This is a genomic window from Methylobacterium sp. Leaf94, assembly GCF_001426045.1.
Classification (GTDB): Bacteria; Pseudomonadota; Alphaproteobacteria; order Rhizobiales; family Beijerinckiaceae; genus Methylobacterium.
This window is the reverse complement of record NZ_LMRM01000012.1, coordinates 225492-281370: the sequence shown is the minus strand read 5'-3', so window position 1 is coordinate 281370 and position 55879 is coordinate 225492. Positions and strand designations below refer to the sequence as shown.

Annotated in this window: 52 protein-coding genes (2 of these 52 only partly in view); 22 read left to right on the top strand and 30 right to left on the bottom strand. The window is 71.4% G+C overall.

Going from position 1 to position 55879, the window contains the following annotated elements; all coding sequences use genetic code 11:
• Together ASG63_RS09700 and ASG63_RS09695 are read right to left on the bottom strand one after the other, a co-directional pair.
• Positions 1-213, bottom strand: partial view of a CobW family GTP-binding protein gene (locus ASG63_RS09700; protein WP_056215072.1) — the beginning only. 915 nt of this gene lie to the left of the window's left edge; the window shows 213 of its 1128 coding nt (coding positions 1-213); it begins with the start codon at positions 211-213; the stop codon falls past the left edge of the window.
• A gap of 313 nt (positions 214-526) precedes the next feature.
• Positions 527-2047 carry a D-alanyl-D-alanine carboxypeptidase family protein gene (locus ASG63_RS09695; protein WP_056215067.1) on the bottom strand — a complete coding sequence of 507 codons (1521 nt, stop codon included), beginning with the start codon at positions 2045-2047 and terminating at the stop codon, positions 527-529.
• Between the two features lie 369 nt (positions 2048-2416).
• Here ASG63_RS09695 and queE point away from each other — a divergent pair, with 369 nt between their 5' ends.
• Genes queE through queC form a run of 3 tightly spaced genes read left to right on the top strand, consistent with a single transcriptional unit; the run spans position 2417 to position 4153 of the window.
• Positions 2417-3049, top strand: a complete 633-nt coding sequence (gene queE, locus ASG63_RS09690; protein WP_056215062.1) for a 7-carboxy-7-deazaguanine synthase — start codon at positions 2417-2419, stop codon at positions 3047-3049.
• Between the two features lie 34 nt (positions 3050-3083).
• Positions 3084-3449 carry a 6-carboxytetrahydropterin synthase QueD gene (gene queD, locus ASG63_RS09685; protein ID WP_056215059.1) on the top strand — a complete coding sequence of 122 codons (366 nt, stop codon included), beginning with the start codon at positions 3084-3086 and terminating at the stop codon, positions 3447-3449.
• Positions 3446-4153, top strand: a complete 708-nt coding sequence (gene queC / locus ASG63_RS09680; protein WP_056215055.1) for a 7-cyano-7-deazaguanine synthase QueC — start codon at positions 3446-3448, stop codon at positions 4151-4153. Before queD ends, queC begins: the two co-directional genes overlap by 4 nt.
• Here queC and ASG63_RS09675 read toward each other — a convergent pair.
• Together ASG63_RS09675 and ASG63_RS09670 are read right to left on the bottom strand one after the other, a co-directional pair.
• Positions 4120-5034 carry a Brp/Blh family beta-carotene 15,15'-dioxygenase gene (locus ASG63_RS09675; protein WP_056215052.1) on the bottom strand — a complete coding sequence of 305 codons (915 nt, stop codon included), beginning with the start codon at positions 5032-5034 and terminating at the stop codon, positions 4120-4122. The genes queC and ASG63_RS09675 overlap by 34 nt on opposite strands.
• Positions 5035-5039: 5 nt before the next feature.
• Entirely contained in the window at positions 5040-5792 is a 753-nt protein-coding gene (locus tag ASG63_RS09670) for a bacteriorhodopsin (RefSeq protein WP_056215049.1), read from the bottom strand.
• Between the two features lie 561 nt (positions 5793-6353).
• On the opposite strand from ASG63_RS09670, the gene ASG63_RS09660 reads away from it, so the two are divergent.
• Both ASG63_RS09660 and ASG63_RS09655 read left to right on the top strand, forming a co-directional pair.
• The gene (locus tag ASG63_RS09660) at positions 6354-7196 is read left to right on the top strand and encodes an outer membrane protein (RefSeq protein WP_056215041.1); all 843 of its coding nucleotides are present in this window, start codon (positions 6354-6356) and stop codon (positions 7194-7196) included.
• A gap of 93 nt (positions 7197-7289) precedes the next feature.
• Positions 7290-8279, top strand: coding sequence for a catalase family peroxidase (locus ASG63_RS09655; RefSeq protein ID WP_056215038.1), 990 nt, complete (start codon positions 7290-7292; stop codon positions 8277-8279).
• A gap of 151 nt (positions 8280-8430) precedes the next feature.
• On the opposite strand, the gene ASG63_RS09650 is transcribed toward ASG63_RS09655, so the two are convergent.
• The 3 genes from ASG63_RS09650 to ASG63_RS09640 form a co-directional block, all read right to left on the bottom strand.
• The gene (locus tag ASG63_RS09650) at positions 8431-9030 is read right to left on the bottom strand and encodes a hypothetical protein (protein ID WP_056215035.1); all 600 of its coding nucleotides are present in this window, start codon (positions 9028-9030) and stop codon (positions 8431-8433) included.
• A gap of 33 nt (positions 9031-9063) precedes the next feature.
• Entirely contained in the window at positions 9064-10236 is a 1173-nt protein-coding gene (locus ASG63_RS09645) for a zinc-dependent alcohol dehydrogenase (RefSeq protein WP_056215031.1), read from the bottom strand.
• Between the two features lie 85 nt (positions 10237-10321).
• Positions 10322-11233 carry a LysR family transcriptional regulator gene (locus ASG63_RS09640; protein WP_056215026.1) on the bottom strand — a complete coding sequence of 304 codons (912 nt, stop codon included), beginning with the start codon at positions 11231-11233 and terminating at the stop codon, positions 10322-10324.
• A 95-nt stretch (positions 11234-11328) separates the two neighbouring features.
• Between ASG63_RS09640 and ASG63_RS09635 the strand changes: the two genes are divergently transcribed.
• Positions 11329-11775 carry a DMT family transporter gene (locus ASG63_RS09635; protein ID WP_056215022.1) on the top strand — a complete coding sequence of 149 codons (447 nt, stop codon included), beginning with the start codon at positions 11329-11331 and terminating at the stop codon, positions 11773-11775.
• 12 nt (positions 11776-11787) lie between these two features.
• On the opposite strand, the gene ASG63_RS09630 is transcribed toward ASG63_RS09635, so the two are convergent.
• The 3 genes from ASG63_RS09630 to ASG63_RS09620 are packed head-to-tail and all read right to left on the bottom strand — an operon-like array spanning position 11788 to position 15022.
• The gene (locus ASG63_RS09630; protein WP_056215018.1) at positions 11788-12258 is read right to left on the bottom strand and encodes a secondary thiamine-phosphate synthase enzyme YjbQ; all 471 of its coding nucleotides are present in this window, start codon (positions 12256-12258) and stop codon (positions 11788-11790) included.
• A complete protein-coding gene (locus ASG63_RS09625) occupies positions 12255-13979 on the bottom strand; it encodes a cisplatin damage response ATP-dependent DNA ligase (RefSeq protein ID WP_056215014.1) in 1725 nt (574 codons plus the stop codon). Before ASG63_RS09625 ends, ASG63_RS09630 begins: the two co-directional genes overlap by 4 nt.
• Entirely contained in the window at positions 13976-15022 is a 1047-nt protein-coding gene (locus tag ASG63_RS09620) for a ligase-associated DNA damage response exonuclease (protein ID WP_056215010.1), read from the bottom strand. The genes ASG63_RS09625 and ASG63_RS09620 overlap by 4 nt, the downstream gene beginning before the upstream one ends.
• A 41-nt stretch (positions 15023-15063) precedes the next feature.
• Between ASG63_RS09620 and ASG63_RS09615 the strand changes: the two genes are divergently transcribed.
• A complete protein-coding gene (locus ASG63_RS09615) occupies positions 15064-15999 on the top strand; it encodes a class I SAM-dependent DNA methyltransferase (RefSeq protein ID WP_056215400.1) in 936 nt (311 codons plus the stop codon).
• Positions 16000-16192: 193 nt separating this feature from the next.
• On the top strand, positions 16193-16930 hold the full coding sequence (locus tag ASG63_RS09610) for a YoaK family protein (RefSeq protein WP_056215006.1): 738 nt from the start codon (positions 16193-16195) through the stop codon (positions 16928-16930).
• Positions 16931-16964: 34 nt separating this feature from the next.
• Here the strand turns inward: ASG63_RS09610 and arfB are convergent, their stop codons facing one another.
• On the bottom strand, positions 16965-17384 hold the full coding sequence (gene arfB, locus ASG63_RS09605) for an alternative ribosome rescue aminoacyl-tRNA hydrolase ArfB (protein ID WP_056215003.1): 420 nt from the start codon (positions 17382-17384) through the stop codon (positions 16965-16967).
• 40 nt (positions 17385-17424) lie between these two features.
• On the bottom strand, positions 17425-17709 hold the full coding sequence (locus ASG63_RS09600) for a BolA family protein (RefSeq protein ID WP_056215000.1): 285 nt from the start codon (positions 17707-17709) through the stop codon (positions 17425-17427).
• Positions 17710-17844: 135 nt separating this feature from the next.
• Here ASG63_RS09600 and ASG63_RS09595 point away from each other — a divergent pair, with 135 nt between their 5' ends.
• From ASG63_RS09595 to cobT, 3 genes are all read left to right on the top strand, one after another.
• Positions 17845-18471 carry a J domain-containing protein gene (locus tag ASG63_RS09595; RefSeq protein WP_056214996.1) on the top strand — a complete coding sequence of 209 codons (627 nt, stop codon included), beginning with the start codon at positions 17845-17847 and terminating at the stop codon, positions 18469-18471.
• 255 nt (positions 18472-18726) lie between these two features.
• A complete protein-coding gene (cobS, locus tag ASG63_RS09590; protein WP_056214992.1) occupies positions 18727-19710 on the top strand; it encodes a cobaltochelatase subunit CobS in 984 nt (327 codons plus the stop codon).
• A gap of 37 nt (positions 19711-19747) precedes the next feature.
• Positions 19748-21649, top strand: coding sequence for a cobaltochelatase subunit CobT (cobT, locus tag ASG63_RS09585; protein WP_056214989.1), 1902 nt, complete (start codon positions 19748-19750; stop codon positions 21647-21649).
• A gap of 104 nt (positions 21650-21753) precedes the next feature.
• Here cobT and addA read toward each other — a convergent pair whose 3' ends face one another.
• The 6 genes from addA to ahcY form a co-directional block, all read right to left on the bottom strand.
• Positions 21754-25233 carry a double-strand break repair helicase AddA gene (gene addA, locus ASG63_RS09580; protein ID WP_056214985.1) on the bottom strand — a complete coding sequence of 1160 codons (3480 nt, stop codon included), beginning with the start codon at positions 25231-25233 and terminating at the stop codon, positions 21754-21756.
• Entirely contained in the window at positions 25233-28373 is a 3141-nt protein-coding gene (gene addB, locus ASG63_RS09575; protein WP_056214980.1) for a double-strand break repair protein AddB, read from the bottom strand. Before addB ends, addA begins: the two co-directional genes overlap by 1 nt.
• A gap of 67 nt (positions 28374-28440) precedes the next feature.
• Entirely contained in the window at positions 28441-29178 is a 738-nt protein-coding gene (locus ASG63_RS09570) for a nucleotidyltransferase family protein (RefSeq protein ID WP_056214976.1), read from the bottom strand.
• Positions 29179-29254: 76 nt separating this feature from the next.
• Entirely contained in the window at positions 29255-30781 is a 1527-nt protein-coding gene (gene tsaE / locus ASG63_RS09565; RefSeq protein WP_082514018.1) for a tRNA (adenosine(37)-N6)-threonylcarbamoyltransferase complex ATPase subunit type 1 TsaE, read from the bottom strand.
• A gap of 192 nt (positions 30782-30973) precedes the next feature.
• Positions 30974-33472, bottom strand: a complete 2499-nt coding sequence (locus tag ASG63_RS09560; protein WP_056215398.1) for a sensor histidine kinase — start codon at positions 33470-33472, stop codon at positions 30974-30976.
• A 313-nt stretch (positions 33473-33785) separates the two neighbouring features.
• A complete protein-coding gene (gene ahcY / locus ASG63_RS09555; protein WP_156389726.1) occupies positions 33786-35192 on the bottom strand; it encodes an adenosylhomocysteinase in 1407 nt (468 codons plus the stop codon).
• A 327-nt stretch (positions 35193-35519) separates the two neighbouring features.
• Here ahcY and ASG63_RS09550 point away from each other — a divergent pair, with 327 nt between their 5' ends.
• Positions 35520-35852, top strand: a complete 333-nt coding sequence (locus ASG63_RS09550; protein WP_156394131.1) for a hypothetical protein — start codon at positions 35520-35522, stop codon at positions 35850-35852.
• 3 nt (positions 35853-35855) lie between these two features.
• Here ASG63_RS09550 and ASG63_RS09545 read toward each other — a convergent pair whose 3' ends face one another.
• A complete protein-coding gene (locus ASG63_RS09545) occupies positions 35856-37472 on the bottom strand; it encodes an AMP-binding protein (RefSeq protein WP_056214965.1) in 1617 nt (538 codons plus the stop codon).
• 10 nt (positions 37473-37482) lie between these two features.
• Complete coding sequence (locus ASG63_RS09540) at positions 37483-38082, bottom strand: nitroreductase family protein (protein ID WP_056214962.1); 600 nt, start codon at positions 38080-38082, stop codon at positions 37483-37485.
• 417 nt (positions 38083-38499) lie between these two features.
• Here ASG63_RS09540 and ASG63_RS09535 point away from each other — a divergent pair, with 417 nt between their 5' ends.
• Positions 38500-39837, top strand: coding sequence for a GGDEF domain-containing protein (locus tag ASG63_RS09535; protein WP_056214958.1), 1338 nt, complete (start codon positions 38500-38502; stop codon positions 39835-39837).
• 24 nt (positions 39838-39861) lie between these two features.
• Here ASG63_RS09535 and ASG63_RS09530 read toward each other — a convergent pair whose 3' ends face one another.
• Both ASG63_RS09530 and ASG63_RS09525 read right to left on the bottom strand, forming a co-directional pair.
• Positions 39862-40101 (bottom strand): hypothetical protein, encoded by a 240-nt coding sequence (locus ASG63_RS09530; RefSeq protein WP_056214955.1) that lies wholly within the window; start codon positions 40099-40101, stop codon positions 39862-39864.
• Positions 40102-40188: 87 nt separating this feature from the next.
• The gene (locus tag ASG63_RS09525; protein ID WP_244472713.1) at positions 40189-40419 is read right to left on the bottom strand and encodes a hypothetical protein; all 231 of its coding nucleotides are present in this window, start codon (positions 40417-40419) and stop codon (positions 40189-40191) included.
• 120 nt (positions 40420-40539) lie between these two features.
• Here ASG63_RS09525 and ASG63_RS09520 point away from each other — a divergent pair, with 120 nt between their 5' ends.
• Positions 40540-40764 (top strand): hypothetical protein, encoded by a 225-nt coding sequence (locus ASG63_RS09520; RefSeq protein WP_056214952.1) that lies wholly within the window; start codon positions 40540-40542, stop codon positions 40762-40764.
• A gap of 4 nt (positions 40765-40768) precedes the next feature.
• Here the strand turns inward: ASG63_RS09520 and ASG63_RS09515 are convergent, their stop codons facing one another.
• Positions 40769-41377, bottom strand: coding sequence for a glutathione peroxidase (locus tag ASG63_RS09515; RefSeq protein ID WP_056214949.1), 609 nt, complete (start codon positions 41375-41377; stop codon positions 40769-40771).
• Positions 41378-41569: 192 nt separating this feature from the next.
• Between ASG63_RS09515 and ASG63_RS09510 the strand changes: the two genes are divergently transcribed.
• Complete coding sequence (locus ASG63_RS09510) at positions 41570-42088, top strand: PRC-barrel domain-containing protein (RefSeq protein ID WP_056214946.1); 519 nt, start codon at positions 41570-41572, stop codon at positions 42086-42088.
• Between the two features lie 212 nt (positions 42089-42300).
• Here ASG63_RS09510 and ASG63_RS09505 read toward each other — a convergent pair whose 3' ends face one another.
• Entirely contained in the window at positions 42301-42735 is a 435-nt protein-coding gene (locus ASG63_RS09505; RefSeq protein ID WP_056214943.1) for a hypothetical protein, read from the bottom strand.
• A gap of 380 nt (positions 42736-43115) precedes the next feature.
• Here ASG63_RS09505 and argJ point away from each other — a divergent pair, with 380 nt between their 5' ends.
• The 4 genes from argJ (at position 43116) to ASG63_RS09485 (ending at position 47187) form a co-directional block, all read left to right on the top strand.
• Positions 43116-44366: a bifunctional glutamate N-acetyltransferase/amino-acid acetyltransferase ArgJ gene (argJ, locus tag ASG63_RS09500; RefSeq protein WP_056214940.1), complete on the top strand. Its 1251-nt coding sequence runs from the start codon at positions 43116-43118 to the stop codon at positions 44364-44366.
• On the top strand, positions 44363-45106 hold the full coding sequence (locus tag ASG63_RS09495) for an SIMPL domain-containing protein (protein WP_056214937.1): 744 nt from the start codon (positions 44363-44365) through the stop codon (positions 45104-45106). The genes argJ and ASG63_RS09495 overlap by 4 nt, the downstream gene beginning before the upstream one ends.
• Positions 45103-45531, top strand: a complete 429-nt coding sequence (mutT, locus tag ASG63_RS09490) for an 8-oxo-dGTP diphosphatase MutT (protein ID WP_056214936.1) — start codon at positions 45103-45105, stop codon at positions 45529-45531. Before ASG63_RS09495 ends, mutT begins: the two co-directional genes overlap by 4 nt.
• An 84-nt stretch (positions 45532-45615) precedes the next feature.
• Positions 45616-47187 carry a DUF6880 family protein gene (locus tag ASG63_RS09485; protein ID WP_244479859.1) on the top strand — a complete coding sequence of 524 codons (1572 nt, stop codon included), beginning with the start codon at positions 45616-45618 and terminating at the stop codon, positions 47185-47187.
• A gap of 13 nt (positions 47188-47200) precedes the next feature.
• On the opposite strand, the gene ASG63_RS09480 is transcribed toward ASG63_RS09485, so the two are convergent.
• Both ASG63_RS09480 and ASG63_RS09475 read right to left on the bottom strand, forming a co-directional pair.
• Positions 47201-47560: a DUF427 domain-containing protein gene (locus ASG63_RS09480; protein ID WP_056214933.1), complete on the bottom strand. Its 360-nt coding sequence runs from the start codon at positions 47558-47560 to the stop codon at positions 47201-47203.
• Positions 47557-48435, bottom strand: coding sequence for a methyltransferase domain-containing protein (locus ASG63_RS09475; RefSeq protein WP_200941245.1), 879 nt, complete (start codon positions 48433-48435; stop codon positions 47557-47559). The genes ASG63_RS09480 and ASG63_RS09475 overlap by 4 nt, the downstream gene beginning before the upstream one ends.
• Positions 48436-48553: 118 nt before the next feature.
• Here ASG63_RS09475 and ASG63_RS09470 point away from each other — a divergent pair, with 118 nt between their 5' ends.
• The gene (locus tag ASG63_RS09470; protein WP_056214928.1) at positions 48554-48784 is read left to right on the top strand and encodes a hypothetical protein; all 231 of its coding nucleotides are present in this window, start codon (positions 48554-48556) and stop codon (positions 48782-48784) included.
• Positions 48785-48833: 49 nt separating this feature from the next.
• Entirely contained in the window at positions 48834-49598 is a 765-nt protein-coding gene (locus tag ASG63_RS09465) for a ComF family protein (protein ID WP_082559241.1), read from the top strand.
• Positions 49599-49608: 10 nt separating this feature from the next.
• Here the strand turns inward: ASG63_RS09465 and ASG63_RS09460 are convergent, their stop codons facing one another.
• The 3 genes from ASG63_RS09460 to ASG63_RS09450 form a co-directional block, all read right to left on the bottom strand.
• Positions 49609-50865 (bottom strand): MFS transporter, encoded by a 1257-nt coding sequence (locus tag ASG63_RS09460; RefSeq protein ID WP_056215392.1) that lies wholly within the window; start codon positions 50863-50865, stop codon positions 49609-49611.
• A gap of 381 nt (positions 50866-51246) precedes the next feature.
• The gene (locus ASG63_RS09455; protein WP_056214922.1) at positions 51247-53997 is read right to left on the bottom strand and encodes a PAS domain S-box protein; all 2751 of its coding nucleotides are present in this window, start codon (positions 53995-53997) and stop codon (positions 51247-51249) included.
• A 212-nt stretch (positions 53998-54209) separates the two neighbouring features.
• Positions 54210-54458: a hypothetical protein gene (locus tag ASG63_RS09450; protein ID WP_056214919.1), complete on the bottom strand. Its 249-nt coding sequence runs from the start codon at positions 54456-54458 to the stop codon at positions 54210-54212.
• Between the two features lie 334 nt (positions 54459-54792).
• On the opposite strand from ASG63_RS09450, the gene ASG63_RS09445 reads away from it, so the two are divergent.
• Positions 54793-55713, top strand: coding sequence for a L,D-transpeptidase (locus ASG63_RS09445; RefSeq protein WP_056214916.1), 921 nt, complete (start codon positions 54793-54795; stop codon positions 55711-55713).
• A 98-nt stretch (positions 55714-55811) separates the two neighbouring features.
• On the opposite strand, the gene ASG63_RS09440 is transcribed toward ASG63_RS09445, so the two are convergent.
• Positions 55812-55879, bottom strand: partial view of a hypothetical protein gene (locus ASG63_RS09440; RefSeq protein WP_055947626.1) — the end only. It continues 127 nt past the right edge of the window; the window shows 68 of its 195 coding nt (coding positions 128-195); the start codon falls outside the window, past its right edge; its stop codon occupies positions 55812-55814.

Genomic DNA, 55879 nt, shown 5'->3' with positions numbered 1-55879 from the left:
CAGCAGGACCATGTCCTCGTCGATCCGCTCGATCAGCAGATGGTCGAGGCCGATCTCGCCGAACTCGTTGACGATGACCACGGTGTCGGCCAGCGCCGGATCGCGCAGCATCCGGTTCAGCAGCGTCGTCTTGCCGGCCCCGAGGAAGCCGGTGAGGACGGTGAGCGGGATCGGCTCGGGCGCGCGGGGATCGGGCTTGGACAGGTTGGTCATCCCCCTGACCTAGCCCTCCGGGCGGCGGCGCTCAATCCTCGTGGGTGTTATAATGTTACAGAACACACACGTGTGGGGTTGGCACATGGGGCTGAAGCAGGGCCGTCGTCCCGGAACGCATGATGTAACGCATACCGTCATTCCGGGGCGCCGAAGGCGAGCCCGGAATCCAGAACCGCTGACTTTGGACAGTCCTGCACCCTCGGCGTGTCTGGATTCCGGGCTCCGCTCCGCGGCCCCGGAATGACGTGGGGCTGAAACGGACCCGTGGGCGAGGCCGGCCGCACCGCGCGAACCGCCCCCCGAAACCGTCCTACTCGTCCGCCTGGGCCTTGCTGGCCGCCTTGGTCGCCTTCGCCTTGGCGGCGGCACCGGCCGGCTTGTTCTCGGCCTTGGCACCCGCCTTGGGGGCCGCCTTCGCCGCCGGCTTCTTGACCGCGCCGACCTTCAGCTTCGGCGCGCCCTCCATCACGGGCGTCGACTCGGCGGGGGCGTAGGCGCTGGCCGTGGCCGGAACGCCGGCCTTGCCGCGGGCGAGGGCCTTCTTCGGCTCGGGCTTGGCGGCGGCCTTCGGGGCGGGGGCGGCCGCCTTGGCCTGGTGGGCGGCCTCGCGCTTGGCCGCGACCGCCTCGAGCTTGGCCTTGCGGGCCTCCGCGAGCTTGGCGGCCTTCTCGGCCTTCTCGGCCTCTTCCTGCTCGTTCAGCGCGATGGCGCCCTCGGCCGGGTCGCGGCCGATCCAGACCAGGATCGGCTGCAGCGGGGCGCGGGGCGGCAGGGCGCGGTTGCGCAGGGCGGCGCTGTTCATGGTGGCGAAGGCCAGCGCCGCGGAGGGCGGGGCGGCGGCGGCCATCAGCTGCGCGTTGGCGTTGTCGGCGCTGGCGCCCGCGGCGCTCGCGCTGGCCGTGATGGCGCCCTGGCCCTCGTCCACCGGCATCGGCTTCTTGCGGTCGCAGATGTAGGGCCGCATGTCCGGCGGCTCCGAGAGGCCGGAGGACGGCAGGGCGTCGAGGGTCTGGGCGCCCCAGCCGGGGGACTGGCTGAAGCCGTAATCGAACAGGTCGGCCGCCTTCAGGTCGCGCTCGCGGGCGCTGGGCTGGCCCATCACCACGGTGAGGATGCGGCGTCCGTTGCGGGTCGCGGTCGCCACCACGTTGAAGCCGCCCGAGCAGATGAAGCCGGTCTTCATGCCGTCGGCGCCGGCATAGCGGCCCAGGAGACCGTTGTGGTTGGCCATCACCGAGCGGCCGAACTGGATCGCGCTGATCGAGAACAGCGCGCGGCTCTCGGGGAAGTCGCGGATCAGGGCGCGCCCGAGGACCGCCATGTCGCGCGCCGAGGTCCATTGCCGGGCATCGGGCAGGCCGTTGGGGTTGGTCCAGCGGCTCTCGCGCATGCCGATGCGCTGGGCGGTCTCGTTCATCATCTGGGCGAAGCCCTCGACGGAGCCGCCGAGATTCTCGCCGATCGCCCAGGCCACGTCGTTGGCCGACTTGACCATGATGATCTTCAGGGCGTTGTCGAGGGTGAGCTTGGTGCCCGGGCGGAACCCCATCTTCGAGGGCGGCTCGGCGGCGGCCGCCGGCGAGATGGTCAGGAGCGTGTCGAGGGAGAGCTTGCCCTGCCGGACGAGGTCCAGGGCGACGTAGGTCGTCATCAGCTTGGTGATGGAGGCCGGGAACCACGGGTCCGTGGCCGCCTGCCCGTAGATCACCTTGCCGGAATCGACATCGACCACGAGGATCGGTGCGGTGGTGGCGCTCGCGGAACCCGCACCCAGCAGGCCCGCCGCCACCGCGAGACCGACGACGAGGCGCCTCAACAATCCGTTCGACATCAGGCCTGTCTCAAGAAGGAACGCCCCGGCCCGATCGATGATCGGCCCTGGCGGGAAGCCGGTCAACGGCCAAGCTGGCATGCCACCCCTCCGGGAGCGGCGGCAAGCGCGCCTCGCCGGATCGTGACACGGTCTCCACAAAGCCGCGTTCCGTGGCAGGAGCATGGCAGAGCCTCTCGCAGACGCGAGAGGCCGGCGGAATCATGGTATACCGCCGCCCTCCGCATGGGTGGGGGCCGCCGGGCCCCGTGGTGCCCGCGCCGGGGACCGCTTATGTGCGCGTGGGGCGCTTATCGCGGCCGACGGATGTTTCAGAGGATGGGGTGCGCTTGGCCCGGACGGTTCGCCGGGGCGGGTGCCGAGGACGTGATGGCGTACGCAGTCAAGGAACTGTTCCACACCCTGCAGGGCGAGGGCGCGCAGGCCGGCCGCGCGGCGGTGTTCTGCCGCTTTGCCGGCTGCAATCTCTGGTCGGGCCGCGAGGAGGACCGCGCCACCGCGGCCTGCCGGTTCTGCGACACCGACTTCGTCGGGATGGATGGCGAGGGCGGCGGGCGCTTTTCCACGGCGCCGGACCTGGCCGACGCCATCGCGAAGACCTGGGCCGGCGGGCCGCGTCACCGCTACGTCGTGTTCACCGGCGGCGAGCCGCTGCTCCAGCTCGACGACGCCCTGATCGCGGCCGTCCACGCAGCCGGCTTCGAGATCGCGGTGGAGACCAACGGCACCCTGGCGGCCCCGGCCGGGATCGACTGGATCTGCGTCAGCCCCAAGGCCGGCAATCCCCTGGTCCAGCGCAGCGGGCACGAGCTCAAGCTCGTCTTCCCGCAGGCGGAGGCCGCCCCGGACGCCTTCGCGGATCTCGACTTCCGCCACCACTGGCTCCAGCCCATGGACGGGCCGGACCGGCTCGCCCACACCGCCGAGGCGGTCGCCTATTGCCGGCGCGACGCGCGCTGGCGCCTCTCGCTCCAGACCCACAAGATCATCGGGATTCCCTGAGGGTCCCTGCCGCTCGCACCATGAAGATTGCTCGATGAAGATCACCCAAGCCTTCACCTTCGAGGCGGCCCACCGCCTGCCGAACGTGCCCGAGACCCATCGCTGCCACCGCATGCACGGGCATTCCTACCGGGTCGAGCTCACCCTCTCGGGGGCCGTCGACCCGGCCAGCGGCTGGGTGGTGGATTTCTTCGACGTCGAGCACGCCTTCGCGCCGGTGCTGGCGCGCCTCGACCATTACTGCCTCAACGAGATCGAGGGGCTGGAGAACCCCACCGCCGAGCACATCGCGGCCTGGATCTGGGACCGCACCAAGGCGGCGCTGCCGGCCCTCTCCTCCGTGAAGGTCTACGAGACGCCGATGTCCTGGGCCGAGTACGAGGGCGAGAGCCAGCGATGAGCGCGGGGCGCGCCCTGGTCCTGTTCTCGGGGGGCCAGGATTCCACCACCTGCCTCGCCTGGGCCCTGGAGCGCTTCGCGCATGTCGAGACCCTCGGCTTCGATTACGGCCAGCGCCACCGGATCGAACTCGACTGCCGGGACGCCCTGCGGACGGGGATCGCGGCCCTGAAATCCGAATGGGCCGCGCGCCTCGGCGACGACCATACGCTCGCCCTCGACGCCCTGGGCCAGGTCTCCGAGACGGCGCTCACCCGGGACATCGCCATCGCGTTCGAGGCGGGGGGATTGCCCAACACCTTCGTGCCGGGCCGCAACCTCCTGTTCCTGACCTTCGCGGCGGCGCTGGCCTATCGCCGCGCGCTGACGCACCTCGTCGGCGGCATGTGCGAGACCGACTATTCGGGCTACCCGGATTGCCGGGACGACACCATCAAGGCGCTGCAGGTGGCGCTGAACCTGGGCATGGACCGGCGCTTCGTCCTGCACACGCCCTTGATGTGGATCGACAAGGCCAAGACCTGGGCCCTGGCCCGGGACCTCGGCGGACAGCCTCTGGTCGACCTCATCGTCGAGGACAGCCACACCTGCTACCTCGGCACCCGCGGGGACCGCCATCCCTGGGGCCACGGCTGCGGCCAGTGCCCGGCCTGTGATCTGCGGGCCCGGGGCTATGCCAAGTTCGTCGCCGAACCGGTCGCCTGAACCGCCGGCGCCCGGGCCGCGATCCGGTCGAGGAGGACGTGCGGCACCGTCAGGGCCGACAGCATCCGCAGGGTGAGGCACAGCAGGGTGGCGGCGGGGTCGTCCGTGCCGGCGGCGTAGAGCGGCCACAGGGCTGCGCCGAGCAGGAGGGTCAGGCCGAACACCGGCAGCGACGCGCGGACGGCCTTGCCCATCGTGTCGATGCCCGGCGCCCGGGTCGGATCGCGCACCAGCGCCCGCATGTGCCGGGGACCGTGGAGTCCGACGAAGTACAGGGTGAAGGCGGTGAGCGGCGGCAGCAGCCAGAAGGCGGCCGCCAGGGCGGCCATCTCGCCGCGCACGGACCAGGGTCGCCGCCCCGCGAACAGCCAGGAGGCCGCGAGGGCGAGCCAGACCCAGGACGCCGCCACCCACCAGCCGGGAATCTCCGGCATCGGCAGGCGCGTGACGGCCGCGAACAGCCCGGCGGTCTCCTCGGGCCGCAGCAGGGCCGGCAGCGCGACCGGCATCCCCCCGCGCACCAGGACCTCGAGGGGCCGGCCCGGCCCGGCATCCTCCTCGCCGAAATGCAGGACCGACAGGGCGAGGAAGCCCGCCAGGGTCGCCAGCGGGGCGACCTGCCAGGCGAGCAGGACTAGGCCCGCGAGGCCGAGATACGGAACCGCGAAGATCCCGAACCAGGCCCATCCGAAGCGGGGGCGCAGCAGGGGCGCCGCCACGGCCCCGTCCAGGGCGCCGTGCGGCACGCCGAGCCCGATCACCACCGCCAGGGCCGCGAGCCAGGACGCCTCGCGCGGCAGGGCCGCGGAGGCGACGAGGGCGAGCGCCGCGCCGGCCACCGCCAGGGGCAGGAGCCCCGCGAGGGACGCGCGCGCCGCCATCCGGATCAGGCCGCCCGGCGCAGGGGCTTGGCCGTGACCGTGCCTTCGGCGAGGTCCCGGTCGACGGCCCGCGTGGTCTGCAGCGTCGCCATCACGCCGTAGACCACCTTCGCGGTCAGATCGAGGATCGCCACCACGGCCAGGGCCACGGCGGGGGACAGGAAGCCGAGGCCGTCCTGGCCGACGAGGAGCACCACCGGATAGGCGCACCAGACCGCCGAGAGGAACACGGCGTTGCGCAGGAAGGCGGAGCGAACATCGGCCCGTTCGGCGGCGTTCTCCTCCCGCAGCTGCACGAAGATCCCGTAGAACACGGCCAGGAACGCGCCGCAGGAGATGGCGAACCAGGTCCACTTCACCCAGGCGACCGTCGAGAGGCCGAAGGCCAGGGCGGTGACGATCATGATCAGGTCGGAGCCGACGAGGCCCCAGACGACGGCCGGACGGCGCATCCCCGAATGCATCGCCGTGCGGGCGAGGCCGACGAGCAGCAGGGGCGTGGTGAAGGTCCAGTCGATGTAGCGGGCGAAGTAGAACTGCCGCGCGGCGTCGGCCGCTTCCGGACCGGCCGGCAGGGCGATGCTCCCCTGCCCCGTCGCCATGGCGAAGTAGGAACAGGCCGCGATGATCGGCACGATCCCGTGGATGATGGCATCCGCCTCCTCCGCGGGGGTCCGCCGCTTCCCGAGGAACAGAATCGCGGCGGCACCGGCCGCCATGCCCGCGAAGCCGAGCCAAAGCCAGAATTGAGGCGTCATCAACATCTCGTTGCTACAGGGATGAAAGGCTCGCCCCGAACGTGGCGGCACCCCTGCCCAAGTTGCCTCGGCGTCGATCGTTGCACGGAGAAGAGGTCACAGTCGGGTGAGACCGGAAGGCCTCCGCCGAGCCATGCGCGAAATGCAGGGGCAGGACCGGAAAGCCGGCCTCGGCAGCCAGCAAATCGGCAGCGACGATCGCGGATGCGAGCCGCGGCGCCGCCCCGGAGCGACCCTGCCCCCCTTCACGCCGGAGCCGCAGATTCAGGCCGCAATACCGAGCGCCGCGATTCGCCCTCTTGGGCAAGCCGACGCCCAATAGTGCAGTAAAGAACAGAGTTCTGTTTTAATCCGCTATCACGAAAATTTTATTACCAGGAGATCCATTGGAATTTCTGTTGCAGATGGATCACTGCAGCATTGGAAAGCGGCGGATCTGCTTCGGAATACGACGCCTGAACGCCGCAAGATCTATGCATGGTCGCAAGGGATCGGCATGTCGAGGGTGGGCGGGCACCGTCCCTCCATCCCGAAAGTCCTGAACCCGAAGGCCCTTTGCCGATGCTCAAGACGCTGCTCCTGGCCGGCGGTGCCGCCGCGCTTCTCTCTAGCGCCGCCGCCGCCGCCGACCTGCCCCGCCGTCAGGCCCCCCCGCCGGTCTTCATGCCCATCCCGGTCTTTACCTGGACGGGCGCCTATTTCGGTATCAATGCCGGCTACGCCTTCAGCGAGAACGACACCATCCGCACCACGGGCATCAACACCCCCGGCGGCGCGCAGCTGCAGAACAACGTCGTCAACGGTCTGCGTCAGGCGTCCGTGCGGAATGCGTCGGAAGGATTCACCGGCGGCGGCCAGGTCGGCTACAACTATCAGTTCACGCCGGGCAGCGGCATCGTGGTCGGCCTCGAAGCCGATGCGCAATACACCGACCTCCAGCGCACCACGACCCAGGTCATCTTCAACCCGGTCTTCAACCCGAACCAGCTGACCAACAGCTACCGCACCGAGCTGTCGTTCCTCGGCACCGTCCGCGGCCGGATCGGCTACGCCTTCGACAAGTTCCTGATCTACGGGACCGGCGGCTTCGCCTACGGCGACGTCACCCAGCGCATCACCTTCACCACCGGCCTGCCCGTCACCTATGCGGGGTCGCGCTCCAATATCGAGACCGGCTACGCCTATGGCGGCGGCATCGAGTACGCCCTGCCCACGGACTCGTTCTTCAACTTCTTCAAGTCCAGCGCCGTGACCCTCAAGGCCGAATACCTGCGCTACGATCTCGGCAGCCGCAATCTGCTCGTCGCCAGCGTCGGCGGTCCCGGTGTCGGCTACAACAGCCGCATCTCCACCGAGGGCAGCCTCGTCCGCGCCGGCCTGAACTACAAGTTCGGCAGCTACTAGGCCCGACCCGGCCGACACCCCGGGAATCGCGCCCGGGGTGTCGGCTCCGTTGTCTCCCGACCTCGATCCGTTTGCCCGTGGGGTGCGCCCGTGATGAGACCGAACCTGCTGCTCCTCGGCGGTATCGCCGCCCTCGCCTGCTCGACGCCTGCGAAGGCCGAACCCGAGACGCAGGCCATCGTCGACGCCCTGTTCAAGGCCGGCGGCAATCAGCCGAACGTGCGCGGGAGCGGGGCCAAGGGCGTCTGCGTCACAGGCAGCTTCACGCCCTCGGCCGAAGCGCAGGGCCTGTCCAAGGCGCCGCACTTCAGCCGCGCCCCCGAGAAGCCCCTGCCGGTGACGGCCCGCTTCTCCATGGGGGGCAGCAACCCGAAGGTCTCCGACAAGGCCAAGCCCGTCACGCGTGGCTTCTCCATGCGGATCAACCACTCCGCCGGCGACATGGTGTTCGTGTTCATCTCGGCCCCGGTCTTCGGCTCCAAGACTCCGCAGCAATTGCTCGATTTCGCCAGCGTGCGGGCGCCAGGACCGGACGGAAAACCGGATGCCGAGAAGATCAAGGCGTTCGGGGTGGCCAACCCCGAGACGACCCGGCAGGCCGCCTGGCTCAACGCGCGCCCGGTGCCGGCGAGCTACGCGGGCGTCGATTACTGGGGCGTCCACGCCTACACGCTCACCGACGCCGCCGGAAAAGCCACGGTGGCCAAGCTGAAGACGGTGGCGACGGCGGGCCAGCTCGGCCTCACGGACGATGAGGCCAAGGCCAAGCCCGACGCGTTCTACGCCGACGAATTGACGGCGCGTCTCGCGCAGGGGCCGGCGACGTTCGACCTCGTGGCGATCCTCGGCGAGCCCGGCGATCCGACCCAGGATCCCACCGTCCTCTGGCCCGAGGAGAATCGCAAGTCGGTCAAGCTCGGCACCCTGGCGATCGCCGCCCTCGCGCCGGCCGCCACCTGCGACGCGGCGACCTTCGATCCGGTGGTCGACCTGCCCGCGGGCGTGGCCGGCCCCGCCGACGACCCGATGTTCGCCATCCGCTCGCCGGCCTACGCGATCTCGCTGTCACGGCGGTCGAACTGAGGCCAAGCACCCGGCCGGGGCGGTCCCGGACGGGCGATGGCGGGATGCCGGCCCGGGACCGCCTGTGGTGCGGAGCGACCCCCGTACGGCGGCACCCGGGTCGCGATGGGCGCCCGCATCGCGACCGGGCGATCCGAGCCCGGTCCGCGCCCTAAGCCCAGGCCCGGAGCCCCTCCGGCGTCGTGAATTCGGGGGGCCGGACGTCGCGGGCGGCGCCGCGCGTCGCGTCGATGCCCTTCGGGAAACCGCTCCGGCTCCGATAATCCGCACGGACGCGCTCCGAGGGCGCCAGGGGGGCGTCGGACAGGGCCTGGGCGCAGAGCACGTCGATCACGCCGACGCCCGCCAGGGCGCCGAGGGCGATGCCAGTGTTGGCGCGGTGGCGCGGATCGCCCGTGAGGCCGGGCAGGACGGTGGCGACGTCGAGGACGTCGCCGGCCACCCGGGCCCAGATCCAGGGCGTCGGATCGTGGGAGCCGAGGATGCCGGCGCCCTGGACGATCTCACGCACACCGTAGGCGCGCACCAGCGCGCCGGCGCGGGGCATGCCGAGCCAGCGCGCGATGGCGTCGCCGCAGGTCAGCTCGGTGATCCCGAGGGCGAGGGAGAACCAGCCGAGGCCCTGCGCCACCTGGCGCGTGGCCGGATCGGGCCGGCGCCGGCGGTCCGAGGACAGCCGGGCGGGCGGGACTTCGGGCCTCGTCCGACCGGAACGAACGGTCGGATCCGGACGGGACGCGGATGCGGGCATGCGGACTTCCTCCATCGGGAAAACGGGCGGCGCTCAGGGCCGGAGCACGACCTTGATGCAGTTGTCCTTCTTGTCGCGGAACGTCTTGTAGAGATCGGGCCCGTCTTCGAGGCGGCCCCGGTGGGTGATGACGAAGGAGGGGTCGATCTGCCCGTCGGCGATCCGCTTCACGAGGTCGTCGGTCCAGCGGTTGACGTGGGTCTGCCCGGTGCGGACCGTCAGCCCCTTGTTCATCAGGGCGCCCATCGGGATCTTGTCCACGAGGCCGCCATAGACCCCCGGGATGGAGAGGATGCCGGCCGGGCGGCAGACATAGATCATTTCCCGCAGGACGCTGGCCCGGTCGCTCTCCAGCATCATCGCCTGCTTCAGGCGGTCGTAGGCGTGCTCCAGGGCGCGGGGGGCGTGCGCTTCCATGCCGACGGCATCGATGCACTTCTCCGGACCCTTGCCGGCCGTGAGCTGGTTCAGCCGCTCGACGGTGCTCTCCGTGCCGTTGTCGATGGTCACGGCGCCCCCGGCCCGGGCCATCTCCAGGCGCTCGGGCACGCGGTCGATGCACACCACCTGCTTGGCGCCGAGCAGGATCGCCGAGCGGATCGCCATCTGGCCGACCGGGCCGGCGCCCCAGATCGCCACGGTGTCGGTGGGCTGGATGTCCGCCTGCACCGCCGCCTGCCAGCCGGTGGGGAAGATGTCGCCGAGGAACAGGACCTGCTCGTCGGTGAGCCCCTCCGGCACCTTGATGTGGGTCTTGTCCGCGAAGGGGACGCGGACGTACTCAGCCTGGCCGCCCGCATAGCCCCCGGTGAGGTGGGTGTAGCCGAAGAGGCCCGCGGTGGTGTGCCCGAAGACCTTGGCGGCGAGGTGCTTGTTGCGGTTCGAGCGCTCGCAGACCGAGAAGAAGCCGCGCTTGCACTGGTCGCATTCGCCGCAGATGATCGTGAACGGGATCACCACCCGTTCGCCCTTGCGCAGGCTGCCGCCGACGCCCTTCCCCGTCTCGACCACCTCGCCCATGAACTCGTGGCCCATGACATCGCCCTTCTCCATGCCGGGCATGACGTGGTCGTAGAGGTGCAGGTCCGAGCCGCAGATGGCGCAGGCCGTGACCTTGATGATCGCGTCCCGCTCGTCCTCGATCCGGGGATCGGGGACGGAGTCGCAGCGAATGTCCTGAGCGCCGTGCCAGACGAGAGCCTTCATCGTATCTCTCCCACGTGCGGTGTCGTGTCGCCGATATGCTGAGAACCCGGCGACGGGACGTGAGTTCGGTTCGGGATCGCAGGTCTCAATCGGGCGCGAGGATCGGTTCCGGAACCAGCGCGTCGCGCTCCAGGCGGAGGAAGTCGATCAGGCGCTCCGCGAGGCGCCCCGGCGGGCGGCCCGCCGGCCGGATCAGCGCGGTCTCGATCGGCAGGGCCGGCCGGAACGGGCGCAGCACGATCGGCAGGCCGGTGAGTTCGCCGGCCGGGACCGGATCGACGATGGCGAGGCCCAGGCCCTCCGCGACGAGCCCGCAGCGCGCCGCCGTGTACTGGGCCATCAGGGGAAAGCGCGGCACGCACCCGGCCTCCGCGAACCGCGCCTCGACGGCCTCCTGGAACAGGCCGGGACCGCCGGCGATCAGGGTCTCGCCGGCGAGGTCCGCGACCGTGACGGAGCGCCGGCGCGCCAGGGGATGCCGGCGCGGCAGAGCGCAGACCGCGTCGACCGTGAGGAAGCCCTCGGCCGCCACCCCCGCATGGCCGGAGCGCGGGCGGGCGAGGCCGAGGTCGCACCGGCCCGAGGCGGTCCAGGCCCAGATCGTGTCGGGGCTCGGCACATGGACGGCGACGCGGGCGCCCGGATGCTCGGCCATGAGGCGCCGGATCGCCCGCGGCAGCAGGCGTGAGGCCAGGGACGGCTGGCAGGCGACGCGCAGGGGCCCGGTGCCGAGCTCGCGGATCTGCCGGGCGGCGTGGGTCAGCTGTTCGAGGCCAGCATGGCTCCGCTCAACCTCGCGGGCGAAGGCCTCCCCCTCGGGCGTCGGCCGGGCGGTACCGTGGCCGCGCACGAACAGCGAAAGGCCGGTCTCGGCCTCGAGCTGGGCCATGGCCCGGCTCACGTGCGGCTGGCCGATGCCCAGCGCGGCGGCGGCCCGGGTCATCCCGCCATGGCGCATCACCGCGCGGAAGAGATCGAGATGGCCCGGATTGATCATGCCCCATCCGCATGGAAACGCGCCGATCCGTCATTTGACGGCATGGCCGCGGGATGGTTGTCAAGGCGCCCGTGTCCCGATCAGGTGCCAGGCCGATGCTCAACCTCCTGCTTCCCGTGGCCCTCTCCGTCATGGCGGGCGCCAGCATCGTGGTGCAGCAGGCGCTGATCGCGAATCTCCGGATCGCCCTGAACTCCTCCGCCTGGGCGGGCTTCGCGAGCTACTTCGTCGGCCTCCTGTCCATGGTGGTGCTGGCCCTGGCCCTGCGCGACCCGCTGCCGGCGGCCAGCCTGACCGGGCGCATTCCGTGGTGGGGCTGGAGCGGCGGGTTCTTCGGCGCGGTCTTCATCGCGCTCGCCACGATCCTGGTGCCGGAACTCGGCGCGGCGACCTTCCTGGCCCTCCTCGTCACCGGCCAGATGCTGGCCTCGGTGGCCTTCGACCATTTCGGCTGGCTCGGCCTCGCCCAGCGCGAACTCGACGCGACCCGTGTGGTCGGCGTGGCGCTCCTGATCGGCGGCGTGGTGCTGATCCGGCGCTGATCCGGCCGGTTCTCAGGCGCCGAGCCCCTGCAGGACGATCTCCCGGCGGTGCGGCCGGTCCCGGTGCTCGACGAGGTAGATCCCCTGCCAGGTCCCGAGGGCGAGGCGCCCGCCCCTCACCGGGATCGCCAGGTTCGAATCCGTCACCATCGTGCGGATATGGGCCGGCATGTCGTCCGGCCCCTCGGCGCCGTGCATGTAGCCGGCATGGCGCGGCGCGAGCCCGTCGAGGGCGGTGAGGAGGTCGGTCCGCACATCGGGGTCGGCATTTTCCTGGATGGTCAGGGAGGCCGAGGTGTGCCGGCAGAACACGGTGACGAGGCCCTCCACGATCCCGCTCTGCGCGCGGAAGGCCTCCACCGCCCCGGTGATGTCGGTGAAGCCCTGGCCGGGCGTCGAGACCGTGACCGTGGCCGCCGCCTGACGCGCCACCGGGCCGCTGGCGAAGCCCTGCAGCGCACCGATCTTGCCCGCCTGCCTCATCCGTGCGTCTCCGTCAGGGTTTCGCCCGGCGCGATCTCGCGCTCGCCCCGGGCCAGGATGGTCTCCAGGGCGTCGATCCGGTCGGCCTCCGCCGCCGGCTTGTCCCAGCGGATGCGCGCCACCCGGGGAAACCGCATGGCGACGCCCGACTTGTGCCGGGTCGAGCGCTGCACTCCCTCGAAGGCGATCTCCAGCACGAGGCCGTGGTCGAGGCCGTAGGACACCTCGCGCACCGGACCGAAGCGCTTGGTGGTGTTGTTGCGGACGTAGCGGTCGAGCTTCTGCAGCTCGGCATCGGTGAAGCCGTGATAGGCCTTGCCGACCGGCACGAGCTCGGGCGTGCCGTCCTCGCGCGCGCGCCAGACCCCGAAGGTGTAGTCGGAGTAGAACGACGAGCGCTTCCCGTGTCCGCGCTGGGCGTACATCATCACGGTGTCGACGCGGAACGGCTCGCGCTTCCATTTCCACCACGGCCCCTTGGGCCGGCCCGGCAGGTAGACGCTGTCGCGGGCCTTGAGCATGACACCCTCGATGGCGTCGGCATCCTCGCCCGCCCCCACGGCGGCCGGGTCGGCGCGGGCCGCCGCCAGATCCGCCCAGGTCGCGAAGGGCACCAGGGGCGAGAGGTCGATGCGGGCGTGATCGAGGGCGGCGACGAACGCCTCCAGGCGAGCCCGGCGCTCGGTGAAGGGCAGCGGGCGCAGGTCCTCGCCGTCCGCCTGCATCAGGTCGTAGGCGCGGACATGGGCCGGGAACTCCTCCAGGAGCTTCGGGGTCACGGCCTTCCGGTTCAGGCGCTGCTGGAGCACGTTGAAGCTCTGCACGCGGCGCTCGCGCAGGATCAGCAACTCGCCGTCGATGGCCCCCGAGAAGGTGATCGCCTCGGCCAGATCCGGGAAGGCGCCGGAGATGTCCTCGCCGGTGCGCGAGTAGATCCGCGCCACGTGTTCCCCGGCCGCGTCCCGTCCGCCGACGAGCTGAACCCGGATGCCGTCCCACTTCCACTCGCCGGAAAACGCCGCCGGATCGAGCTTTTCGAAATCGCCCTCCTCGTCGATGGGGTGGGAGAGCATCGGCGGCCGGAACGGGGCCGGGTTCAGGGTGGTGGGGCGCTCGCCCCGGCCCTCGACCCAGGCGAACAGGGTGGCGTAGGGCGGCTCGAGCCCGTGCCAGACCTCCTCGACCGCGTCGGCCTCGTGGCCGCCCAGCGCCCCGATGGCGGTCTTGGCGAGGCGCGCCGACACGCCGACGCGGAGCGCGCCGGTGATGAGCTTCAGCAGCGCCCAGCGCCCGGTCTCGTCGAGGGCATCGAGCCACGCGGCGATGCGGGCGGGCAGGTCGGCCTTCTTCACCGTGCCCAGCGTCTCGACCACCTCGGCGAGCGTCGGCACGTGCGGGGGCGGGTTGTTGTGGCCGGGGCCGATGACCGGCTCGCCGTCCGAGGGCACGGGCGCCGGCCAGATCAACGCCGTGGTCTCGGCCAGATCGCCCACGTAGTTGTGCGACAGCCCGAACAGCACCGGGTCGACGCGGGCTTCGACCAGGCCCCGGATCATCGCCGGCTTGGCCTCGCGAAAGGTCAGGCCGCCGGTCATCGCGGCGAGCGCGTAGCCGCGCTCCGGGTCGGGAGCGTGGGTGAAGTAGTCCTGCAGCAGGCGCAGCTTGGCGTTGCGGCGCGGCTCGTAGGCGAGGCGGTCGAGGAGGTGGGCGAAGTCGTTCATGCGACGGCCTCCTCCGGCGGGGCGACCGGCTCGGACTCGCCGTCGTCGCCGTAGCCGAGGAGGTGCAGGGGCTTGGCCTTGATGCCCTTCGTCCCGCACCAGTGCACCAGGGCGTCCTCCTGCCCGTGGGTGACCCAGACCTCCCCGGCCCCGGTCTCCAGGATGGTGCGGCAGAGATCGGGCCAGTCGGAATGGTCGGAGATGCAGAGGGGCAGCTCGACCCCCTTCTGCCGGGCCCGGGCCCGCACCCGCATCCAGCCCGAGGCGAAGGCCGTGACGGGGTCGGGGAACTTGCGCGACCAGACGTCCTGGATCGACGAGGGCGGGCAGAGCACGATGGCGCCGTGCAGCTTGGCCCGCTCGGTGGCCACCACCTTGGGGGTCTCGCCGAGCGGGATGCCCTCCTGCTTGTAAAGCTCGGTCAGCTTTTCCATGGCGCCGTGCAGGTAGATCGGCCGGTCGTAGCCGGCCTCCCGCAGCAGGGCCATCACCCGCTGCGCCTTGCCGAGTGCGTAGGCGCCGACGATGTGGGCGCGCTCGGGGAACAGGGCCACGGAATCGAGGAGCTTTTGCACCTCGTCGCGGGTGTCCGGCATCCGGAACACCGGCAAGCCGAAGGTCGCCTCGGTGATGAAGACGTCGCAGGGCACCACCTCGAAGGGCAGGCAGGTCGGGTCGTCGGCGCGCTTGTAGTCACCCGACACCACCACCCGCACGCCCTGCGCCTCGATCGCGATCTGGGCCGAGCCGAGCACGTGCCCGGCGGGGGCGAAGCGCACGGTGACGTCGCCGATGCGGATCGCCTCGCCGAGGGGGGCCTCCTGCCGGCTCGCGCAGAAATCGGCGCCGTAGCGCACCGCCATGATGCGCAGGGTCTCGCCCGTGGCCATCACGCGCCCGTGCCCCGCCCGGGCATGGTCGGCATGGCCGTGGGTGATGAGGGCGCGCGGCACCGGCCAGGTCGGATCCACGTGGAAGCCGCCGAGGGGGCAGTACAGGCCCTCGCGGGTCAGGGTGAGAAGATCGCTGGCGCTGAAACTCATTGGCGCGGCATATAGGGCGCCCGACGACCATGCGCAGCCACATGTCCCGCACGATCACCTCCGGCGACCTTCGCGCCGACCGGCGCTACGCCTACGCCCAGGGCTGCCTCGACGACGGCGATCCGGACGCTGCCGCCGAGATGGCGGAGCAGGCCCTGGAGATCGCCCCCCGCTTCGCCCCGGCCTGGTTCCTCCTCGGCCGGGCCCGCGAAGGCCGGTACGCCCAGAGCGGGCGGGCCAGCGATCACCACGCGGCCCTGCGCGCCTACGCCAGCGCCCTCGACCTCGACCCCGAGGACGCGCAGGGCGCCCGCCTCGCCCTGGTGCGCATCGGCGCCGGCGAGGCCGCCAGCGCGATCTCGCCGGGCTACGTCCGGGCGCTGTTCGACGCCTACGCGCCGCGCTTCGACCGCCACCTCGTGGAGGGCCTGTCCTATCGCGGGCATACGCTCGTCGCCGATGCGCTCGAGGCATCGGCAGGTCCGGCCACGCCCCTCGGGTGGGTGATCGACCTCGGCTGCGGTACCGGGCTCGTCGGGGCCGCCCTCGCCGGCCGGGCGCAGTTCCTGACCGGGATCGACCTCTCGCCCGGGATGCTGGCCGAGGCCGGGCGGCGTGGCGGCTATCACCGGCTGGTCGAGGGCGAGCTGGTGGCGGCGCTCGGCGCCGAGCCCCCCGCCTCGGCCGATTGCGTCACGGCCGCCGACGTCATGATCTACGTGGGCGATTTCGCCGGCGTGGTCTCCGGCAGCGCCCGCGTCCTGCGCCCGGGCGGGCGCTTCGCCTTCACGGTGCAGTCCCATCCGGGCGACGGACTCATCCTGGGAGCGGATGCGCGCTACGCCCATGGCGACGCGCTGGTGCGGGAGACCCTGGCGGGGGCGGGGCTCGCCCTCGAACGCGCCGAGCCGGCCGTCGTGCGACGGGAAAACGGCGCCGACGTCCCCGGCCAAGTCATCGTCGCCCGGCGGCGGTAACATTCACGTGTCCGTCGCCGCCCTTGAGCGCCAGCGCACGACGCGGTTGAACCAAACGGGAGCGTGACTGTTGCCCCGGACGCATCGGAGCACCCCGCCCGGGACCTGACGTCGAGGTCCGGCGGTGCACCGAGCGTATCGGCCTTACGCCACCGTAGTTCAGCCGCCGCACGGGACGGAGGATAGCAACCCTATGGCAGAGACGCAGAACAAGTCGTTTCCGGCGAGTGCCGCGACGCGCATCCCCTTCGCGCTGGCCCTCTCGGCCGTGGCCGGTTGCGCCGATTCCATCGGCTTTCTCGAATTCTCGCAGCTCTTCATGTCGTTCATGAGCGGCAACACGACCCGATTCGGCGTCTCGGTCAGCCGCTTCGACTGGGAGAGCACATCGCGGGTCGCCTCAGTCATCGTCCTGTTCTGCTTCGGCGCCTTCGCCGGCACCCTGATCGCCGCCTGGGTCGGGCGCTGGCGCCTCTCGGTGCTGCTCCTGCTGCAGTCGGTGCTCCTGACCATCGGGCTCATCGTCCCCCACGGCACCTTCGCCTTCCCGCTCCACGCCTACCCGATCGTCATCGCTCTGGGCCTCCAGAACGCGACGCTGCAGGACGAGGGCGGGCGCAGCCTCGCGCTCACCTACGTCACCGGCGCGGTGGTGCGGTTCGGAACCGGGCTCGCCAACCTGATGCTCGGCACGGTGGCCCCCTCGTTCTGGATCCAGGCCCCCCTCTGGGCGGCGCTGAGCACCGGTGCGGTCATCGGCGGCTTCCTGCAGATGCGCTACGGCGAGGATGCGTTCCTGTTTCCGGCCGCGGTCTCGGCGCTGCTCGCTCTCATCGCCCTGGTGCTGACGATCATGAAGCCGGGCAGCCGCTACGTCAGCGGAGAGGTCGAGACGCACCCGCCGGATGGTACGGCGGCGGCCAAGATCTGAGTGGAGATCTGAGCGGAGATCCGAGGCGCGGCCCCTAATCCAAGCCGCTGCCGCGCAGGCGCTTGGTGGCGCTCCGCTTCGACTTCTCGTCGAGGCGGCGCTTCTTCGAGGCCAGCGTCGGGCGCGTGGCGCGCCGGGGCGTCGGCGGCACCGCCGCCTCGGCCACGAGTTCGGCCAGCCGCTCGCGGGCATCGGCCCGGTTGCGGTCCTGGGTCCGGAAGCGCTGGGCGCTGATCACGATCACCCCGTCGACGGTGAGGCGCCGCCCCGCCAGCCGCATCAGGCGGACGGCCACCGCGTCCGGCAGGGCGGCCGACCGCCGGGCGTCGAAGCGCAGCTGCACCGCCGTCGAGAGCTTGTTGACGTTCTGTCCGCCGGGGCCGGACGCACGCACGAAGGTTTCCTCCAGCTCCGCCTCGTCGATGGCGATGTGGGGCGTGCATTGAAGGGCCACGGCGGAATCTCTCGCAGGATCTGGAATCAGGTCGCCGCGTTCAGGCTGCTTCGGCGGGCGTGCGGGCGCGCACCGCCAGGGCGTGGAGTCCGCGCTGGAAGGCCGGCTCGAGGGCGGCGTTGACGAGGCGATGACGTTCGACGCGGCTCTTGCCCTCGAAGGCGGCCGCGACCACGTCCAATCGGAAGTGCGTCTCTCCTTCGGGCCGCGCTCCCGAATGGCCCGCATGCAGGTGCGATTCGTCGATCACCGCCAAGTCCTGCGGCGCCAGTTGCACCCGGAGCGTGTCGGTGATCCAGTCCTTCAGGGTCACGGTCTCGGTCATCGCGGGCGTCTCCTCGTTTTTGGACTGCGGTCAAGCGCCGGCGTCCGGTCTCACGCGTCAACCCCCGAACACCGCATGCGGCATCAGGCCCGCCGCTCTTGTGTCTCCGACCCACCCCCTCATAATCGCCCCATCATGGATCTCAACTCGCCCCTGTTCGACAGCATCCGCATCAAGCCGTCCTGCGACGAGCCGAAGACGGCCGCAGCCCAGACCTGCGAGACGCCCGGGTGCAAGAACCCCGGCCTCTACCGCGCGCCCAAGGGCCGCAAGGCGGAGGGGCAGTACTGGCGTTTCTGCATGGATCACGTGCGCGCCTACAACGCCACGTACAATTACTTCGACGGCATGAACGATGCGGCCGTGCAGGCCTTCCAGAAGGACGCGATCATCGGGCATCGCCCGACCTGGGCGATGGGCGTGAACCCGGCCACCGCGGGGGAGCGCGGCAAGGCGGCGCCGAAGCGCGATTGGGCCTATGTCGATCCCCTGGACATCCTGCGGGCCGAGGGCGTCGGCGAGACCGCCCGGCGCAAGGCCGCACCCGAGCCGCGCCGACCCCGGCACTCGGCGGCGACCCTCAAGGCTCTTGACGTACTCGGCCTCGACGAGAACGCGGATTCGGCGGCCATCAAGGCGCAGTACAAGACCCTGGTGAAACGCTTCCACCCCGACGCAAATGGCGGCGACCGCTCGTTCGAGGAACGTCTGCGCGACATCATCCGGGCGCACGATGCCCTGCGCGCCGCCGGCCTCTGCTGACGCGGCGACCGACGCCGGCCCGAGGTTCCGGCACGATCGATGCACGTTTTCTGGGTCTCCCCTGCTCAGGATGGGGCGGCAATTGCCGCGTGAGGCCCTATATGCAGTTCCGACACCCCTTGGCGCCGCCCGGCGCCGACCTTTAGATGGCGGTCGCGCGCGGCTCATCGTCCCCGAGCCGCGAGACCCCGAAGTCCGACATAGCCCGCGTGTTCCGTGACACCCCCGCGGCACCCGCGCCCCGACGAGGTCCTTATGCTTTCTGACGTCTCGCCCGCCTCGCTCCCCGACCGGGAAGTCTCTGTCCGAGAAGCCTTCGGCATCGACCTCGATCTCCGGGTCCCGGCCTTCTCGCAGAGCGAGGAGCACGTGCCGGACCTCGATCCAGACTACATCTTCGACCGGGAGACCACCCTGGCGATCCTGGCGGGCTTCGCCCGCAACCGGCGCGTGATGGTCACGGGCTATCACGGCACCGGCAAGTCCACTCATATCGAGCAGGTCGCGGCACGCCTCAACTGGCCCTGCATCCGGATCAACCTCGACAGCCACGTCTCGCGCATCGACCTCGTGGGCAAGGACGCGATCGTGCTGCAGGACGGAAAGCAGGTCACGGCCTTCCAGGACGGCATCCTGCCCTGGGCGCTGCAGAACAACGTCGCCCTGGTCTTCGACGAGTACGATGCCGGCCGCCCCGACGTGATGTTCGTGATCCAGCGCGTGCTGGAACTCTCGGGCCGCCTGACGCTGCTCGACCAGAAGCGCGTGATCCGCCCGCACCCGGCCTTCCGCCTCTTCGCCACCGCCAACACGGTGGGCCTCGGCGATACGTCCGGCCTCTATCACGGCACCCAGCAGATCAACCAGGGCCAGATGGACCGCTGGTCGATCGTCACCACCCTGAACTACCTCGCCCATGACCGCGAGGTCGACATCGTGCTGTCGAAGGCGGCGCACTATCAGCGCGACGGCGGCCGGGACATCGTCAACCGCATGGTGCGCGTGGCGGACCTGACCCGCAACGCGTTCATGAACGGCGACCTCTCCACGGTCATGAGCCCCCGCACGGTGATCACCTGGGCCGAGAACGCCGACATCTTCCAGGATATCGGCTTCGCCTTCCGGGTGACCTTCCTCAACAAGTGCGACGAGCTGGAGCGCACCCTCGTGGCGGAGTTCTACCAGCGCGCCTTCGGCAAGGACCTGCCCGAGAGCGCCTCGAACGTCGCCCTGAGCTGACCCCCTCCCGTCCGTTTCGAGGAAACCGTCGACCCGCATGTCGATCTCCAACCGCAAGCCCGGCGACCGGCGCGAGCCCGTCGCCGAACCGCTCAAGCGCTCGGTGGCGGGCTGCCTGCGCGCCATCGCCAAGCGCTCCGAGATCGAGGTGGTCTATGCCAGCGACCGCCCGGCGCTGACGGGGGATAAGGCGCGCCTCCCCGAACCGCCGCGCAAGCTGACGCCGGAAGACGTCGCGATCCTGCGCGGGAACGCCGACTCGATGGCCCTGCGGCTCGGCTGCCACGACGTGGCGGTGCATCGCCGGCTGGCGCCGGAGAATGCCGGCGCCCGGGCGGTCTTCGACGCGGTCGAGCAGGCCCGCGTCGAGGCGATCGGCTCACGCCGCATGTCCGGCGTCGCCGCGAACCTCTCGGCGATGCTGGAGGACCGCTACCATCGCGGCGGCAAGTACGAGGACATCACCGACCGGGCCGACGCGCCGATGGAGGATGCCGTCGCCCTGATGGTGCGCGAGCGCCTGACCGGCGCGGCGCCCCCGGAGGCGGCCCGCAAGATCGTCGACCTCTGGCGCACCCACATCGAGGAGAAGGCCGGCCCCAACCTCGACGGGCTGATCGGCTCGATCGAGAACCAGCGCGCCTTCGCCCGCTCGGTGCGCGACCTCCTCAGTTCCCTCGACATGGCGGACGAGACGCCGTTCGATCCCGAGGACGACGAGAACGAGGACGACAACGAGGCCCAGGACGACGAGCAGACCCCGAGCGAGGGCGAAGCCGAGGAGCAGTCCCAGGGCGACCGCTCCGAGATGGAGACCTCGCAGGAGGCCTCCGACGAGTTGCAGGAAGGCGCCACCGAGGCCGCCGATGCGCCCTCGGGCGAATTGCCCGACGAGGCCGAGAACGCCGAATCCGAGGAAGCGACGGAGGCCTGGCGGCCGCCGTCGCAGCGGGCGAACGAGCCGCGCGGGCCGGAATACAAGGTCTTCAACCCGCGCTTCGACGAGATCATCCACGCCGAGGACCTTTGCGACGCCGAGGAGCTGGCGCGCTTGCGGACCTATCTCGACAAGCAGCTCGCCCATCTCCAGGGCGTGGTCGGGCGCCTCGCCAACCGGCTGCAGCGCCGGCTCCTGGCCCAGCAGAACCGGGCCTGGGACTTCGACCTCGAAGAGGGCCAGCTCGATCCCGCCCGCCTCGTGCGCGTGGTCACCGACCCGTTCCAGCCGCTCTCGTTCAAGCGCGAGAAGGACACGAATTTCCGCGATACCGTGGTGACGCTCCTGCTGGACAATTCCGGCTCGATGCGCGGGCGCCCGATCACGGTGGCGGCGACCTGCGCCGACATCCTGGCGCGGACCCTCGAGCGCTGCGGTGTCAAGGTCGAGATCCTGGGCTTCACCACGCGCGCCTGGAAGGGCGGACAGTCGCGCGAGGCGTGGCTCGCCGGCGGCAAGCCGAACACGCCGGGGCGCCTCAACGACCTGCGCCACATCGTCTACAAGAGCGCCGACGCGCCCTGGCGCCGGGCGCGCAAGAACCTCGGGCTGATGATGCGCGAGGGCCTGCTCAAGGAGAACATCGACGGCGAGGCGCTGGACTGGGCGCACAAGCGCCTGCTGGCCCGGCCCGAGCAGCGCAAGATCCTGATGGTGATCTCGGATGGCGCGCCGGTCGACGACTCGACCCTGTCGGTCAATCCCGGCAACTACCTCGAGCGCCACCTGCGCTGGATGATCGAGGACATCGAGACCCGTTCGCCGGTGGAACTGCTGGCCATCGGCATCGGCCACGACGTGACGCGCTACTACCGCCGCGCCGTAACGATCATCGACGCCGAGGAACTGGGCGGCGCCATGACGGAAAAGCTCGCCGAACTCTTCGAGGAGGATTCGGGCACGTCGGCGCCGCAGAAGCGGGCCGCCGGCGGGCGGCGGTAGCGTGTGTCAGGGATAAGGGGGAACCGGTTACCCGGAAAAGACTCACGCTGAGAAAGGATTAGGGAGTCTGTCCGGTTCAGGATGAACCGGACAGACTCTCGGGCTCACGCTGCCCTCTGCGCCAGCGCGTCGAGGGCGGCCGCGACGGCGTCGGCATCGAGCCGGCGGATGACGGGCCCTGAGGTCCAGACCAGCATCGGCACCACGCGGTGGCGCGGGTAGATCTCCGCCAGGAGCGCGGCATAGAGAGCGATCTGCCCGGCTTCCGCGCGCGGCAGAGGCGCCCCGTCCCGCGGGGGCCGGCCCGTCTTGAAGTCCGCCACCCAGACCGTGTCCGGGGCGATGGCCAGGCGGTCGACACGACCGAAGACCGGGCGCGAGACGCCACCGACCACGACCCGCCCCGACAGCGTCACCTCGGCCCTTGCCTCCGGCGCGAAGAGCGGCGCCAGGTCGGGCTCCGCGAACAGGTGCAGGGTCGCGGCCACGATGCCGTCCTGCTTGGCACGGTCGAATCCGGGTGCACGGGCGCGCACGAAGGCGGTCGCGGCGGCCTCCCGCTGGGCCGGGTCGATCCGCGGCAGGTGCTCCACCAGGGAATGGATCAGGGTCCCGCGCCGGCGCGCCTCGCTGTCGGCCTGCCGCTGGCCCGGCTGGCGGCGGGTGTCGGCGGCCCCGAGGGCGCCGGACGGCGTCACCGGAGGGGCGGCCTCGACCTCGGCCAGGACGGGGGCCTCCAGCCAGGCCGGCAGGTCCGGCGGCCTCTCCGCCGCGGAGGGGGACGGGGCCGCCGGCTCCGCCGCGCCGCCGTCGCGCCACAGGGTGGCGGGGCCGTGGGGGGTCTCCAGGACCTCCCCGAGACCGAAGGACCGTTCCAGGCCGGTGCGGACCATCTCGCACCAGGCGGCCTCGCTCGGGGCCTCGTGCCCGCGATAGGGCGCGATGACGAGGCGGTCGGCGGCACGGGTCATCGCCACATAAAGGAGGCGGTTGTGTTCTTCGCGGGCCCGGGATTGCAGGGTGGCGCGGGCCTGGGTCACGGCCTCGCAGTCGCCGGCCTTGGCCCCGGCCCAGACCGGCGGCAGCAGCGCGGCGCCGTGGCCGAACCGCTGTGCCCCCGGCACGAGCGGCAGGAGCGGCGGGTCGTTGCGCCCCAGGGCCTCGCAGCCGTCGATGACGACGACCACCGGGGCCTCCAGCCCCTTCGCCCCGTGTACCGTCATCACCCGGACCTCGTCGCGGCCGGAATCGAGATCGCGCTTGACCGTGTGGCCGCCCTCTCCGCGCCCCGGAACGGTGTCGTAGCGGGCGAGGAACCCGCCGAGCGAGGGCGCGTCGGGCGCCTGCTCGGCCTGGGCCGCCGTCATCAGGAAGACGTCGATGGCGTCGCCGGCCTCGCCGCCGAGGCGGGAGACCAGGGCGCGGCGGCCGCCGCGGGCCCCGAGCAGCGCGGCGTAGAATCCGAACGGGCCCTCGCAGGCCGCGAGGGTGATCCAGGACGTGAGGGCCGCGTGGCCGCGGATCGCCGCAGGGTCGCCGGCCGCCGCATGGCGCGCGAGGGAATCCTCGAGGGTTTCGTCGAGGTCGCGCCGTCCGGCGATGCGCACGAGGTCGTCGTCGTCGAGTCCGACCAGGGGCGTCTTCAACGCGCCGGCGAGGGTCAGGTCGTCGGCCGGCAGGAGGCCGGCGCGGCCCACCGCCACGAGGTCGTTGACGGCGATGTGGGCGGCGATGTCGAGGCGGTCCTGGCCGGCGACGGGCACCCCGAGGGCCTTCATGGCGCGGATGACCTCCTCGAAGGCCGCCGAGCGCTTGCGCACCAGGATCAGGATGTCGCCGGGGCGCCAGACCCGGCCGGTCTCGTCGCCGGCGGTGATCCAGGTCAGGGCCGCCCGGGCGACCCGGCGTGCGGTGACGATGGCCGGTGCGTTGGTCTCCGGCGCGTCGACGGGGGCGGCCCAGGCATCGGGCTCGGGCTCGTCCGCCGGCTCCTCGATGGGCCAGAGTTCGACGGTGCCGGGCGCCGTGACCCGGGCGGTGCTGTGGGTGGTGCCGACGGCCGCGTCCTCGAAGGACAGGCCCTCGTAGTGCTCGGGGATCGCGAAGGTGGCGTCCACGGCCCGCAGGACCCCGCCGGCCGAGCGGAACGACAGGTTCAGGTGGACGTCCTCGAAAGCGAGGTCGGCGCCGGCCGCCGCCCGCTGCCAAGCGCGCCGGGTGGTCTCGAACTCGCGGGGCTCGGCCCCCTGGAAGCTGTAGATCGACTGCTTGGGGTCGCCGACGGCGAAGCGGGTCCGGGCGACCTCGCGGGCGCCCTCGCCGGAGGCGAACTCGGCGGTGATGCGGCGCAGGATCTCCCACTGGTGCGGGTTGGTGTCCTGCGCCTCGTCGATGAGCACGTGGTCGACGCCGCGGTCGAGCTTGTACAGCACCCAGGTGGAATCCACCCGGCCGAGGAGGTCCAGGGTCTTGTGGATCAGGTCGTCGAAGTCGAGGGCGCCGAGGCGGGCCTTCTGGGCTTCGACCCGGCGGTGGATCTCGCCCGCGAGGGTGAAGAGCGCGCGGGTGCGTTCCAGGGTGCGCACGCCGCGCAGGGCGTCCCGCAGCGGCTCCAGGCGGTCGCGTTCGTCGCACAGGGCCTGCTTGGCATCCTCCGGCACAGACTTGGTGCCGAGGCTCCTGTCGGCCTTCGGGGCGCCCTCCTTGGTGAAGAAGACCCCGAGGTAAGTCTCCAGGGCCTCGGCGGGCGCGGCCGCCGCCACCGCGAGCAGCCTGTCGGCGATGCCGTCGTCGGTGGCCTTGCCGGTGCGCAGGCGGCCGGCGAACGCGGTGAGATCGCCCAAGCCCCCGTCCAGCATCCGTGCCTCGATCGCCGCCGCGCTGTCGCCGGGCCGGACGCCGAGGGTGTCGGCCAGCGCGGCGAAGGGGCCGTCGAGGCCGACGCGGCTGTCGAGCACGTCGCGGGCCCGCATGGCGCTGCGGATCGCCTTGCGCAGGGCGTCCCCCGTCGCCTCGGGGCCGACGACGGCGAGGGCCTCGCCGAGAGGCCGATGCCCGCCGCCGATGGCATCGGCGAGCACGTTGCCGGTCTCGATCCGGAAGGCCTCCCCGGCCTGGGTCTCGTCCAGCACCACGAAGCGTGCCGGCACGTTCGCCTCGAAGGGGAACATGTGCAGCAGGCGCTCGCAGAGGGCGTGCAGGGTCTCGATCTTCAGCCCCCCCGGCGTCTCCACCGCGCGGGCGAACAGCCGACGGGCGACCTGCAGGGTCTTGCGGGCGGGGCGCTCCCCCGTGAGTTCCGTGAGTTCGGCCGAGAGGGCGGCGTCGTCCAGCGTCACCCAGCGGCCGAGGACCCGGAACACCCGGATCGACATGTTGGCCGCCGCCGCCTTGGTGAAGGTGAGGCAGAGGATGCGGGCGGGCGGCGCCCCGTCGAGGAGCAGGCGCACCACCCGGTCGGTGAGGACCTTGGTCTTGCCCGCGCCGGCATTGGCCGAGACCCAGGCCGAGGCGCGCGGATCGGCGGCCTGGCGCTGCGCCGCCTTGGTGAGGTCGTCGACGACGAAGGTTTCTCGAATTGACATTATGCCTCCCCCTCGCCGCCGAGCGACCATTCCAGCACCCGGGCGAGGTGGTCGTAGTCGCCGTAGGACTTGGCGTATTTCGGGTAGGGTCGGGAGGTGTAGGCGGCCTCGCCCGTGAGGAAGCGGGCGACGAGGCCGCGGAAGCGGGCGACGTGCTCGGCCACGATGGCGGCGACCTCGCGCTCGTCGCCCCGCGGCGGCTTCACCGCCAGGGGCTCGAAGGGTTTGCGGCCGCCCGAGGCGTGGACGTAGAGGAGGTCCGGCGTCAGCGTGGTGGCGGGGAAGCCGTCGAAGGCCCCGGCCATGAGCATCGCCGCCTCCAGGGTGAGCTGGGGGGAGAACCCGGCGAAGACCTCCTTGTTGCTCGGCGGCAGCCCGGTCTTGAAGTCGACGATGCAGGCCCCGCCGTCGCGGCGCCGCTCGATCCGGTCGGCCCGCGCCCGCAGGATGAAGGTCTCGGTGCCCATCGGGATCACCCATTTGCCGGAGATTTCCGGGTGCACCCGGCCCAGCTGCGCCCGGCGCTCACCCTCCCAGGCGAGATATTCTTCCGACAACCTCACGAAGCGGGGCCACCATTCCGCGTACAGCGAAGGGTAGGTATCGTTGATCGACGCAAAGGCGTTCGCCGCCATGCCGGCCAAGACCTCTGCTGCCAAGGTGCCGTCCGGAAGGGAATCCGGGTAGCGCTCGGCGAAATCTCCGAGAATCTCGTGGATCAGCGTGCCGCGGTCGGCGGCCCCCGGCTCGGCCGCCACCGGATCCAGCGGATCGAGGCCGAGGACGTGCCGGGCGAAGATCACGTAGGGGTCGCGCACCAGGGTCTCGACCTCGGTGACGCTCAGGGACCGCGGGAACAGGGCCGGATCCGGCTTCGGACGGGGCTGCTTGAGACGGGCCTGCGCCGGGCCGGTACCCTGGTCGAGGGCGGCAGCGTAGGCCGAGAAGCGGCGCCCGGCGGCCAACGCCCGGTTCCAGCCGGCGTCGCCCGTGAAGGCGCGCAGGCGCTGCAGGAAGCGCGACGGCACGGTCGGTGCGCCTTCGCGCTTGGCCGCCCGGGTGATGAGGGCGTCGTGGTGGCCGAGGGCCTGGACGAAGTCGTGGGCGCTCTGGCCGATCCGGCGCTCGGGCGGGTTGAGGCCGATGCGCTCGCGCATGGGCCGGTTGAGGAAGGCGTCGGTGGTCGTCTTCATCGGCCAGACGCCCTCGTCGAGGCCGCCGAGCACGACCCGGTCGACGCTCATCAGCCGCGCCTCCAGCAGGCCGAGGATGCGCAGGCGCGGATGCGGGCGCCCGTCGCTGCAGGCCACCAGCCGCTCGCGGGCGAGCGCCGTGAAGAAGGCGGGGTAGTCGCCGAAGCGGCCGGGCAGCAGGCCGGGCTCGGCCATCTCGAGGTCGTCGAAGAGGGTGTCGAGCACGCCGAGCGAGGCGTCGTCGACGGCCTCGCCCTCGGCCGCGTCGATCAGCCGGTCGAAGGTGGCGCGGTGGCAGGCGGCGTAGGCGACGAGGTTGCCGACGTCGCGGTGATCGGCGTCGAGGAAGCCGTCGAAGGCCTCCTGCAGCCGGTCCAGGAGTCCGGCGGCGAGGTCCCAGTCGCGCTCGGTCAGGCGGCGCTTGGCGCGGGGCCGTCGCCCGGTGGCGCTGCGCTGGTCGGCCAGGGCCTGCCGCAACCCGGCGAAGCCCGGCGCCGGGGCGGGCCCGCGCAGGGTGCCGATCTCCAGGGCGGCGGCGGCCCGGACCAGGTCCCTGCGCGGCAGGCCGAGGCGGACATAGGGATGGGACAGGAGCGTGATCAGCCGGGCCGGCTGGAGATCGGCGGCGACCTCGGCGGCGAGCCGCGCCAAGCGCCCGGCCCGGCTGCGCGACAGGGCCTCGCCGCCGGAATCCTCCGCGACGATGCCCCAACGGGCGAGTTCGGCCGCGACGCGCAGGGCCAGGGCGCGGTCCGGGGTCACCAGGGCCGCGGTCGCGCCCGGCGTTTCCAGGGTCTCGCGCAGGGCGATGGCGATGATCAGCGCCTCTTCCCGCTCGTCGCTGGCCTCGACCACGGCGAGGCCCCGCAGGCCCTCCTCCGCCAGCCGCGCGCGGTCGGCAGGGTCGAGGGCGGCCCAGGCCTCGGTGGTCTCGGCCGGGCGCAGGGCCTGCGACAGCAGCCCGAAGCGGGCCTGCGCCTCGGCAGAGGTCTCTCCGAGGGTCGCCACCTGCGCCCGGTCGCGGTCGAGACCGGCTGGACCGAGGAGGCGATGCAGGACCGCCTGCGGATGGCCGTGGGCGATCTCGCGCGAAAAGCCCTCGCCGGTCTCGATGGCGTCCCAGCCGTCGCCGTCGAGCTCGAAGTCGAGGCCCGGCAGAACCACGGCGCCGCGGGGCAACCCGGCCACCGCGGCGATCAGCTTCGCGGTGGCCGGCACCGAGCCGGTGGAGCCCGCCACGATCACCGGGTCGGCGGGCCGATCCCGCATCAGCCGGTCGGCTTCGGCCAGGACGAGGCGGCGCGAGCGCGAGACCGGGTCGCTCATCCCGCGCTCGGCGAGGATCCCGGGCCAGGCCTCGGCAGCGATCCTCACGAAATCCAGGGTCAGGCCGAAATAGCGCGAGTACTCGGCCTCCACGGCGCCGCCGATCTCGTCCCAGGGCAGCCCCTCGACGGTGAGCGCGTCCATGAGGCGTTCGAGGTCCGCGGCGAGCCCGATCGCGTCGGCGGGGGAGGACGGCACCAGGAAGGGCACGTCGTCGTCGATGGGCAGCAGCGTGCGGTCCACCGCCTCGGCCCAGCCCTGGACGAGCCGGGCGAGGATGAGGCGGCGCTCCAGAGGCGGCATCGCTGGGGCGAGACGGTCGGGACCGTTCTCGAGGAGCGGGTTGGCGGCGAGATCCAGCTCCGCCTCGTCGGCCTCGCCGAGGGGGACCATCCGGGGCAGCAGGGCGGCGTGACCGAGGCGCGCGGCGAGGATCGCGGCCAGCGCCCGCACCGCCCTCTGGGTCGGCAGGTAGAGGGTGACGGAGGCGAGCGCGAAGGGGTCGTCGCCGATTGCGCCCACGAGGCGCCCCGAAATCAGGGCGTCGGCGAGGGTCGGCAGGAAGGGCGCGCCGGGCGGGATCGAGAAGACGTGGGCGGTCGGGACGTCTGAGGTCGGCATCCCACCCTCCATGCCACCAAATCCCCGGCCCGGGAATGCGATGCCCCGCGGAATCGCCGACCTGCGTTCAGAGCGTCGGCGCCGTGGACTTCACCCGGGCCTCGGCCGCCGTGATCGCCTCCGGCGTGCCGACGTGGAGCCATTGCCCGTCGAGGCGCAGGCCATGCAGGCGGCCGGCCGCGATGGCCCGGTCGAACAGGAGGTTGAGGGAGAAGGCCCCTTCCGGGGTCCCGGCGAACAGGCCGGGCTTCAGGATGGCGACGCCGGCATAGATGAACGGCGCCACCTCGCGCTCGCCGCGGCGCTCCAGGGCCCCGGACGAATCCATCGCGAAGTCGCCGTTGCCCTCGTAGCCGAGGCTCGTCGCGGTCGGGGCGACGAGGAGGAGGATGTCCATCGCCGCCGGGTCCCAGGCGGCGATGAGGCGGCCGAGATTCGACTCCGGGCCCTCCAGCCAGAACGAGTCGGCGTTGAAGACCACGAACGGGTCCTCGCCGAGGAGCGGCAGGGCCTTCTTCACGCCACCACCGGTCTCCAGCAGGGCGTCGCGCTCGTCCGAGAGCACGATCGCCGGGGCGGTCCGGCGCTTGCCCACGTGCCCCTCGATCAGGTCGGCGAGGTAGTGGACGTTGACCACCGCATCGGTGATGCCGCCCTCCGCCGCCCGGTCGAGGGCGTGGTCGAGGAGCGCCCGGCCGGCCACCTCAACCAGGGGCTTGGGCACCGTCGCGGTGATCGGGCGCATGCGCTTGCCGAGGCCCGCCGCGAGGACGAAGGCGCGGGTGATGGGGGCTGTGTCGGACATGGCGTTCGTCTCGTCGGAGAGGTCTCGGGCGGGCGCGGCCGCCCTCCGGCAGCCTCCCCGCGGGCATCGCGGGTCTTCAGCCGCCCTCGGCCGGCTCGCCCCCGGCCTTCGGCACGAGGTGCGGCAGGTGCGCCTCGTGCCAGAGGCGCAGATGGGTCAGGGCCGGGTGGTTGAGGTTGCGCGCGAGGTAGCCCTCGATGCGCGGCAGGTGCGCGAGGTAGGCCGGCTTGCCGTCGCGCCGGTCGAGGCGGGCGAAGATGCCGAGGATCTTGGTGGCGCGCTGGGCGGCCAGCACCGCGTAGGCCCGGGCGAAGGCCTGCATGTCGAAGTCGGGCTCGCGGGCCCGGCGCTCGCGCACGTAGAGGCCGAGGAGGCGCAGCTCGAACTCGGCGGTCGCGTCCACCCGAGCGTCCTGGAGGAGCGAGGCGACGTCGTAGGCCGGATGGCCGAGAACCGCATCCTGGAAGTCGATGACGCCGATGCGCTCCAGCCCCTCGCGCTCGGGCAGCCAGATCAGGTTCGGCGAGTGGTAGTCCCGCAGGGTCCAGGTCGGGCGGTCGGGCTTGATGCTGTCGAGCACCTCCGCCCACAGGGCCACGAATTCGGACCGGGCCGCGTGGGGCAGCTCGCCCCCCCGGATCGCCGGGCAGTACCAGTCGGGCAGCAGTTCGGTCTCGAACACCAGGGCTTCGAGGTCGTAGGGCGGCAGCACGTGGTCGATGCCGTCGGCCACGGGGAGGACGCCCGGCAGCTCGGTGGCGTGGAGCTTGGCCAGGAGGCGCACCGCCTCGGCGTAACGCTCCGGGCGCGGCCCGTTGGCGTCGACCACCGGTTCGGTGCCGAGATCCTCCAGGATCAGCAGACCCTCGGCGAGGTCCTCGCCGTAGATGCGGGGCGCCGAGAACCCGAGGGCGCGCAGGCCGCGATCCATGCCGACGAAGGCGTGCACGCTCTCGGCGAGCTTGACGATGGCGCTGTAGGGGCGGCCGTTGCGGACCGGGGGGCCGTCGGCGCGGGGCGGCGAGATCATCAGCACGGCGGTCTTGCCGTCCGGCTTCACCAGCCGCTCGTAGGCCCGCGAGGAGGCGTCGCCCTGCATGTTGACGCGGGCGGCCTCGTCCCAGCCGCTGCGGACGAGGAGGAGGCGCAGCGCGCGCGCCCGCTTGAGCCGGGCGGCCATGCCGCCGCTGCCGTCGATGCGGGCGAAGCGCGCCCCGTCCCCGAACTCGGCCCGCAGGGACAGGTCGACGGTCAGCATCGGCGCGTCGCGGTGTCCCAGGCGCTCGGGCCACTCCACCAGGGTGATGGCGGTCTCGGCCATCTCGTCGAAGCCGAGCTCCACGAGTTCGTCGGGGCTGCGCAGGCGGTAGAGGTCGGCATGCACGATGGCCCGCCCGTCGGCGGCCTCGTAGGGCTGGATCAGCGTGAAGGTCGGGCTCGGCACGTCGAGGTCCGGGTCGCCCACGAGTTCCCGGATCAGCGCGCGCGCGAGGGTGGTCTTGCCGCCGCCGAGGCCGCCGGACAGGGCGACGATGTCCCCCGGCACGAGGAGCCCCGCGAGGAAGCGGCCGAGATCCTCGGTGGCGCTCTCCTCCGGCAGCATGATCTCCCAGGCCGATTTCACCTCACGCTGGGGCGTGTCGGCACCATCCTCGTTCAACGCCCAACTCCTCCATGGCCGTGCGCCGCCCCGGCCGGACCCGGATCGCGCGGAGCCCCGCTGTCATACCGGAGCATCCTTAACCAAATCGCGGACGGACCGAAGGCTCCATGGGGACGCCCCCGTCCGACGCCCCTACTCGGCGGCATCCCGCCGCGCGGTCGGCTCGGTGATCGGGAAGGTGCAGGTGACGCGGGTGCCGGCGCCGGGGGCCGAGTCCAGGCCGACGCGTCCGCCATGCAGTTCCACGAAGGAGCGCACGATCGACAGGCCGAGGCCGACGCCGCGATGGCGGGTGCCGAGGGTGTGGCTCTCGAAGCGGTCGAAGACCCGCGCGGCGACGTCGGGCGGCATGCCCTGCCCCTGGTCGGCGACCGCCAGGGTCAGTTCCGAAGCGTTGCGGCGCACCTCCACGCGGACCTGCTGGCCCGGCGCCGAGAAGCCGACGGCGTTCGACAAGAGGTTGAACAGGATCTGGCGGACGCGCTTGCCGTCGGCCACGAAGGTGCCGACGTCGTCGGGCACGTCGAGATCGAGGGCGATGGCGGAATCGGCGAGCCGGTCCTCCAGCCCGCGCACGGCGGCATCGACGGTGGCGCGCACGTCGACCACCTCGCGGGTGAGCTCGAGGGAGCCCGCATCGATGGAGGCGAGGTCGAGGATGTCGTTGATCATCACGAGCAGCGCGCCCGACGAGCGCATGATGTGGCCGGAATACTCGCGCTGGCGCTCGTTCAGGGCGCCCACCGTCTCGTCGCCGAGGAGCTGGGTGAAGCCGATGATGTTGGTGAGCGGCGAGCGCAGCTCGTAGGAGACGTGGTTCACGAAGGTGTCGCGCAGCTGCGAGGTCCGCTCCAGGGCGTCGTTCTTGTCGGTGAGCGCGCGCTCCACGTTCACGCTGGCGGTGACGTCGATGAGGGTGAGCAGCGTCGCGCCCTCGGGCAGCGGTTGGGCGGCGCAGTCGAGCACGGTGCCGTCGACGATCTCCAGGCGGCAGGTCAGGCCGGCGCGGCTTTCCAGGCCGGTGATGGCGCCGCGGATGTCGATCCACGGGTCCTCGTCGGGCGAGAGGGTCTGGCAGGCGGCGATGACGGCATCGACCCGGGGGCGCTCGCGCAGGGTCTCGGGATCGAGGCGCCACAGGGTCGCGAAGGCGCGGTTGGCGAAGGTCAGCCGGCCGTCGGCGCCGAACACCGCCACGGGCTCCTTCAGGGTGTCGAGGGTCTCGGCCTGGACCCGCATCAGCGCGTTGTAGCGGGATTCGAGCTTCATGTTCTCCGAGACGTCGTCGAACAGGTAGGTCAGGCCGCCCTGGGGGTTGGGATCGGCGACGACGCGCAGCGAGCGCCCGTCGGGCAGGTACCACCAGGACTCGTTGGCCTCCACGGCGCGGTAGGCGGCGAGCACGTCGGCCTTCCAGGACTTGAAGTCGGCCTGCTCGGGCAGCTTCCGGGCGGCGCGCAGCCGGTCGAGGATCTCGCCGTCGAGGGGGCGGCCGTCGAGGAAGGCCGGGTCGAGGTCCCAGAGCTGGCGGTAGGCGGCGTTGTGGAAGATCAGGCGCTGGCGGGCGTCGAACATCGCCACGGCGGTGGGCAGCTGGTCGAGGGTGCGGACGTTGGCATCCATCTGCCGCTGCAGGTCGGCGCGGACGCTCTCGAGCTCCGAGACGTCGACGGCGATGCCGACGCGGCCGGTCTCGATGGCGCTCTCGGAGACGTCGAGGGTCCGCCGGCCGCCCGCCACCACGGCGGAGAGACGATGCGGGACGCGCCCCCCGGTGGCCAGGCGGCCGGATTCGTCGCGGGCGATGAGGTCCCGGGCCTGCCGGTCGAGGAGTTCGACGCCGGCCTCGAGGGCGTGCTCCCGGGTGCCCCCCTCCACCGCCGCGACGTAGGCGAGGTTGACCCAGGCGAGCGCCCCGTCGCGGTTGCGGCGCCAGACCGGATGCGGGATCGCGTCCAGGAGACTGCCGAGCGCCGAAAGGCCGCGCTTGGCCTCGTACAGGGTGAGGCGCAGGTCGATGAGTTCGCGCTTCTCGTCGGTCGTCTCGCGCAGGCGCAGGATCGCGCGGCCGGACAGGGCCTGCCCGTGCGCGTCGATGAAGCGGCCCGACTGGGTGCGCAGGCTCAGGCGGAAGCCGGCACCGCGGGCGCGCAGCGCCTCGACGGCCGTGTTCAGGGCGTCGGCGTCGACCGCATGCAGCCAGGTCTCGAAGCCGGGCAGGCCGGGATCGGCGTCGCCGGGCGCGCGCCGGCCATCGATGAGGCCGAGATCGCCCTCGATGGTCGGCGCGCCGCGGCCCGACCAAGTGATGAGGACCTGGCGCTCGGCGTTCAGGAGCATTTCGGCGCGATCGTGGGACTCGCGCAGGGCCGACAGCTCGGTCACGAGGTCGCGCTCGCGCCGGGTCCAACGGCTGCGCTCGCGCATGTGCAGCAGGGCCACGATGGTGGCGAACACCGTCAGGCCGATCAGGATGGCGAGACCGGCCGCGTTGTGCGTGTGTTGCCCGAACCCCGAGACGGCAGCGCCGGCATCCAGCCCCGTCCCGGCCGCCCGCGCCGGGGGACCGGCCACGGCGACGGCGAGAGAGCCGGCGCACAGCAGGGCGCGCGCCGTTCGTTCGACCCTCATGATCCGTCCCGCCTCCACGAATCTTCGATGAGACGCCGAGAGGCGCCCATCCCGCAACCGGCCGGAGGCCGGCTGCGAGCCACTCCATCTGAGGAATCAGCCCACACTAGCGCGAGGCGGAATCGTCCCGGAAGAGGCTTAAGCTTAACTTTAGAGGCTTCGGAGGCGATGGCCGCGCAGGAGCGCAGAAAAGCCACACTGCGACGGCGCGTCCAGCAGGGACCGGACGCGCGAAAGCCCGGCACGGGGCCGGGCTTCGCAGGAGCCGATCGGAGGTCGTCGCGGCGCCCCGCGAGGGGCGCCGGAGCGGTCTTCAGTAGCGGTAGTGGTCGGGCTTGAACGGGCCGTTCTCGGAGACGCCGATATAGGCGGCCTGGTCGGGACGGAGCTTGGAGAGCTTCACGCCGATCTTCTCGAGGTGGAGGAGCGCCACCTTCTCGTCGAGGGCCTTCGGCAGGGTGTAGACCTGCTTCTCGTACTTGCCCGGGTTGGTCCAGAGCTCGATCTGGGCCAGGGTCTGGTTGGTGAAGGAGGCCGACATCACGAAGGACGGGTGGCCGGTGGCGTTGCCGAGGTTCACCAGGCGTCCCTCCGACAGGAGGATGATGCGGTGGCCGTCGGGGAAGGTGATCTCGTCCACCTGCGGCTTGATGTTCGACCACTGCATGTTCTTCAGGCCGGCGACCTGGATCTCGTTGTCGAAGTGGCCGATGTTGCACACGATGGCGCGGTCCTTCATCGCCCGCATATGCTCGATGGTGATGATGTCCTTGTTGCCCGTCGCGGTGACGAAGATGTCGGCGCGCGGCGCGGCGTCCTCCATCGTCACGACCTCGTAACCTTCCATCGCGGCCTGGAGCGCGCAGATCGGATCTACCTCGGAGACGAGGACGCGGCAGCCGGCGTGGCGCAGCGACGAGGCCGAGCCCTTGCCCACGTCGCCGAAGCCCGCGACCATGGCGACCTTGCCGGCCATCATCACGTCGGTGCCGCGACGGATGCCGTCGACCAGCGACTCGCGGCAGCCGTAGAGGTTGTCGAACTTCGACTTGGTGACGGCGTCGTTCACGTTGATCGCCGGGAAGAGGAGCTTGCCCTCCTTGGCGAGGTTGTAGAGGCGGTGCACGCCGGTGGTGGTCTCCTCGGAGACGCCCTTGATCGAGTCGGCGAGGCCCGCGAACCAGCCCTTCGGCTTCTCGCTGAGCTTCTTCTTCAGGAGCGCGAAGAAGATCTCCTCCTCCTCGGATTCCGGCTTGTCGAGGAAGGCGGTGTCGCCGTTCTCGGCGCGCAGGCCCAGGTGCACGAACATGGTGGCGTCGCCGCCGTCGTCGAGGATCATGTTCGGCAGGCCGCCGTCATGCCAGTCGAACAGCTTCGAGGTGTAGTCCCAGTACTCCTCCAGGGTCTCGCCCTTGATGGCGAAGACCGGGATGCCGGCGGCCGCGATGGCGGCGGCGGCGTGGTCCTGGGTCGAGTAGATGTTGCAGGAGACCCAGCGGATGTCGGCGCCCAGCGCCTTCAGGGTCTCGATCAGCACGGCCGTCTGGATCGTCATGTGCAGCGAGCCGGCGATCTTCGCGCCCTTCAGGGGCTGCGACGGACCGAATTCCTCGCGCGTGGCCATCAGGCCCGGCATCTCGGTCTCGGCGATCGAGATCTCCTTGCGGCCGTACTCGGCCAGACCGATGTCCTTGACGATGTAATCCTGGGCCGGGGAAATCTGGGCCATTTCGTAATCGCTCCGTCTCTCGTTGCGTCTCGGCGAGGCCTATAGCAGGGCGCCGGGCCAGAGGCAATCAAGATATAAAGATGTCTTTATGCGAATGATTCCAGTCGGTCCCGCCTGGGCCGATCGGTCGCCCGCGCGCTACAAATCCCGCAGAACGGGTCTTTTTGGGATCGGTTGTGTCTGCGCCGGGCCTGCGACTCGGGCATGCTCCGGCGCAGTGTTCCCAAGAGCGGGGCAGCCCCCATGATCCGGCACGTCGTCCTGGCCAGCGCCATGGGTCTCGCTTCGGGCGTGACCGCCCAGGCGAGCCCGATGCACGTGGCCACGTTCGAGAAGGTCGTGTTCGGAAGCAGCCGGCTCACGGCCGCCTCGTTCTCCTCGCTCGATCCGACGTGCAAGTCTCTCGGCCCGATGACGATCAGCCTGATCGAAGCGCCGCATGACGGCCGCGTGCAGATCGCGCAGGGACAGGATTTTCCGAGCTTCCCGATGTTCAATGCGCGGGCGCACTGCAATGCCCGCAAGCGGCCCGCGACCTTCGTGTTCTACACCGCGGCGCCCGGCTATACCGGCCGCGACGCGTTTGCGCTCGAACTGGTCGATCCCGTGGGAAATGTCAGCCGCGTCCGCTACCGCGTGACGGTGCGGTGAGCCTCACCCCTCGTCGCGCAGCTGCCGGCGGATGATCTTGCCCGTGGTGGTCATGGGCAGATGATCGCGAAACGCGATCGCGCGCGGGTATTCGTGGGCCGAGAGGCGGGTGCGCACGAAGGCCTGGATCTCGGCGGCCAGGGCATCCGAGGCCTCGTAGCCCGGGCGCAGGACGACGTAGGCCTTCACGATCTCGGTACGGAGCGGGTCCGGCTTGCCCACCGCGGCGGCGAGGGCCACGGCCGGGTGCGCGCCGAGGCAATCCTCGATCTCGGTGGGACCGATGCGATAGGCGGCCGAGGTGATGAGATCGTCCTCGCGCCCGACGAAGTGGACGTAGCCGTCGGCGTCGCGCCGGGCGGTGTCTCCGGTGAGCATCCAGTCACCGAAGAACTTCTTCGCCGTCGCCTCGGGCTGGTTCCAGTAGCGCAGGAACATCACGGGGTCGGGCCGGGCGACGGCGATCTCGCCGGGCTCGTCGGCGGCGGCCTCGCTGCCGTCCGGCCGCAGGATCGCGACCCGGTGCCCGGGGACCGGGCGTCCGGTGGAGCCGGCCCGCGCCACCCCGGCCGCCCGGCAGGCGGCCAGGACGAGGTTGCACTCGGTCTGGCCGTAGGCCTCGCCGATGGTGAGCCCCAGTTCGCGCCGCGCCCAGTCGAAGGTTTCCGGACCCAGGGCCTCGCCGGCGGAGGCGATGTTGCGCAGGCGGGACAGGTCGAAGCGCCCGCGCGGATCGGCGACGCCGCGCAGCATGCGCAGGGCCGTCGGCGGCAGGAACGCGAGGCTGATCGCCCGCTCGGCGATCAGCCGGAACGCGGCCTCCGGCTCGAACCGGAAATTCGGGCAGGCCAGCACCGGCACGCCGAAATGCAGGCTCGGCAGCGTCGCGTTGAGGAGGCCGCCGGCCCAGGCCCAGTCGGACGGCGTCCACATCCGGTCGCCGGCCTGCGGCGGAAAATCGTGCATCATGCAGAAGCCCGGCAGATGCCCCAGGAGCACCCGGTGGGCGTGCAGCGCGCCCTTGGCCGGCCCGGTCGTACCGGAGGTGTAGATCATCAGGGCGGGATCGTCGGCCCGGGTGTCGACCGGCACGAACCCGCCCGGCGCCTCGGCGAGCAGGGCATCGCAGCCGAGGGCCTCGCCCCGCGCGCCGTCCACGCAGACGACGAGGTCGAGGTCCGGCAGGTCGGCGCGGAGGGCCTCGATCTTGGAGAGGCCCGCCGCGTCGGTGATCAGGACGCGGGCCCCGGCATCGGCCAAGCGGTAGCGCAGGGCGTCCGGCCCGAACAGGCCCGCGAGCGGCAGCGCGATCGCCCCGAGCTTGTAGGCGGCCGCATGGGCGATCACCACGGCGGCCGATTGCGGGAGCAGGACCCCGACGCGGTCGCCGGGCACCACGCCCCGGGCCCGCAACCCGGCCGCCAGACGATCGGAGCGATCCTTCAGGTGGCCGAAGGTGACGTCCGAGACCCGCGCCCCGACGAGTTCCTGGATCGCGACCCGATCGGGCGCGCGCAGAGCCCAGCGGTCGCAGACATCGACGCCGATGTTGAACCGCTCCGGGATGTCCCAGGCGAACCCGGCGACGAGCCCGGCATAATCGGGGGCGGATCTCAGCACGGCGGACGACTCAGGCTTCGCGGGCCTTGAAGGCACCGGCGAAGGCGAAGTCGCTGATCGGCCGCCGGCCGTTCGGCACCTCCTTGGCCCGCTGCTCCTCGGTGAGATCGGCCGGGTTCGCCGCGCGTCCGACGGCGTAGGCCGCCTCGACCTGATGGTCCGGCGGCACGTTGAGCACGCTGACGGAGCGCGCCTTGTCGAACCCGCCCATGCCGTGCACGTGCCAGCCCTGGCGGATCGCCTGGAGCTGGAAGTTCGCCGAGGCGGCCCCGGTGTCGAGGGAATGGCTCGCCGAGGGCGTCAGGCCGTCACCGGTCTTCATCAGCTTGCTCGAGACCAGGATGACGAGGGCGCCGGCCCCCTCCGCCCACTTGCGGTTTCCCGGCACCAGCAGGTCGAGGAAGGTCTCCCAGGCCGGGGTTCCGCGCAGGGCGTAGACGAAGCGCCAGGGCTGGGAGTTGTAGGAGGACGGCGCCCAGCGGGCGGCCTCGATCATCCGCAGAAGCTCGGATTCCGGCACGGCCTCGCCCGTGAAGGCGCGCGGGGACCAGCGCTCGAGGAAGAGCGGATCGATGTCGTGGTCGGGCTGGCGTGGGTTCGAGAGGGTCACGGGCAGGCTCCAGAAGGCGTAGAGATCCGGGTCGAGGGGTGGCGACGGGCAGCCCCGAACGCGGTCCGCGGCGGCGCGCGCCCGGATCTGGACGAGGCATGCACGAGGTGGCCCCCGGGAGGCAATCGTCCATTCGGTCGGGCACCGTCACATCCCACGATTGTCAGGCACATTTATACACGTCCTGGTCATTCTGTGCCATCGATCGCTCGGATTTTAGCGATCGGGGCAAGCATGCCGTTAGGAGTTGCGGTCACTCTTGCCCGTGGGGCCGAACGCTTGGCCCGGGAGCCGAACTCTTGGCCCGGAAGCCGAACTCTTGGCCCGGGGGCCGAACTCTTCGCCCGGGAGCCGAAGTGGCTCGCCTGCCCGTCGCCCGCCTGCCCGCCGCCCGCTTGCCCATGGATTTTTCCGCGCGTGATCGCTTCGTCTGCTGCCCGATCGTCCGACGATCCGGGCTCCCTGTCGTTTCGCGCCAGCGACCGTCTGCTGGTGCTCATCGAACGGACGCTGCAGGCGACGCGCTGGCGCCTCGTCTTCCCGGCCGAACTCGAAAGCCGGTTCGAGGCGGAGACCGGACGCCGGCGGGTTCGGCACCTGCGGCGCACCACCCTCATCGGCCTCGCGGTCTTCCACCTCTATGCCGGGGCCGCCTTCGTCACCACGCCCGACGTCGCGATGCTGAACCTGGTCCTGCGGTTCGCCGTGATGACGCCGCTGGCCATCGGGATCTTCGTGGGCCTGAGCCGGGTGAGCGCCCCCATTCGGGAGGCCCTGTGCGGCCTCGGCGTCCTGGCAGCGGTGACGATCCCGGTGCTCACGCTCTGGCTCGGCCACGGACCCAACGTCGCCCACGCGACCACGGCGATCTGGCTGACGGTGATCTTCGCCAACATCTCCCTGGCGCTCCGGTTCACCTGGGCCTGCATCGTCTCCGGCACGACCGCGCTCGCCGGCGGCCTCGCCATCGCAGCCCACCCGGAGATTGCCCCGGATCTGGCGGGCCTGGTCCGGCTCGACATGCTGATCGGCATCGCCTTCAGTCTGGGGGCCGCGCATGAGATCGAGAGCGCCAACCGACGCAACTACCTCTACACGCTGCGGGAATCCTTGCGGGCGCAGCAGCTCGTGGTCGCCAACGCCCGGCTGACCCGTCTCTCGACCACGGACCCGCTCACGGGCCTTGCCAATCGGAGGGCCTTCTCGCAGCGTCTCGAAGCCCTGTGGCAGGCCTCACGCGACGGCGATCCGTTCGCCCTGATGCTGGTGGATGTCGACCACTTCAAGCGCTTCAACGACCATTACGGACACGGGGCGGGCGATGCTTGCCTGTGCGAGATCTCGCGGCTGCTGACCGCCCGGGTCAGCGGGACCGCCGACCTCGTGTCGCGCTACGGCGGCGAGGAATTCGCCCTGTTGCTGCCGGGCCTCGACAGCGCGGCGGCCATCGTCCTGGCGGAGCGGGTCCGCCAGTCGCTCAATGCCCTCGCCCTGCCCCATGCCGGGCGCGGCGACGGCCTGGACCACGTCACCGTCAGCGTCGGCGTCGCGGCGAGCCCGGACGGCGCGGAGACCCCGGCCGCCCTGGTGGAGGCCGCCGATGCGGCGCTCTACCGGGCGAAGTCGGCGGGGCGCAACCGCACCAAATGTGAGGGCGCGCCCTCTCGCGCGGGGACCGGACCGGGCCTCGAGGTCGAGCCGACCCTGGCCGCCTGGCCGGCCGGTGGGACCCCGCCCCGGCGACGCTCGGCCTGAGCGCCGCCGGACCGGGACCGGACGTCAATCGACCACGCGCGCCGTCGGACGATCGTTGCCCTGGGCGGTCTCGTCGTGCCAGACGCCCTGGCTGTCCTGGTAGCGGATGCCCTCCGTCGAACCCGGAACCTGCTGCTCGGCCGCGGCGGCCTGGGCCGCCTGCAGGGCCTCGTCATGGCTCGGATAGGTCTCTGAGAACACGTCGCCGACCTTGTAGGCGAAGCCGCCATCGTGCTCGACGATGCGATAGGTGATCTCGGACATCGGCTGTTCCTTCCCGTTTCACGCACCCGCGCGTCTGCGAGCGCAGCATCCGGGAGGGCGAACACGGGGCGGTTCGGGAGGTTCCGCTCAGTGTCGGGTCGGGCTCGCCCAGGACAGGTTGGGAAGCGCCGCCGCGCAGCCCGCGATCAGCGAACCGCGCACATCGGCGGGGTCGTAGCCCGGCCCATCGGGAAACCCGATCGCGTGGGTGGTTTCGCTGTCGGAGCGGCGGATATGGGCGACCCAGCCCTCCGGCGCCCGCTCGAAGGCGATCTCGAAGACGATACCCGCCTGCTCGAACCGGTGCGGCTTCATCATCCCGTTCCTCGACCCGTCCCGCGCCAGCCCGGATCTCAGGGTGATTCCGGGGTGGCCTCTCGCGGGATGTGGGGGTTTGCGATATCGGGACAAGGCAGTCAGCCGACCCCGGGAACACGCATGCGCCGCCTTTGCCTCGCTCTCCTCCTGACGCTGCTGGGCGCGGACCAGGGCGCCTGGGCGGAGTTCAGCCTGTTCGGCAGCGCCGATCGCACCCCGGCCAATCCCTTCGCCTCGAACTACGCCTCGCCGCCGGTGCGCGGGACGTCGGAGCGGGCCCGGCGCCCCCGCCGCGCACCGCCTCCACCGGGGTCCCTGCGCCCGCCCCGGGACATCCCGCGCTGAACGCTCAGGCGGCGGGCAGCGCGTTGGCGATCGCGGTGACGATGCGCGGATCGTTGGGCTCGACCGAGGACGGGAAGGCGCCGATCAGGCTGCCGTCGCGGTCGACCAGATACTTATGGAAGTTCCAGCCGGGCGTGCTGCCGGGCTTCTCGGCGGCCGCCCAGCGATAGAACGGATGCGCGGCGGGACCCCGGACATGGGTCTTGGCGGTGACCGGAAAGGTCACGCCATGGTTCTTGCGGGCGGCCTCCGCGATGGCGACGCCGTCCAGGGGTTCCTGGTTGCCGAAATCGGGCGACGGCACCGCGATGACTGTGAGGCCCCGGTCACCGAAGCGGGTCCAGAGGCCCTGCAGCCCCGTGAATTGCCCGGCATAGCCGCAGGCCGTAGCCGTATTGACCACGAGGATGGGCCGACCGGCATAGGCCGAGAGCGGCAGGGTTCCGCCCTCCGGCGTCTCGAAGGCGAAGTCGCCCGCCTTCCTGGCGTCGGCCACGGCCGGGCGGACACCGCAGGCGAGGGCCCCACCGAGCAACGCGAGGGCGTGACGGCGCGGCAACCGCGCGAGCCGGGCGTTGGCGGGCCGGGCGTTGGGCAGCAGGACGTTCGACATGGTGCGGCACCCCGTGGCGGGCGCGCGGACCGGTTCCGCCGCCCCTTGGACCGAGAAATCTAAGGCCCGACCGGCGTTCGTCCATTCACCATGCCGGATCGCGGGAACCTTTGGCGGAAGCTTGAACTTGAGCTGTGGCACCACGGCCCCCCTCGTTCGCCCTTCGGCCCGACCTTTCGAAAGACTTCGTCCATGCGCAGCCTGTTGCTCGGCACGACTCTCCTCGCTGCCAGCGCCACCCTCGCCCTCGCTCAGTCGCCGGATGCCACCGCGCCCGCCGCCTCGCCGGCACCGGTCCAGGCCGCCCCCGCGACCCTCGCCAACGATCTGCGCCCCACCTTCGTGGTGCAGAACAAGAGCGACATGGTCACGTCGAAGCTGGTTGGCCTGACCATCCAGAACGCCGCCAACGAGACCATCGGCGAGATCGCCGACGTCGTGCTCGACGAGAAGAATACGGTCAAGTCGTGGGTGGTCGGCGTCGGCGGCTTCCTCGGGATCGGCACGAAGTACGTGGCCATCGACCCGAGCGCCATGAAGCTCGTCCGCGTCGACGACACCACCCTGAAGGCGACCATCGACACCAACAAGGACCAGCTCCGCGCCGCGCCGGAATACGTCTACCTCGGCAAGGCCAAGCCCAATGCGGATGCCACCAAGACGAACACGGATGCCAATCCGAAGCCGGCGGACGCCCCCAAGGCGCAGTGATCCGGCCCGGATGGGTTGAACGGACGCCTTCGCATCCCTGCGAGGGCGTTTTTCGTTTCCGGGCATCGCAGGTCTGACCCGCAACGGACCGTCAGAAAACCGTCACGTCGTTGGGGTATTCGGCTCGCCAATCGGAGGCCAACGGCACCGCCGGTCGATCCCGAAGGGGACGGTTTCGAAGAGCCGGTCGCGTGCAGCGAAGGCGGATGAGATCAGGCAGGGCTGCGCAGAGCGTCCCGCACCGTGCTGGCGACGTTGTCGATGCGCCGGACCGCGATCAGGCCGTCGCGGTCGTCGGGGAATTGGGCGTCGAACAGCTCCTCGAGCCACGGCGTCGGATCGTCTTCGCTCGCCAGCGATTCCAGGTCGCTGGCAAAGACGATGCGCAGGTCCGGGCGTAGAGCACGGGCTTCCAAGGCCAGCTTCTGGCAGCAGAGCTTACCCTGCAGGCTGACGTCCGTCACGAGAACATCGACGGGAAGGCCGAGGGCCAGGACCGTCATCGCGTCGACGCCGCAATCCACCGTGGTGGCCGCGAAGCCCGCTCGTCGAATCTGCGACGTCACCTCATCGCGCCAATGCTTCTGGCGACCGGCGATCAGAACCTGAACGCCGTAGGCGCCACCTGGCGAAGTCGGTCGTTCCATAGTCGAGACTCCCCCCTCGCGCCTGGACATCCGTGCCGATCACCTCGGAAACTGTGCGTCGCAGCATGCTATGTCACGTTCGCTCGTACAGACAAGCCCCCCATCCTGCCGAGGCGAGTGTCTTTCGGGCCCGCCTTCGTCTGATGTCCCGGACCGTCGACCCGGAGAAGTCCCGCACGACACGATGCTGCACCGCAGCACTGGCTCAGGTCTGCAAGCGGATCCCCTGGACAAGTCCCTGGTCTGACAGGACTCGTGGCCGGCGCGTCCGATGCGACAGGGGGATGACGGTGGTCGCGGTTGACGCGGACGGCGCGCGCGGGGCAACACCGGCCTCGCCGCGCGCCCGAGACGGCCGCGGAGATCCGGAGCCCTCGCCCATGTCGTCTGCCAAGAGCCCCCCCGTCTCGCCGCTGGCGCCCCAGACACAACCGCAGCTCCCGGCGATTCGCGGCGTCGGGCTCGCGACCGCGCAGGCGGGCATCCGCTATTCCGGGCGGACCGACGTGCTCTACGTGGCGCTTGCCGCGGGCACGCAGGCGGCCGGCGTGTTCACCCGCTCGAAATGCCCCTCCGCTCCGGTGGATTGGTGCCGCGAGGCGCTGGGCAGTGCGGGTGCCCGAGCCCTCGTGGTGAATTCCGGCAACGCCAATGCCTTCACGGGCCTGCGCGGGCGCGAGGCCGTTGCACTGACGGCCCGGATCGCCGCCGAGGCGGCACAGTGCCGGCCCGAGGAGATCTTCATCGCTTCCACCGGCGTGATCGGCGAGCCCCTCGACGCCACCAAGTTCGAGGGCGTGCTGGCTGACTGCGCCGGGCGGACCCGGGACGGCGCCGAGGCTTGGGCCGCGGCCGCCCAGGCCATCATGACCACCGACACCTTCCCCAAGCTCGCCACGCGCCGGGCCACCATCGACGGCGTCACCGTCACCCTCAACGGCATCGCCAAGGGCGCGGGCATGATCGCCCCCGACATGGCGACGATGCTGAGCTTCGTCTTCACCGATGCCGCCCTGCCCCAGGGGGTGCTCCAGGCGCTCCTCTCCGCCGGCACGGCCACCAGCTTCAACTGCGTGACCGTCGACGGCGACACCTCCACCTCCGACACCCTGATGCTGTTCGCGACGGGTGCGGCCGGCAACGCCGCGATGTCCGACGCCGGCGATCCGCGCCTCTCCGGGTTCCGCGCCGCCCTCGACGACCTCCTGGTCGATCTGGCCCAGCTCGTCGCCCGGGATGGCGAGGGGGCCCGCAAATTCGTCACCGTGCGGGTCACGGGGGCGACCAGCGACGCCTCGGCCCACCGCATCGCGATGTCGATCGCCAACTCGCCCCTGGTGAAGACCGCCATCGCGGGCGAGGATGCCAACTGGGGCCGGGTGGTGATGGCGGTGGGCAAGGCCGGCGAGCCGGCCGACCGCGACCGCCTCGCGATCTGGTTCGGCGACGTGCGCGTGGCGCGCGCGGGCGCCCGCGATCCCGATTACAGCGAAGCGGCGGCGAGCGCCGTGATGCGCGAGTCCGACGTCACCGTGCGGGTCGATCTCGGTCTCGGCGAGGGCAGCGCACGCGTCTGGACCTGCGACCTGACCAAGCTCTACATCGAGATCAACGGGGATTACCGCTCATGAGGCGCACCCAGGCGGTCGCCCTCTCCGCCCTCCTGGCGCTCGTCCTGCTCGACGTCCCGGGCGCGGCGCGGGCCGAGGACAGGCCGGGGCTCGCCGAGGGCCGGATCAGCGTCGTCGGACGCGCCCGCTCCGAAGTGGCACCGGACTTCGCCTCGGTGGAGATCGGCGTCGAGGCCAGGGGCGCGACCCCGGCCGCCGCCCTCGACGGCGCCAGCACCGCCGCGAAGGCGATCCTCGCGCTGGCCGCCGACTTCAAGGTGCCGGAGGCGGATCTCGGCACCTCCGCGGTGACGCTGCAGCCGGTCACCCGCTCGGTCCGACAGGCGGACGGGTCCTTCGCCGAGAAGCCGGACGGCTACCGCGCCGCCAACACGGTGCGGGTTCGCCTCGCCGATATGGGGCGCCTCGGCGACCTGATGCGGCGGGCCCTCGACGGGGGGGCGAACCGCATCGACGGCGTCGGCTTCGGCCTGCGCGATCCCGACGCGGCCGAAAGCGCCGTGCGCAGCGCGGCGATGAAGGATGCACGGACCCAGGCCGAACGGCTGGCCGAGGCGGCCGGCGTCACCCTCGGGCGGGTGGTGTCGATCCAGTCCCCGGCGACGTCCTCGGGGTCGCCGATCGCCTTCGCGGCGCCCGCGCCGATGCGCGCCAAGCGCGGCGGCACGCCGGTGCCTCTCGTCGCCGGCACCATCGAGACCGCCGCCGATGTCGCCGCGACCTTCGCGATCGCCCCATGACCCCGGCGACGCCCGCGCCCCTGCGCATCCTCCTCGTCGTCGCCGTCGCGCTGGTCGACACCGATGGACGCGTGCTCCTCGCCCAGCGCCCGCCCGGCAAGCAGCTCGCCGGCCTCTGGGAATTTCCCGGCGGCAAGGTCGACCCGGGCGAGCGGCCGGAGGAGACCCTGATCCGCGAGCTCTTCGAGGAACTCGGCATCACCGTGCAGGAGGCCTGCCTCGCCCCCCTCACCTTCGCGAGCCACGCCTATCCGGACTTCCACCTCCTGATGCCGCTCTACATCTGCCGGCGCTGGGACGGGTTGCCGCGCTCCATGGAGGGGCAGGCGCTGAAGTGGGTGCGTCCGCGCGACCTCAAGGACCAGCCGATGCCGCCGGCCGATGCGCCGCTGATTCCCTTCCTGCTGGATCTGCTCGGACCCTGATCCAGTTCTGACGGGCAGATCCCGTCCGGCGCGATCTGCCCTGTCGGGAAACGACTTGCCCTGTCGGGAGAGGGAGAACGGTGCATGGCACGCAGGGCAGCGGCGAAACCGGCGACGAAGGCGGCGGCCGTTCGGCCGCCCGTTGCGGACACGTCCGCCGCGAGCAAGCCCGAGCGCGCCGCGAGCGCGCCCAAGCGCGCCGCGAGCGAGCCCAAGTCCGACGCGAGCAAGCCTAAGCGCGCCTCGCGAAAGACCACGCCGAGCCCCGAGACCCTGACCGCGCTCGGGCTGGAGCGCCTGATCGGCCTCGTCCTGTCGGAGACGGCGCGGAACCCGACCTTCAAGAAGCTGGTGACCGCGGCGGTGGCGAGCCTGCAGGGGCCGGACGCCATCGCGGCGCTGATCGACCGGCGGCTCACCGCCCTGGAGCGGGGCCAGGGCTACATCGACTGGCAGAAGCAGCGGGCCTTCGCCGCCGATCTCGACGCCATGCTCACCACGGTGGTGACCGAGCTCGCCGCCCTGGACCCGCGGGCGGCCCTCGACCGGCTGATCCGCTTCCTCGGCGGGGCCAACGACGTCCTCGGACGCGCGGAGGATTCGAGCGGGCGCATCCACGGGGTCTACGAACGGGCGGTCGATGCGGCCGCTTCCCTCATCGTCGATCTCCCCGCGGACGCAGCGGCCGGGGTCGCCACGGGGCTGGTGACCCGCCTCGGCGCCGACGGGTACGGCTTCGTGGAGACCCTGATGCACGACCTGATCCCGCGGCTGCCGGAGGCAGCCCTGCCCCCCCTCGACGCGGCCCTCGCGGACGCCACGCCCCCGGCCGCAGAAGGCCGGACCGGCGGCGAGAAGGCGTGGGCGTCTCAGCTCGCCCGCAGCCGCCTCGTGCGCATGCGCCAAGCCCTCGCCGACCGGGCCGGCGACGTCGATGCCTTCATCGCCTTCGAGCAGGCGGTGTCGCCCGAACAGCCGGACCGGGTGCGGATCGCCGAGCGTCTGCTGGCGGCGGGCCGGGCCCCGGAGGCCCTGGACTGGATTCGCCGTCCGCAGAAGCGGGAACCGGTGGTGGTCACCCGGGAGGCACTGCTCACCGGGCATTTCGACCCCGATGCCCCGGAACGCGCGCGACAGGCCGTGGAGATCCGCATCCTGGACAGCCTCGGCCAGACGCAGGCCGCGCAGGCCCTGCGCTGGGAGGCCTTCGGGCGCAACCTCGACCCCGCGATGCTGCGGACCTATCTCGCCAAGCTGCCCGACTTCGAGGACGACGCGGCGCTGGATCGGGCCTTCGATCATGCGGTGGCTCATCCGGACCGGTACCGGGCGCTCGCCTTCCTCACGCACTGGCCGAATTCGACCCGCGCCGCTCGCCTGGTGATGGCCCATCGCGGCAGCTGGGACGGGAGCCGCTACGAGATCCTGGCGCCCGCCGCCGAGGCCCTGGAGCGGACGCAGCCGGAGGCGGCGGCCGAGCTCTACCGCCTGCTCATCGATTCCATCCTCGAGCACGGCCGCAGCGCCGCCTACGGCCACGCGGCCCGCTACCTCGAGGCCCTCGACGGGCTGACGGAGGATCCGGAGGCCTATCGCGGCACGCTGCGCCGGCTTCACGGGCGCAAGGCCGCGTTCTGGTCCCAGGTCCGGGACTGAGGGCCGGGCCTGCTCAGTCCTGCTCGATCGGGTCGATCTTGTCCGGATAGAACGCGAGATGCCCGGCGATGGCGGCCACCGCCGGATAGGGTGCCTCGTAGCTCCAGACCGCGTCTGGCCGGGAGGCGTCCGGCGTCGTCAGCGTGAAGTAGCGGGCGTCACCCTTGTAGGGGCAATGGCTGTGGCGGACGCTCGGGGTGAAGTGCGCCCATCGGGCATCGGCCCGCGGAATGTAGAAGACCGGCGGATAGTTCGCCTCGGTGAGCACGAGGGCGGACTCGGTCTCCGCGATGAGCGTCCCCGCGAGCCGGAGACGCAACTTCCCCGGATGCGGCGCGACGGTGATCGGATGGTCGGGTCCGGGCTCTCTCATGATTCCTGTCCCTCGGTCTTGCGTTCGGTGGTGCCCAGGGCCTCGGCGAGGCGCGTCTGGGCGGTGCCCGGCTTCAGGGGCTTCTGCTGGCTCTCGTGCGGGGCCCAGCCGGAAAGCCACAGGATCTCGAAGCTGGCACGCAGGCGCCCGTCCGGATCGGCGAAGCGCTCGGCGTAGAGCGCGGCGGCCCGCAGAAGCGTGTCGCGGCGCAGGGGGGTCCGGCGGCGGTCGACCAGGACGTTGGTCAGCCCCATGGCACGCAGGTCGTGCATGAGCGCGATCGGATCGCGGTAGCGCACCGTGACGGTCTCGACGTCGGTGACCGGCAGGGCGAAACCGGCCCGCTGAAGCAGGCTGCCCATCTCGCGGACCTCGGCGAAGGGGGCCACGCGCGGGCTGACGCCGCCCTCCACCTCGCTCTCCGCCTGCCCAAACACCTGGCGCAGCTCGGTCAGGGTCCGGCCGCCGAGGAGGCAGCCGATGAACAGCCCGTCGGGGCGCAGAGCCCGGCGCAACTGCGCCAGGGCACCCGGCAGGTCGTTGACGTGCTGCAGGGCGAGGAGCGAGACGGCGAGGTCGAACCGGGCGGGGGCCAGCGGCAGGGCTTCGGGGTCGGCCAGCACCGCGCCGGCCTCCGCCCGGGGTGCCAGACGGGTGACGTGCCCGACCCGGCCGGAGGCGCGCAGGCGCTCGGCGGCGAGGGACGCGGGGGTGCCGAGGTCGACGGCCTCCGTGAAGGTCCGCAGCACCGCGCCGAGGCGGTCGTCGAGATCGTCGACGACCCGGCGCAGCAGGAAGTCGGCATAGCCGGCCCGGTGGGCACGGGCGAGGCGGCGGCGGGCGAGGCCCGTATCGAACAGCGGAGGCGCGGTCATCACGATCTAGATGGAGCGCCGACGGCGCGGGCGCCAGCCGCTACCGGGACGGAACGTCTCTCCGTCCCTCGCTGTTGAGGCCCAGCGATTCGACGACGAATCGAGGAGATCAGACGCCATGAAGTCCATCCTGTTCGGCGCGGCCCTCACCCTCACGGGCATCAGCCTTGCCACCACCGGAGCCGAGGCCAAGGGTTGCATCAAGGGCGCCCTCGTGGGCGGCGTCGCCGGCCACGTGGCGGGTCATGGCGTCCTCGGCGCCGCGGCCGGCTGCGCCGTCGGCCGCCACCAGGCCAACAAGCGCGACCGCGAGCAGAACCCGGCCCAGCCGCAGCCGCAGACCCGCTGAGAACAACCAGGGGTCGCATCCGCTTGGTGCGGGTGGTAGGATGGCCGTCATGGCTCCTGCCGCCCGCGCCGTCACCACGGGATTGCGGGCCGCCCTCCGCGGCGGCCTCGCCCTCGTCTATCCGCCGACCTGCCCCGGCTGCGGCGGCGCCATTGCCGACCCGCACGCCCTCTGCGCCTGCTGCTGGTCGGGGCTGCGCCTGATCGCGCCGCCTTGCTGCGATCGCTTCGGGACCCCCTTCGCCGTCGATCACGGAACCGGCGCCCTGCTGTCCCCCCGCGCGATCGCCGATCCCCCGGTCTTCGCACAGGCGCGGGCGGTGGCGCTCTACGAGGGCGTCGCCCGCGACCTCGTGCACCGGCTGAAATATGAGGACCGCCTGGACCTCGGCCCCGTCCTCGCCGGGATGATGGCGGGGGCCGGCGCGGCGCTCCTCGCCCGCGCGGATTGCCTCGTGCCGGTGCCGCTCCACCGCTGGCGCCTGTGGCGCCGCCGCTTCAATCAGGCCGCGCTCCTGGCGCGCCGGATCGGCCGGATCGCCGGGCGGCCTTTCGAGCCGGGCGCCCTCGCGCGCGTGAAGGCGACGCGCCCGCAGGTCGGCTTGAGCCGGGTGGCCCGGGCGACGAACCTCCAGGGCGCCTTCCAGGTGCCGGAGTCGATACGCCCCCGGCTTCAGGGGCGGCGCATTCTCCTGATCGACGACGTGATGACCACCGGCGCGACGGCCAACGCCGCCGCGCGGGTGCTCCTGCGCGGCGGCGCGGCGGCGGTGGATGTCCTGACCTTCGCGCTGGTGGCGGAGGAGATCGGCTGAGGGGCGCGGTTCAGGCCGTCAGCGGGCCGAGACGGCCGGCCTCGGCGGGCTCCGGCGTGCCCGGCGTCAGCACCTTGCCGCGCGGGCCGACCCAGGTGCCGACCCATTTGCGCTGCCACACCAACAGGCAGACCAGCACGAGCGCGGCGAAGACGGCGTAGCCGACGAAGCCGAGGGCGAAGGAGCCGGTATACTGCTTCGACAGGCCCATCACGTTGGGCAGGATGGCGCCGCCGAGGGCTCCGACCTCGCCGATCATTGAGCCGGCCACCGCCGTGTTGGCGGGCCAGCGCAGGGGCACGAGCTGGAACAGGGCGCCGTTGCCGGCCCCGAGGGCGGCGAAGCACAGCATGAACAGGGCCGTGGTCAGCGCCAGGGAGGGCGACGCGGTCAGGAGCAGGAACGAGCCCACCGCGGCGATCAGCACGACGGACAGCACCAGGATGCCCCCGAGGCGGTCGGCGAAGTAGCCGCCGGCGACGCGGATGCCGGATCCCATCAGCGCCGCCAGCATGGTCAACCGGCCGGCCTCGACCTTGGTCACGGCGAACTGCTCGTAGAAGAAGGTCGGCAGGAAGTTCGACAGGCCGATGAAGCCGCCGAAGGTGATGATGTAGATCAGGTTGAAGGCCCAGCCGTCCTTCTGGAACAGGCAGGAGACGTGCTCCCGGAAGGACTGGTGCTCGGCGTCCGGCGGCTCCTTGGCGAAGACGATCATGACGATGAGCGGGATCGCCATGGCGCAGCCGGCGAAGCCGTAGACGGTCTGCCAGCCATAGGCCTGGGCCAGGGGCGGCGCGAACAGCACGGCCAGCACGGTGCCGGAATTGCCCGCCCCGGCGATGCCCATGGCGAGGCCCTTGTGCTCCTTGGGGAACCAGCCCGAGCCGAGGGACAGGGCGACGCCGAAGGAGGCCCCGGCGATGCCGAGGAGCACGCCCATGGCGAGCACCTCGTCGTAGGTGTTCACGTAGAAGAAGCCGAAGGCCATCGCGAACATGATCACCGTCATCTCGGTGATGGCGGCGTTCTTGCGGCCGATATATTGGGCCAGCACCCCGAGCGGGAAGCGCATGATCGCACCGGCCAGGATCGGCAGCGAGATCATGAATCCGGTCTGGGCCGGGGTCAGCTTGTAGGTCTCGGTGATGAACGGACCCATGGCGCCGTTGAGCACCCAGATCGCGAAGCAGAAATCGAAGTAGAGGAAGGCGGCAAACAGGGTCGGAGGATGACCGGATTTCATCACGGTCTTGAAGCTGGCCATGGAGTGCGTCTCGAGGTTCGCGGCCGCAGGGCGGCCGCTCATGCCAAGGGATCCGGACTCACGCCGTCCGCATGCGGAGCGCCTTTGCTCCGCGCGTCGCCGACCGGCGACGGATCGAGCCAAGCACCGAACGTGCCAGTTTTTCGGAATGCCGTTCCTCGCCACGCTGACCCGATGCGCAGGCCTTCGCCTGCGGCGGTCCACGGCGCCGGATTGCCGCGCGAGACGGCACTGCCCAGGAAATGTCCAGGGTCGAGGCGCAGGCATGCGGCGACTCATACGAAAGTCGTTCGATCCCTTCCGGAGGGCGGATCCGGGCTTGGCTCGAGCGCCGCGCAGGCGTGCCGATCCGGGGACCGCTTCGATCGAGCGCAGCCCGTCTCAGCCGTCGGCCTGGAAGGCCGCCAGGGGCGCGGCGATGGCGCAGGTGACGCCGTCGGCGGGGAAATCGAGGGCGATGGTGCCGCCGACCTGGCCGGCGAGCCCACGCTCGATGAAGCGCGAGCCGAACCCCTTGCGGGTCGGCCGCGTCACCGGGGGGCCGCCGATCTCGGCCCAGGAGAAGGCGAGGGTCGGCTCGCCGGCCTCGTCGCGGACCTCCCAGCGGATCGCCACGTGGCCATCCTCATCCGAGAGCGCCCCGTACTTGGCCGCGTTGGTGGCGAGCTCGTGCAGCATCAGCGCCAGGGACAGGGCCGGCTTGGCACCGATCTCCAGGTCCGGCCCGTCGAGGCGGAAACGGCCCGCGCGATCCTCGTGCAGCTTCAAAGCGCCACGCACCACCGGGCCGATCAGGGTGCTGCCGAGGGCGCCGCCCATCAACAGGTCATGGGCTTGGCCCAGGGCGATGAGGCGGCCGGCGAGCACCTCCTTGGCCGTGTCCACATCGATGGCGCTGCGCATGGTCTGGGTCGCGATCGACTGCACCATCGCCAGCAGGTTCTTCATCCGATGGCTGAGTTCGCGGTTGACCAGCTCCTGCTGCTCCTCGGCCCGCAGGCGGGCCACGGCGGCGCGGGTGCGGTCGACCACGTTGCGCACGAAATCGAGGATGTCCGGCGTCCAGTCCCGCCGCTTCGAATCGTGCAGGCAGAACACCGCCACGAGCTGCCCGCGCTCCATCAGCGGCAGGTTGATGACGGTGCGCACGTCGAGGGCGCGGAAAGCCTCGAATCGGTCGGCGGTGCGGGGGTCGGTCTCCACGTCCGCGATGACGACGTCGCGCCCCTGGCGCAGCTCCGACAGGTAGGAGCCGTAATCGGCGTAGCGGTGGCGTCCGACGAGGGTGCTCGCCCCCGGCACGGTCCAGTCCCGGATGATGTCGAGATAGACGCCCGAATCGTCCAGGACACCGTAGGCGGCGCGGGTCAAGCCGAGGGTCCGACCCGCGATCTCGGCGGCCACGAACGCGATTTCGCCGGGATCCTGCAACTCCCGCAGGCGCTCACCGAGCTCGACCAGGGCCGCCTGACGCTCCTCGGCGCGCTTGCGCTCGGTGATGTCCACCGACGCCCCCGGAAACCGCAGCGGCGTCCCGTCGGCGGCGCGCACGAGGCTTCCGCGGGCGATCACCCAGCGATGGGAGCCATCCGGCTGGAGGATCCGATACTCGCAGGCGAATTCCTTGGCCCCCGCGAAGAGGCGGTCGAGCTCCTCCTGGAATCGCGGCAGGTCGTCCGGGTGGAAGTTCCGGATGTAGTCCGCCAGGGGCGCGCCCAGGGCGGCGCGCTCCGGATCCACGGTGTAGATCCGCGCGAAGTTCGGATCGGCATAGACCACGTCGTCGCGCAGGTCCCAGTCCCAGGTGCCGATCATGCCGGACGCGTTGAGGGCGAGGCTCAGGCGCTCCTCGCTCCGGCGCAGCCGGGCATTGGCCGTTTTCCGTTCGGTGATGTCCGTCAGGGTCAGGACGGCGCCCTGCACCACCCCGTCCTCGACGATGGGGGCGTTGCTGGTGATGACGTCGATGGGTGATCCGTCCTGACGGAAGAACGTCGCCTCGCGGTCGCGCAGGGCGACGCCGCTGCGCAGGGAGCGGACGACCTCGCAGTCCTCGCGCGGGAACGGCCGCCCGTCGGGATGGTGGTGATGGGCCGTGTCGTGGAGGTTGCGGCCGATCAGGCTGCCGCGGGGCCAGCCGAGCATCGCCTCGGCGGCCGGATTGGCGAAAATGACGACGTCGTCCTCGTTCAGGCGGAACACCGCCTCGCTGAGGTGATCGGTGACGGTCTGCAGGAGGGCCGTCTGCTTGCGCAGGGCCTCGTCCGCCTGGCGCTGGGCCGTGCGGTCGCGCAGGATCTTGAGATAGCCGACCTGCCGGTCCGCCTCATCCATGAGGGGCATCATCTCGCCCATGCCCCAGAAGCGCGAGCCGTCCTTGCGCATGTGCCAGCGCTCGTCGTTGGCCCGGCCGAGATCGCGGGCGACGCGCATCTCGTGATCGGGTATTCCGCGCGTCCGGTCCTCCGGCGTGAAGAAGAAGTCGGCGGGCTGGCCCAGAATCTCGGCCTCGCTCCAGCCGAGGACGCATTCGGCGCCTGGATTCCAGCTCGTGACACGGCCGGCGAGATCCAGGGTGACGATGCCGTAATCGATGGCGCTCCCGATGATCGCCGCATTGTGTCGGTCGCTCGCGCGGCGCTCCTTCAGGGCGCGCCGCAGGTTGAGCTCGGTCATCACCTGGCCGGCGAGGGTGCGCAGGATGAAGCCCTGCGCCTCGGAGAGCTCGCGCGGCCGCGTGTCGAGGACGCAGAGGGTCCCCAGGGCCGTCCCCTCCGGCGTGCGCAGGGGCATGCCGGCGTAGAACCGGACGTGCGGTTCGCCGGTGACGAGGGGATTTTCCGCGGTGCGCGAATCCCGCGTCGTGTCGGGGATGACGAAGAGCCCGTCCTGCCGCACCGCGTGGGCGCAGATCGACTCCGTGAGCGCGGTCTCGGGGCGCGCGAAGCCGACCCGGGCCTTGAACCATTGGCGATCGGTATCCACCAGGGAGACCAGGGAGACCGGCATCTCCAGCAGACGGGATGCGAGCGTCACGATGTCCTCGAACGCGTCCTCGGGCGCGGTATCCAGGATGTCGTAGCGCGCCAGAGCTTCGGGCCCCGTCTCGGGCGCATCGCCGGTCCTACTCAATCGTCCCTCCGGCCACGCTCCCCCCGATGCCCTTCGGCTCGGACGATCCTGCACCCTTGATCCTCGCAAAGGACCGACGGCGGTCGATCCGACGCGTGCCCCGCAAGCTTTAGCGAAGCGCGGGCGATTGTCCTACGTTCAACCGCCGGCGGATCATCAATTTCGCGCAAATGAATTTTGCACGGATGCATTCGGGTGGTGCGCGGGACGCCTTACCGGCAGACCGTGATGCTGCGCACCACCCAGCCCTCGTCGGCCTGCCAGAGCTTGCGCCGGGTGCGCTGGCAGGTGGGGTTCTCCGGCTCGCTGGAGGTCCAACTCGTCACCGGAGCGGCGGGCTCCGCGACGCGCGCGGTTCGGCTGCGGCCCGCCTGCCCGTCCGTGGGCACGAGGAAGACGAGCAGGAGGACCGCGAGCGCCGCAGGGCGCGCGCGGTGACGGGGACGCGGGGGGACCGGCACGGGTCGCGTTCCATGTATTCGAGAGAGGGCTTGGCGGAGGACCACCTATGTCGGCACGACGCGGCACATTGCAATCGATCGCCCATCCCGGCCGGGGGCTGATCACCGCTTTTTCATAGACATGGTGAAAGCACGATGCCGGCGTATTCGCGCGGGTCTTCGGAAGGTTTTCCGGATGGTTTCCAGACCCTATGATTGTGCCCGCACTGCATCGCCCCCGAACTTTGGTGCCCCTGCAGGGCTGCCCGTCGTTCAGATGACGTGACGGCTCTGCGTCGACTTGCTAGGCCCGGGCTCGAACGACCCATCTCCGACGACTTCCCGAGCAACGTCCATGCCTCAGACGACCCGCCGCACGCTTCTCACCGGGGCGACGACGAGCCTCGCGCTTCTCACGCCCGTCGGGTCCGCCCTCGCGCAGGGGCGCGGCCTCTTCGGCGGCGCCATCGATGGGAATGGCCCCTACGACGATGAGCGCCTCTATCGCGACGAGGAGGGACGGCTCTACCGTCGCCGGGGCGGCCAGTACGTGCCCTATTCGGAGCGTGGATCGGACCGCGGGTTCGAACCGGCGCGCAGCCAGCGCGGCCGCGCCGTGGCGGACGATCCGGATGCGGATCTCTACGCCCCGCGGCAGGTGCCGCCCGCCTCGGTGCAGCAGGCCGCTCCGGCCAAGCCCGTCGACGATGGTCCCATCGACTTCAACCGCGCCTACGCAGCGGTCACCGACGAGCCCTTCCCCGTCTATGCCTTCAACTGGCGCAAGGCGAACCCGTCCTTCCTGCGCCAGGAGGTCGCCTATACGGGTTCGGAAACCCCGGGCACGATCGTGGTCGACCCGCGGGCCCATCACCTCTTCCTCGTCCAGCCCAATGGCCGGGCGCGTCGCTACGGCGTGGGCGTCGGCAAGCAGGGCTTCTCGTGGGCCGGCGCCTCGACGGTGAACTCCAAGCAGATGTGGCCGGACTGGTATCCGCCCAAGGAGATGATCGCCCGCACGCCGAAGCTGGCGCGCTCCGTCTCCCAGCTCCAGAGCGGTCTCGGCGTGCCCGGCGGTGCGCACAATCCCCTCGGGGCCCGGGCCCATTACCTGTGGCAGGGCAACAAGGACACGCTCTACCGCATTCACGGGACGCTGGAGCCGGAGTCGATCGGCAAGAGCGTGTCGTCGGGTTGCATCCGGATGATCAACCAGGACGTCATCGATCTCTACGGCCGCGTCGAGATCGGCTCACGCGTGGTGGTGCTGAGCTGACGGAAAACGGCCTCCCCCTCACGTCGTGAAGGGGAGGCCGCGGCCTGCATATTCGCCCTGACGGTGCGGGCTCCGCGCCGGGCGCGGAGGCGGGCCGCTCAGGCCTCGGTGATCTCGCCTTCGCGCACCGCGCGCTCGCTGCTCCCGGACTTGATCCGGTAGAACG

Coding starts and splice junctions, on each gene's coding strand:
- ASG63_RS09695 (WP_056215067.1), bottom strand. CDS start 2,047: ATGTCGAACGGATTGTTGAGGCGCCTCGTCGTCGGTCTCGCGGTGGCG.
- queE (WP_056215062.1), top strand. CDS start 2,417: ATGGCGTACGCAGTCAAGGAACTGTTCCACACCCTGCAGGGCGAGGGC.
- queD (WP_056215059.1), top strand. CDS start 3,084: ATGAAGATCACCCAAGCCTTCACCTTCGAGGCGGCCCACCGCCTGCCG.
- queC (WP_056215055.1), top strand. CDS start 3,446: ATGAGCGCGGGGCGCGCCCTGGTCCTGTTCTCGGGGGGCCAGGATTCC.
- ASG63_RS09675 (WP_056215052.1), bottom strand. CDS start 5,034: ATGGCGGCGCGCGCGTCCCTCGCGGGGCTCCTGCCCCTGGCGGTGGCC.
- ASG63_RS09670 (WP_056215049.1), bottom strand. CDS start 5,792: ATGACGCCTCAATTCTGGCTTTGGCTCGGCTTCGCGGGCATGGCGGCC.
- ASG63_RS09660 (WP_056215041.1), top strand. CDS start 6,354: ATGCTCAAGACGCTGCTCCTGGCCGGCGGTGCCGCCGCGCTTCTCTCT.
- ASG63_RS09655 (WP_056215038.1), top strand. CDS start 7,290: ATGAGACCGAACCTGCTGCTCCTCGGCGGTATCGCCGCCCTCGCCTGC.
- ASG63_RS09650 (WP_056215035.1), bottom strand. CDS start 9,030: ATGCCCGCATCCGCGTCCCGTCCGGATCCGACCGTTCGTTCCGGTCGG.
- ASG63_RS09645 (WP_056215031.1), bottom strand. CDS start 10,236: ATGAAGGCTCTCGTCTGGCACGGCGCTCAGGACATTCGCTGCGACTCC.
- ASG63_RS09640 (WP_056215026.1), bottom strand. CDS start 11,233: ATGATCAATCCGGGCCATCTCGATCTCTTCCGCGCGGTGATGCGCCAT.
- ASG63_RS09635 (WP_056215022.1), top strand. CDS start 11,329: ATGCTCAACCTCCTGCTTCCCGTGGCCCTCTCCGTCATGGCGGGCGCC.
- ASG63_RS09630 (WP_056215018.1), bottom strand. CDS start 12,258: ATGAGGCAGGCGGGCAAGATCGGTGCGCTGCAGGGCTTCGCCAGCGGC.
- ASG63_RS09625 (WP_056215014.1), bottom strand. CDS start 13,979: ATGAACGACTTCGCCCACCTCCTCGACCGCCTCGCCTACGAGCCGCGC.
- ASG63_RS09620 (WP_056215010.1), bottom strand. CDS start 15,022: ATGAGTTTCAGCGCCAGCGATCTTCTCACCCTGACCCGCGAGGGCCTG.
- ASG63_RS09615 (WP_056215400.1), top strand. CDS start 15,064: ATGTCCCGCACGATCACCTCCGGCGACCTTCGCGCCGACCGGCGCTAC.
- ASG63_RS09610 (WP_056215006.1), top strand. CDS start 16,193: ATGGCAGAGACGCAGAACAAGTCGTTTCCGGCGAGTGCCGCGACGCGC.
- ASG63_RS09600 (WP_056215000.1), bottom strand. CDS start 17,709: ATGACCGAGACCGTGACCCTGAAGGACTGGATCACCGACACGCTCCGG.
- ASG63_RS09595 (WP_056214996.1), top strand. CDS start 17,845: ATGGATCTCAACTCGCCCCTGTTCGACAGCATCCGCATCAAGCCGTCC.
- cobS (WP_056214992.1), top strand. CDS start 18,727: ATGCTTTCTGACGTCTCGCCCGCCTCGCTCCCCGACCGGGAAGTCTCT.
- cobT (WP_056214989.1), top strand. CDS start 19,748: ATGTCGATCTCCAACCGCAAGCCCGGCGACCGGCGCGAGCCCGTCGCC.
- addA (WP_056214985.1), bottom strand. CDS start 25,233: ATGTCAATTCGAGAAACCTTCGTCGTCGACGACCTCACCAAGGCGGCG.
- addB (WP_056214980.1), bottom strand. CDS start 28,373: ATGCCGACCTCAGACGTCCCGACCGCCCACGTCTTCTCGATCCCGCCC.
- ASG63_RS09570 (WP_056214976.1), bottom strand. CDS start 29,178: ATGTCCGACACAGCCCCCATCACCCGCGCCTTCGTCCTCGCGGCGGGC.
- tsaE (WP_082514018.1), bottom strand. CDS start 30,781: ATGCTGCCGGAGGAGAGCGCCACCGAGGATCTCGGCCGCTTCCTCGCG.
- ASG63_RS09560 (WP_056215398.1), bottom strand. CDS start 33,472: ATGAGGGTCGAACGAACGGCGCGCGCCCTGCTGTGCGCCGGCTCTCTC.
- ASG63_RS09530 (WP_056214955.1), bottom strand. CDS start 40,101: ATGTCCGAGATCACCTATCGCATCGTCGAGCACGATGGCGGCTTCGCC.
- ASG63_RS09525 (WP_244472713.1), bottom strand. CDS start 40,419: ATGATGAAGCCGCACCGGTTCGAGCAGGCGGGTATCGTCTTCGAGATC.
- ASG63_RS09520 (WP_056214952.1), top strand. CDS start 40,540: ATGCGCCGCCTTTGCCTCGCTCTCCTCCTGACGCTGCTGGGCGCGGAC.
- ASG63_RS09515 (WP_056214949.1), bottom strand. CDS start 41,377: ATGTCGAACGTCCTGCTGCCCAACGCCCGGCCCGCCAACGCCCGGCTC.
- ASG63_RS09510 (WP_056214946.1), top strand. CDS start 41,570: ATGCGCAGCCTGTTGCTCGGCACGACTCTCCTCGCTGCCAGCGCCACC.
- ASG63_RS09505 (WP_056214943.1), bottom strand. CDS start 42,735: ATGGAACGACCGACTTCGCCAGGTGGCGCCTACGGCGTTCAGGTTCTG.
- argJ (WP_056214940.1), top strand. CDS start 43,116: ATGTCGTCTGCCAAGAGCCCCCCCGTCTCGCCGCTGGCGCCCCAGACA.
- ASG63_RS09495 (WP_056214937.1), top strand. CDS start 44,363: ATGAGGCGCACCCAGGCGGTCGCCCTCTCCGCCCTCCTGGCGCTCGTC.
- mutT (WP_056214936.1), top strand. CDS start 45,103: ATGACCCCGGCGACGCCCGCGCCCCTGCGCATCCTCCTCGTCGTCGCC.
- ASG63_RS09485 (WP_244479859.1), top strand. CDS start 45,616: ATGGCACGCAGGGCAGCGGCGAAACCGGCGACGAAGGCGGCGGCCGTT.
- ASG63_RS09480 (WP_056214933.1), bottom strand. CDS start 47,560: ATGAGAGAGCCCGGACCCGACCATCCGATCACCGTCGCGCCGCATCCG.
- ASG63_RS09475 (WP_200941245.1), bottom strand. CDS start 48,435: ATGACCGCGCCTCCGCTGTTCGATACGGGCCTCGCCCGCCGCCGCCTC.
- ASG63_RS09470 (WP_056214928.1), top strand. CDS start 48,554: ATGAAGTCCATCCTGTTCGGCGCGGCCCTCACCCTCACGGGCATCAGC.
- ASG63_RS09465 (WP_082559241.1), top strand. CDS start 48,834: ATGGCTCCTGCCGCCCGCGCCGTCACCACGGGATTGCGGGCCGCCCTC.
- ASG63_RS09460 (WP_056215392.1), bottom strand. CDS start 50,865: ATGGCCAGCTTCAAGACCGTGATGAAATCCGGTCATCCTCCGACCCTG.
- ASG63_RS09445 (WP_056214916.1), top strand. CDS start 54,793: ATGCCTCAGACGACCCGCCGCACGCTTCTCACCGGGGCGACGACGAGC.